The organism is Nocardioides guangzhouensis (genome assembly GCF_004519545.1).
In the GTDB taxonomy this organism is placed as follows: Bacteria; Actinomycetota; Actinomycetes; order Propionibacteriales; family Nocardioidaceae; genus Nocardioides; species Nocardioides guangzhouensis.
Map to the genome: position 1 here is coordinate 1 of NZ_SDKM01000012.1, position 56,195 is coordinate 56,195.

53 protein-coding genes (1 of these 53 running past the window's edge) are annotated in these 56,195 nt (G+C 71.8%); 31 read left to right on the forward strand and 22 right to left on the reverse strand.

The window, feature by feature from the left end:
• Nucleotides 1-162 precede the first annotated feature (162 nt).
• On the forward strand, nt 163-2,379 hold the full coding sequence (locus tag EKO23_RS09530; protein ID WP_134716605.1) for an NADP-dependent isocitrate dehydrogenase: 2,217 nt from the start codon (nt 163-165) through the stop codon (nt 2,377-2,379).
• 166 nt (nt 2,380-2,545) lie between these two features.
• Complete coding sequence (locus EKO23_RS09535; RefSeq protein WP_246050999.1) at nt 2,546-3,760, forward strand: MFS transporter; 1,215 nt, start codon at nt 2,546-2,548, stop codon at nt 3,758-3,760.
• Between the two features lie 10 nt (nt 3,761-3,770).
• Here EKO23_RS09535 and EKO23_RS09540 read toward each other — a convergent pair whose 3' ends face one another.
• From EKO23_RS09540 to EKO23_RS09550, 3 genes are all read right to left on the reverse strand, one after another.
• Nucleotides 3,771-4,001: a hypothetical protein gene (locus tag EKO23_RS09540; RefSeq protein WP_134716607.1), complete on the reverse strand. Its 231-nt coding sequence runs from the start codon at nt 3,999-4,001 to the stop codon at nt 3,771-3,773.
• A 157-nt stretch (nt 4,002-4,158) separates the two neighbouring features.
• A complete protein-coding gene (locus EKO23_RS09545; RefSeq protein ID WP_134716609.1) occupies nt 4,159-4,461 on the reverse strand; it encodes a hypothetical protein in 303 nt (100 codons plus the stop codon).
• Between the two features lie 25 nt (nt 4,462-4,486).
• The gene (locus tag EKO23_RS09550; RefSeq protein WP_134716611.1) at nt 4,487-5,617 is read right to left on the reverse strand and encodes a beta propeller repeat protein; all 1,131 of its coding nucleotides are present in this window, start codon (nt 5,615-5,617) and stop codon (nt 4,487-4,489) included.
• 59 nt (nt 5,618-5,676) lie between these two features.
• Between EKO23_RS09550 and trpS the strand changes: the two genes are divergently transcribed.
• Genes trpS through EKO23_RS09570 form a run of 4 tightly spaced genes read left to right on the forward strand, consistent with a single transcriptional unit; the run spans nt 5,677 to nt 8,591 of the window.
• Nucleotides 5,677-6,741, forward strand: coding sequence for a tryptophan--tRNA ligase (trpS, locus tag EKO23_RS09555; protein WP_134716613.1), 1,065 nt, complete (start codon nt 5,677-5,679; stop codon nt 6,739-6,741).
• A gap of 9 nt (nt 6,742-6,750) precedes the next feature.
• Nucleotides 6,751-7,272, forward strand: coding sequence for a 2'-5' RNA ligase family protein (locus tag EKO23_RS09560; protein ID WP_134716615.1), 522 nt, complete (start codon nt 6,751-6,753; stop codon nt 7,270-7,272).
• 4 nt (nt 7,273-7,276) lie between these two features.
• Nucleotides 7,277-8,335 carry a YihY/virulence factor BrkB family protein gene (locus tag EKO23_RS09565; RefSeq protein WP_246051000.1) on the forward strand — a complete coding sequence of 353 codons (1,059 nt, stop codon included), beginning with the start codon at nt 7,277-7,279 and terminating at the stop codon, nt 8,333-8,335.
• A gap of 1 nt (nt 8,336) precedes the next feature.
• On the forward strand, nt 8,337-8,591 hold the full coding sequence (locus tag EKO23_RS09570; RefSeq protein ID WP_134716617.1) for an SCO4848 family membrane protein: 255 nt from the start codon (nt 8,337-8,339) through the stop codon (nt 8,589-8,591).
• A 66-nt stretch (nt 8,592-8,657) separates the two neighbouring features.
• On the opposite strand, the gene EKO23_RS09575 is transcribed toward EKO23_RS09570, so the two are convergent.
• The 4 genes from EKO23_RS09575 to EKO23_RS09590 all read right to left on the reverse strand — a co-directional run bounded on the left by EKO23_RS09575 (nt 8,658) and on the right by EKO23_RS09590 (nt 13,334).
• Entirely contained in the window at nt 8,658-9,401 is a 744-nt protein-coding gene (locus EKO23_RS09575; RefSeq protein ID WP_134716619.1) for a succinate dehydrogenase/fumarate reductase iron-sulfur subunit, read from the reverse strand.
• On the reverse strand, nt 9,398-11,419 hold the full coding sequence (locus tag EKO23_RS09580) for a fumarate reductase/succinate dehydrogenase flavoprotein subunit (protein ID WP_134716851.1): 2,022 nt from the start codon (nt 11,417-11,419) through the stop codon (nt 9,398-9,400). Before EKO23_RS09580 ends, EKO23_RS09575 begins: the two co-directional genes overlap by 4 nt.
• A 22-nt stretch (nt 11,420-11,441) precedes the next feature.
• A complete protein-coding gene (locus EKO23_RS09585; RefSeq protein ID WP_134716621.1) occupies nt 11,442-12,140 on the reverse strand; it encodes a succinate dehydrogenase cytochrome b subunit in 699 nt (232 codons plus the stop codon).
• A 111-nt stretch (nt 12,141-12,251) separates the two neighbouring features.
• Nucleotides 12,252-13,334: a glycosyltransferase gene (locus EKO23_RS09590; RefSeq protein WP_134716623.1), complete on the reverse strand. Its 1,083-nt coding sequence runs from the start codon at nt 13,332-13,334 to the stop codon at nt 12,252-12,254.
• A gap of 160 nt (nt 13,335-13,494) precedes the next feature.
• Here EKO23_RS09590 and EKO23_RS09595 point away from each other — a divergent pair, with 160 nt between their 5' ends.
• The 14 genes from EKO23_RS09595 (at nt 13,495) to EKO23_RS09660 (ending at nt 32,509) form a co-directional block, all read left to right on the forward strand.
• A complete protein-coding gene (locus EKO23_RS09595; protein WP_134716625.1) occupies nt 13,495-14,289 on the forward strand; it encodes a hypothetical protein in 795 nt (264 codons plus the stop codon).
• Nucleotides 14,290-16,140, forward strand: coding sequence for a fumarate reductase/succinate dehydrogenase flavoprotein subunit (locus EKO23_RS09600; protein ID WP_175582680.1), 1,851 nt, complete (start codon nt 14,290-14,292; stop codon nt 16,138-16,140). It abuts the gene before it with no gap.
• 10 nt (nt 16,141-16,150) lie between these two features.
• Nucleotides 16,151-16,927 (forward strand): succinate dehydrogenase/fumarate reductase iron-sulfur subunit, encoded by a 777-nt coding sequence (locus tag EKO23_RS09605; protein WP_134716627.1) that lies wholly within the window; start codon nt 16,151-16,153, stop codon nt 16,925-16,927.
• 332 nt (nt 16,928-17,259) lie between these two features.
• Nucleotides 17,260-19,176, forward strand: a complete 1,917-nt coding sequence (locus tag EKO23_RS09610; protein ID WP_246051001.1) for a methylmalonyl-CoA mutase family protein — start codon at nt 17,260-17,262, stop codon at nt 19,174-19,176.
• A complete protein-coding gene (scpA, locus tag EKO23_RS09615) occupies nt 19,173-21,440 on the forward strand; it encodes a methylmalonyl-CoA mutase (protein ID WP_134716629.1) in 2,268 nt (755 codons plus the stop codon). Before EKO23_RS09610 ends, scpA begins: the two co-directional genes overlap by 4 nt.
• 22 nt (nt 21,441-21,462) lie before the next feature.
• Nucleotides 21,463-22,449: a methylmalonyl Co-A mutase-associated GTPase MeaB gene (gene meaB / locus EKO23_RS09620; RefSeq protein ID WP_134716631.1), complete on the forward strand. Its 987-nt coding sequence runs from the start codon at nt 21,463-21,465 to the stop codon at nt 22,447-22,449.
• A gap of 848 nt (nt 22,450-23,297) precedes the next feature.
• Nucleotides 23,298-24,479 (forward strand): amidohydrolase, encoded by a 1,182-nt coding sequence (locus EKO23_RS09625; protein ID WP_134716633.1) that lies wholly within the window; start codon nt 23,298-23,300, stop codon nt 24,477-24,479.
• A gap of 126 nt (nt 24,480-24,605) precedes the next feature.
• Nucleotides 24,606-25,694: a BMP family lipoprotein gene (locus tag EKO23_RS09630; RefSeq protein WP_134716635.1), complete on the forward strand. Its 1,089-nt coding sequence runs from the start codon at nt 24,606-24,608 to the stop codon at nt 25,692-25,694.
• A gap of 96 nt (nt 25,695-25,790) precedes the next feature.
• On the forward strand, nt 25,791-27,314 hold the full coding sequence (locus EKO23_RS09635; RefSeq protein WP_246051002.1) for an ABC transporter ATP-binding protein: 1,524 nt from the start codon (nt 25,791-25,793) through the stop codon (nt 27,312-27,314).
• Nucleotides 27,311-28,402 carry an ABC transporter permease gene (locus EKO23_RS09640; RefSeq protein WP_134716639.1) on the forward strand — a complete coding sequence of 364 codons (1,092 nt, stop codon included), beginning with the start codon at nt 27,311-27,313 and terminating at the stop codon, nt 28,400-28,402. The genes EKO23_RS09635 and EKO23_RS09640 overlap by 4 nt, the downstream gene beginning before the upstream one ends.
• Nucleotides 28,399-29,667, forward strand: coding sequence for an ABC transporter permease (locus EKO23_RS09645; RefSeq protein ID WP_134716641.1), 1,269 nt, complete (start codon nt 28,399-28,401; stop codon nt 29,665-29,667). The genes EKO23_RS09640 and EKO23_RS09645 overlap by 4 nt, the downstream gene beginning before the upstream one ends.
• Entirely contained in the window at nt 29,667-30,077 is a 411-nt protein-coding gene (locus EKO23_RS09650) for a cytidine deaminase (protein WP_134716643.1), read from the forward strand. Before EKO23_RS09645 ends, EKO23_RS09650 begins: the two co-directional genes overlap by 1 nt.
• Nucleotides 30,043-31,212: a cytochrome P450 gene (locus EKO23_RS09655; protein ID WP_134716645.1), complete on the forward strand. Its 1,170-nt coding sequence runs from the start codon at nt 30,043-30,045 to the stop codon at nt 31,210-31,212. Before EKO23_RS09650 ends, EKO23_RS09655 begins: the two co-directional genes overlap by 35 nt.
• Entirely contained in the window at nt 31,205-32,509 is a 1,305-nt protein-coding gene (locus EKO23_RS09660) for a thymidine phosphorylase (RefSeq protein WP_134716648.1), read from the forward strand. The genes EKO23_RS09655 and EKO23_RS09660 overlap by 8 nt, the downstream gene beginning before the upstream one ends.
• A gap of 7 nt (nt 32,510-32,516) precedes the next feature.
• Here EKO23_RS09660 and EKO23_RS09665 read toward each other — a convergent pair whose 3' ends face one another.
• Nucleotides 32,517-32,969 (reverse strand): MaoC family dehydratase, encoded by a 453-nt coding sequence (locus EKO23_RS09665; RefSeq protein ID WP_134716650.1) that lies wholly within the window; start codon nt 32,967-32,969, stop codon nt 32,517-32,519.
• A gap of 110 nt (nt 32,970-33,079) precedes the next feature.
• Here EKO23_RS09665 and EKO23_RS09670 point away from each other — a divergent pair, with 110 nt between their 5' ends.
• Entirely contained in the window at nt 33,080-34,159 is a 1,080-nt protein-coding gene (locus EKO23_RS09670) for an adenosine deaminase (protein ID WP_134716652.1), read from the forward strand.
• Nucleotides 34,160-34,172: 13 nt separating this feature from the next.
• Here the strand turns inward: EKO23_RS09670 and EKO23_RS09675 are convergent, their stop codons facing one another.
• Together EKO23_RS09675 and EKO23_RS09680 are read right to left on the reverse strand one after the other, a co-directional pair.
• On the reverse strand, nt 34,173-34,721 hold the full coding sequence (locus tag EKO23_RS09675) for a hypothetical protein (protein WP_134716654.1): 549 nt from the start codon (nt 34,719-34,721) through the stop codon (nt 34,173-34,175).
• Nucleotides 34,721-35,323, reverse strand: a complete 603-nt coding sequence (locus EKO23_RS09680; protein WP_134716656.1) for a uridine kinase family protein — start codon at nt 35,321-35,323, stop codon at nt 34,721-34,723. The genes EKO23_RS09675 and EKO23_RS09680 overlap by 1 nt, the downstream gene beginning before the upstream one ends.
• A 129-nt stretch (nt 35,324-35,452) precedes the next feature.
• On the opposite strand from EKO23_RS09680, the gene EKO23_RS09685 reads away from it, so the two are divergent.
• Nucleotides 35,453-37,078 carry a substrate-binding domain-containing protein gene (locus tag EKO23_RS09685; protein WP_167880404.1) on the forward strand — a complete coding sequence of 542 codons (1,626 nt, stop codon included), beginning with the start codon at nt 35,453-35,455 and terminating at the stop codon, nt 37,076-37,078.
• Nucleotides 37,079-37,350: 272 nt separating this feature from the next.
• Here the strand turns inward: EKO23_RS09685 and EKO23_RS09690 are convergent, their stop codons facing one another.
• Genes EKO23_RS09690 through deoC form a run of 3 tightly spaced genes read right to left on the reverse strand, consistent with a single transcriptional unit; the run spans nt 37,351 to nt 40,655 of the window.
• The gene (locus tag EKO23_RS09690) at nt 37,351-38,223 is read right to left on the reverse strand and encodes an aldehyde dehydrogenase family protein (RefSeq protein WP_134716659.1); all 873 of its coding nucleotides are present in this window, start codon (nt 38,221-38,223) and stop codon (nt 37,351-37,353) included.
• The gene (locus EKO23_RS09695) at nt 38,220-39,671 is read right to left on the reverse strand and encodes an aldehyde dehydrogenase family protein (RefSeq protein ID WP_134716661.1); all 1,452 of its coding nucleotides are present in this window, start codon (nt 39,669-39,671) and stop codon (nt 38,220-38,222) included. The genes EKO23_RS09690 and EKO23_RS09695 overlap by 4 nt, the downstream gene beginning before the upstream one ends.
• A 6-nt stretch (nt 39,672-39,677) precedes the next feature.
• Complete coding sequence (gene deoC, locus EKO23_RS09700; protein WP_175582681.1) at nt 39,678-40,655, reverse strand: deoxyribose-phosphate aldolase; 978 nt, start codon at nt 40,653-40,655, stop codon at nt 39,678-39,680.
• Between the two features lie 58 nt (nt 40,656-40,713).
• Between deoC and EKO23_RS09705 the strand changes: the two genes are divergently transcribed.
• The 3 genes from EKO23_RS09705 to EKO23_RS09715 all read left to right on the forward strand — a co-directional run bounded on the left by EKO23_RS09705 (nt 40,714) and on the right by EKO23_RS09715 (nt 43,531).
• Nucleotides 40,714-41,382, forward strand: coding sequence for a hypothetical protein (locus tag EKO23_RS09705; RefSeq protein ID WP_134716662.1), 669 nt, complete (start codon nt 40,714-40,716; stop codon nt 41,380-41,382).
• Nucleotides 41,383-41,524: 142 nt separating this feature from the next.
• A complete protein-coding gene (gene dapB / locus EKO23_RS09710; protein ID WP_134716664.1) occupies nt 41,525-42,325 on the forward strand; it encodes a 4-hydroxy-tetrahydrodipicolinate reductase in 801 nt (266 codons plus the stop codon).
• Between the two features lie 168 nt (nt 42,326-42,493).
• Nucleotides 42,494-43,531: a hypothetical protein gene (locus tag EKO23_RS09715; protein ID WP_134716666.1), complete on the forward strand. Its 1,038-nt coding sequence runs from the start codon at nt 42,494-42,496 to the stop codon at nt 43,529-43,531.
• 46 nt (nt 43,532-43,577) lie between these two features.
• On the opposite strand, the gene EKO23_RS09720 is transcribed toward EKO23_RS09715, so the two are convergent.
• A complete protein-coding gene (locus EKO23_RS09720) occupies nt 43,578-45,272 on the reverse strand; it encodes a phospho-sugar mutase (RefSeq protein WP_134716668.1) in 1,695 nt (564 codons plus the stop codon).
• 93 nt (nt 45,273-45,365) lie between these two features.
• Nucleotides 45,366-46,178: a crotonase/enoyl-CoA hydratase family protein gene (locus EKO23_RS09725; RefSeq protein ID WP_134716671.1), complete on the reverse strand. Its 813-nt coding sequence runs from the start codon at nt 46,176-46,178 to the stop codon at nt 45,366-45,368.
• Nucleotides 46,179-46,295: 117 nt separating this feature from the next.
• Between EKO23_RS09725 and EKO23_RS09730 the strand changes: the two genes are divergently transcribed.
• Nucleotides 46,296-46,688 carry an SRPBCC family protein gene (locus tag EKO23_RS09730; protein WP_246051003.1) on the forward strand — a complete coding sequence of 131 codons (393 nt, stop codon included), beginning with the start codon at nt 46,296-46,298 and terminating at the stop codon, nt 46,686-46,688.
• Here EKO23_RS09730 and EKO23_RS09735 read toward each other — a convergent pair.
• Nucleotides 46,663-47,475 carry an alpha/beta hydrolase gene (locus tag EKO23_RS09735; protein ID WP_134716673.1) on the reverse strand — a complete coding sequence of 271 codons (813 nt, stop codon included), beginning with the start codon at nt 47,473-47,475 and terminating at the stop codon, nt 46,663-46,665. The two genes, EKO23_RS09730 and EKO23_RS09735, sit on opposite strands and share 26 nt — an antisense overlap.
• 244 nt (nt 47,476-47,719) lie before the next feature.
• Here EKO23_RS09735 and EKO23_RS25195 point away from each other — a divergent pair, with 244 nt between their 5' ends.
• Nucleotides 47,720-47,875 (forward strand): hypothetical protein, encoded by a 156-nt coding sequence (locus tag EKO23_RS25195; RefSeq protein ID WP_167880405.1) that lies wholly within the window; start codon nt 47,720-47,722, stop codon nt 47,873-47,875.
• Nucleotides 47,876-47,891: 16 nt separating this feature from the next.
• On the opposite strand, the gene EKO23_RS09740 is transcribed toward EKO23_RS25195, so the two are convergent.
• Entirely contained in the window at nt 47,892-48,359 is a 468-nt protein-coding gene (locus EKO23_RS09740; protein ID WP_134716676.1) for a VOC family protein, read from the reverse strand.
• 143 nt (nt 48,360-48,502) lie between these two features.
• Between EKO23_RS09740 and EKO23_RS09745 the strand changes: the two genes are divergently transcribed.
• Nucleotides 48,503-49,912 (forward strand): serine hydrolase domain-containing protein, encoded by a 1,410-nt coding sequence (locus tag EKO23_RS09745; RefSeq protein ID WP_134716678.1) that lies wholly within the window; start codon nt 48,503-48,505, stop codon nt 49,910-49,912.
• On the opposite strand, the gene EKO23_RS09750 is transcribed toward EKO23_RS09745, so the two are convergent.
• The 4 genes from EKO23_RS09750 to EKO23_RS09765 form a co-directional block, all read right to left on the reverse strand.
• A complete protein-coding gene (locus tag EKO23_RS09750; protein ID WP_134716680.1) occupies nt 49,909-50,913 on the reverse strand; it encodes an aldo/keto reductase in 1,005 nt (334 codons plus the stop codon). The genes EKO23_RS09745 and EKO23_RS09750 overlap by 4 nt on opposite strands.
• A gap of 51 nt (nt 50,914-50,964) precedes the next feature.
• Nucleotides 50,965-51,351 carry a MerR family transcriptional regulator gene (locus EKO23_RS09755; protein WP_134716682.1) on the reverse strand — a complete coding sequence of 129 codons (387 nt, stop codon included), beginning with the start codon at nt 51,349-51,351 and terminating at the stop codon, nt 50,965-50,967.
• Nucleotides 51,352-51,471: 120 nt separating this feature from the next.
• Nucleotides 51,472-52,710: an ornithine--oxo-acid transaminase gene (rocD, locus tag EKO23_RS09760; RefSeq protein ID WP_134716684.1), complete on the reverse strand. Its 1,239-nt coding sequence runs from the start codon at nt 52,708-52,710 to the stop codon at nt 51,472-51,474.
• A 39-nt stretch (nt 52,711-52,749) separates the two neighbouring features.
• A complete protein-coding gene (locus EKO23_RS09765; RefSeq protein WP_217702555.1) occupies nt 52,750-53,058 on the reverse strand; it encodes a DUF1294 domain-containing protein in 309 nt (102 codons plus the stop codon).
• A 171-nt stretch (nt 53,059-53,229) separates the two neighbouring features.
• Between EKO23_RS09765 and EKO23_RS09770 the strand changes: the two genes are divergently transcribed.
• A complete protein-coding gene (locus EKO23_RS09770; protein WP_134716688.1) occupies nt 53,230-53,640 on the forward strand; it encodes a hypothetical protein in 411 nt (136 codons plus the stop codon).
• Between the two features lie 6 nt (nt 53,641-53,646).
• Here EKO23_RS09770 and EKO23_RS09775 read toward each other — a convergent pair whose 3' ends face one another.
• Nucleotides 53,647-54,960, reverse strand: a complete 1,314-nt coding sequence (locus EKO23_RS09775; RefSeq protein ID WP_134716690.1) for an MFS transporter — start codon at nt 54,958-54,960, stop codon at nt 53,647-53,649.
• A 112-nt stretch (nt 54,961-55,072) separates the two neighbouring features.
• On the opposite strand from EKO23_RS09775, the gene EKO23_RS09780 reads away from it, so the two are divergent.
• Together EKO23_RS09780 and EKO23_RS09785 are read left to right on the forward strand one after the other, a co-directional pair.
• The gene (locus EKO23_RS09780; RefSeq protein ID WP_246051004.1) at nt 55,073-56,044 is read left to right on the forward strand and encodes a LysR family transcriptional regulator; all 972 of its coding nucleotides are present in this window, start codon (nt 55,073-55,075) and stop codon (nt 56,042-56,044) included.
• A gap of 131 nt (nt 56,045-56,175) precedes the next feature.
• On the forward strand, nt 56,176-56,195 hold the 5' end (the start) of the coding sequence (locus tag EKO23_RS09785; RefSeq protein ID WP_134716694.1) for a 2TM domain-containing protein. The gene runs 262 nt beyond the window's last position; the window shows 20 of its 282 coding nt (coding positions 1-20); it begins with the start codon at nt 56,176-56,178; the stop codon falls past the right edge of the window.

Below are 56,195 nucleotides of genomic sequence, written 5' to 3' on the forward strand. Positions count from 1 at the left end.
TGGTGACCCGGCACAAGATGTGCCGACTCGGTGGTCTTCGGGGGGCGTCGGTCACTCTGGACCCGACCACGGGTGGGTGCGAGGGTGAGACATGCCGGAGCGTCAGGTATCTTGACGTCAAGAAATCTCCGTCCCCCGAGACGATCCAGGAGTCGCCGACCGATGGCCAAGATCATCTACACCCACACCGACGAGGCGCCCCTGCTGGCGACGTACTCGTTCCTCCCGATCATCGAGGCCTACGCCGCGACCGCCGGCGTCGACGTCGAGACCCGCGACATCTCCCTCGCCGGCCGGATCCTGGCCCAGTTCCCCGACCGGCTGACCGACGAGCAGCGCGTCGACGACGCGCTCGCGGAGCTCGGCGAGCTGGCCACGAAGCCCGAGGCCAACATCATCAAGCTGCCCAACATCTCCGCCTCCATCCCGCAGCTCAAGGCCGCGGTCAAGGAGCTGCAGGAGCAGGGCTACGACCTCCCCGACTACCCCGAGAACCCGCAGACGGACGAGGAGAAGGCGACCCGCGCGGCGTACGACAAGGTCAAGGGCTCCGCGGTCAACCCGGTCCTGCGCGAGGGCAACTCCGACCGCCGCGCGCCCGCCTCGGTGAAGAACTACGCCAAGGCCCATCCGCACCGCATGGGTGCCTGGTCCGGGGACTCGAAGACCAACGTCGCGACCATGGGCAAGGACGACTTCCGCTCCAACGAGAAGTCCGTCGTCGTGCCCGCCGACGACACCCTGCGCATCGAGCACGTCGCCGCCGACGGCACCACCACGGTGCTCAAGGAGGAGGTGAAGGTGCTCGCGGGCGAGGTCGTCGACGGCACCTTCATGAACGTCGCCGCGCTGCGCCGCTTCCTCACCGAGCAGGTCGCCCGGGCGAAGGCCGAGGACGTGCTGTTCTCCGCCCACCTCAAGGCCACGATGATGAAGGTCTCCGACCCGATCATCTTCGGCCACGTGGTGCAGGCGTTCTTCCCGACCCTGTTCGAGCAGTACGGCGAGCAGCTGGCCGCCGCGGGCATCTCGCCCAACGACGGCCTCGGCGCCCTCCTGTCCTCGGTCGGGAACCTGCCCGAGGGCGACGCGATCAAGGCCGCCGTGCAGCAGGGCCTGGCCGACGGGCCGGACCTCGCGATGGTGGACTCCGACCGCGGCATCACCAACCTGCACGTCCCGAGCGACGTCATCATCGACGCCTCGATGCCCGCGATGATCCGCATCGGCGGCCACATGTGGGGCCCGGACGGCGAGGAGCACGACACCCTCGCGGTGATCCCCGACTCGTCGTACGCCGGCATCTACCAGGCCGTCATCGACGACTGCCGCGCGCACGGCGCGTTCGACCCGGCCACCATGGGCTCGGTGCCCAACGTCGGCCTGATGGCGAAGGCGGCCGAGGAGTACGGCTCCCACGACAAGACCTTCGAGGTGCCCGCCGCCGGCACCGTCCGCGTGGTCGCGGGCAACGGCGAGGTGCTGATCGAGCACCAGGTCGAGCCCGGCGACATCTGGCGCGCCTGCCAGACCAAGGACGCCTCGATCCGCGACTGGGTGAAGCTGGCCGTCACCCGGGCCCGTGCCACCGGCACGCCGGCGGTGTTCTGGCTCGACGAGACCCGGGCGCACGACGCCAACCTGATCGCCAAGGTCAACGAGTACCTCCCCGAGCACGACACCGACGGCCTGACCATCGAGGTCCTGGCGCCGGCCGACGCCACGACGTACTCCCTCGAGCGGATCCGCAAGGGCGAGGACACCATCTCGGTGACCGGCAACGTGCTGCGTGACTACAACACGGACCTGTTCCCGATCCTCGAGCTCGGGACCAGCGCCAAGATGCTCTCGGTCGTCCCGCTGATGAACGGCGGCGGCCTGTTCGAGACCGGCGCCGGCGGCTCGGCCCCGAAGCACGTCCAGCAGCTGGTCAAGGAGGACTACCTCCGTTGGGACAGCCTCGGCGAGTTCTTCGCGCTGGCCGCCAGCTTCGAGCACCTCGCCGGGTACGCCGACAACGCGCGCGCCCAGGTCCTCGCGGACACCCTGGACCGGGCCACCGGCACGTTCCTCGAGGAGGACAAGTCGCCCTCCCGCAAGCTCGGTGGCATCGACAACCGCGGCAGCCACTTCTACCTCGCGCTCTACTGGGCGCAGGAGCTGGCCAGGCAGACCGACGACACAGAGCTCGCCGCGGCGTTCGCGGACCTGGCCGAGAAGCTCGCCGCCGACGAGAAGACCATCGTTGACGAGCTGATCGCGGTCCAGGGCAAGCCGGTCGACCTCGGCGGCTACTTCCGCCCCGACGCGGCCAAGGCCTCCGCGGTCATGCGCCCCTCCGCCACGTTCAACGACGCCCTGGCGACGCTGAACAGCTGACTCCTCCACGGTGACCCGGCACAGGATGTGCCGGGTCACCGTGCATTTCGGGTGGTGACCCGGCACAGGATGTGCCGGGTCGGCGGGAGGCGAGTGCCGGGACTGTGGAGACCGGGATCACGGGGATGCGGGGAATCCTCGCGAGCGGCCGTAGGTTGAGGCCATCGTGTCCGCCGCCACCACCAGTCCCCAGAGGAGCGCGCCCTCGACCCGCGCGGCGCACTTCGGGCTGGCCGTGCTGGCGCTCGCGATGGGCGGCTTCGCGATCGGGACGACCGAGTTCGTGACCATGGGGCTGCTGCCCCAGATCGCCGACGGGGTCGACGTCAGCATCCCGATCGCCGGCCACGTCATCTCGGCGTACGCCGTGGGGGTCGTCGTCGGCGCCCCCGTGCTGGCCTTCTTCGGAGCCCGGCTCCCGCGCCGCGGCCTGCTGGTGGCGCTGATGGCGGCGTTCGCCGTGGGCAACGCGTTCAGCGCGCTGGCCACCAGCTACGACTCCCTCATGCTGGCCCGGTTCTTCTCCGGCCTGCCGCACGGTGCCTACTTCGGCGTCGCGTCGCTGGTCGCGGCGAGCATGGCCGCCCCCGAGCGCCGCGGCCGCGCGGTCGCGATGGTGATGCTCGGGCTGTCGGTGGCCAACGTGGTCGGCGTCCCCGCCGCCACCTGGATGGGCCAGCACCTCGGCTGGCGCTCCGCGTTCTGGACCGTCGCCGGGCTGGGCCTGGTCACGGTCGCGATGGTCCGGGCGTTCGTGCCCGCCTGCCCGGGCAACCCGAACGCGACCGGCCGGCGCGAGCTGGCCGCCTTCCATCGATCCCAGGTCTGGCTGACCCTGCTGATCGGCGCGATCGGCTTCGGCGGCATGTTCGCGGTCTACACCTACATCGCCCCGACCCTCGAGGAGGTCGGCGGGCTGAGCCAGTCCGCGGTGCCGGTCTTCCTCCTGGCGTTCGGGCTCGGGATGGTCTTCGGCACCTGGCTGGCCGGCGAGCTGGCCGACTGGTCGGTGTTCGGCTCGCTGTTCAGCGGCTCGATCGGCATGGCCGTCGTGCTGCTGCTGTTCGCGGCGGTCTCGCCGTACGGCTGGTGGGCGCTGCCGCTGGTCTTCCTGATCACCGTCACCGGGTCGGTCCTGGTGGTGAACCTCCAGCTCCGCCTGATGGTGGTCGCCGGGGACGCACAGACCCTCGGCGCGGCCATGAACCACGCCTCCCTCAACGTCGCGAACGCGCTCGGCGCCTGGCTGGGCGGCCTCGTGATCGCGGCCGGCTGGGGCTACCGCTCGCCGGCGCTGGTCGGCGTCGCCCTCTCGCTGGGCGGGCTGGCGGTGCTGATGGTCTCCTGGTCGCTGTCGCGCAGGATGTCGTACGCCTCGTAGAGCACCTCGTTCACGGTCCGGACCAGACCACGAACAGGGTGGGGATCACCGATGCCGGTACGTCGAGCGCCAGCCCCACCTCCACCAGGAGCTGCCCGAACGGCGACGCCCACGCGCCGCCGAGGTGCGCCGGCTGCCACCCGTGCGCCTGGAGGTCCGCGTAGTTGTCGGCGGTCCCGAGGCCGACCCAGGCGCCGGTGGCGAGCAGCACCAGCCGCCACAGCCAGACCCCCGCGGTCACACCGCGTTCCGAGCGCCGCAGGTGCAGGGCGAGCCCGACCGCGATCGAGGTGCCGGTGACCGCCAGCCCAGCACCGTGCTCCGGTCCCAGGTGACTTCGCCGAGCACCGCACGGGCCAGGCCGACCAGGACCAGCGTCAGGCCCACGACGAGCCCGATCAGCGGCCGGGTCCCGAGCTGGCGCAGTCGGCGACGTGCGTGCGGCCCCACAGCCCCAGCACCTCGACCAGGTAGGGCAGCAACAGGTCGGCGGTGGCCAGGTCGCCGCGTGCGACCAGTACAGCGGCCACGGTGCAGCGCACGGTGTGCGCCCGGCCGCCGTACGTCGCGTCCACCTCGAGCACGTTCGCCCCGCCGAAGCGCGGCCCGGTCATCGCATAGGTGAGCCATTTCTCGTGGCGCCGGGCCCGTTGCCCGGCCAGCGCGACCGCGCACTGGTCGACCGTGTCCCGGTCGAGCACCCGCTCGTGCTGCGGACCTCACGGGTCACTGGCCGCGCGGCAGACCGGGCGGCGGCGCCTGCTCCCACGTTCTGCCGCCGTCGGTGGTCCAGCGCATCGGGCCGCGCAGGTTCGGGTCCTGCCCGACGACGTACTCGCCGACGGACTGGAGGGCGGTGACCTGCGGAGCCTCGTCCAGCAGGCGCGGCCCGCCCTCGCGCTCGAGCCGGTAGACCCGGCCGTCCCCGTCGGTGAGCAGCGCGCCGTCGCCGACCACGGCGACCGAGGTGAGCTCGTGGCCGGCCAGCAGTCCGAGCGGCACCTCCCGCCAGGAGCTGCCGCCGTCGAGGGTCATCCGCAGGCCGTCGACGGGGATGCCGCCGTCGGCGGCGTCCCGGGTCCGGGCCACGACCACCGTGTCCCCCTGCCCGGCGACCGGGCCGGGGAGGGCGCGGTCGCCCCGCCCCTCGGTCGACAGCGACCACCGGCCGTCCTGCCGGATCCCGGTGCCGGAGGCCTGGCCGGGCTCGCCGAGGTCGGTGAGCGTCGAGACCACGAGGGAGCCGTCGGCGGTGACGAAGCCGGAGCGGGCGATCGTGCCGCGGGGGAGCTGCGGGATGCGGTAGATCGTGGCGTCCGACGGACGGTAGATCCGCGGGCCGTTGCCGAGGTCCACGGCGATGTCGTCCTGGGCCGGCTCGATCCGTTCGTCCGACACCTCCAGCGGGTCGAGGCGGCTGTCGTCGCCGAGCAGCGAGCAGCAGAACCGCATCTCGCGGACCGCCACCAGGCCCCCGCTGGGGACCGGGGTGAGGCTGTAGAGCGGGTCGCGCAGCCGGGCGACGTACGACGAGCCGTCGGTGCGGGAGATCGCCAGCACCTGGTCCTCGCCGTTGCCCGCCACCCACACCGCGAACCGGGTCCCGTCGTACGCCTGGCTCGCGAGCAGCACCCGGGACCGGCCGGACAGGATGATCCGCCGGGCGTCCGTGCGGATGTAGTCGCTCGGGGCGGCGCTCGGCGTCGGTGTGGGCGAGCCCCCGCCCCCGGGCGTGGAGCCGGTGCCCTCGGGCCGGGTGAGGAAGAGGAGGGCGGCGGCGACGGCGGCCACCGCCAGCACCACGCCGATGCTCCGCCGGGTGGGCACGGGCGGTCCGGGCTGCTGGTCCTCGGACACCTGACCACCTCCTCGCACCGGTTCCCGACCAGTTTCCTCCGCCTGACAGAATGCCGCCCATGTCCACCACGACCACGGCACCCGAGGTCGCCGTGTCGGCCGCGGCGTCCGGGCAGGCCCGGCCCCGAGTCCTCTCGGGGATCCAGCCGACCGCCGACTCGTTCCACTTCGGCAACTATCTCGGCGCGCTCCGACAGTGGGTGGACCTCCAGGAGGACTACCAGCCGTTCTTCTTCATCGCCGACCAGCACGCGATCACGGTCGAGCAGGACCCCAGACTGCTCCGTTCCCGGTGCCTGCGCGCCGCCGCACAGCTGATCGCGATGGGGGTGGACCCGCGGCGCTCGGCGATCTTCATCCAGAGCCAGGTGCCGGCCCACGCCCAGCTCGGCTGGGTGCTGCAGTGCCTCACCGGCTTCGGCGAGGCGCGCCGGATGACCCAGTTCAAGGACAAGTCGGCCAAGGGCGGCGAGGGCGCGTCCAGCGTCGGCCTGTTCACCTACCCGATCCTCCAGGCCGCCGACATCCTGCTCTACCGGCCGCACTTCGTGCCGGTGGGCGAGGACCAGCGCCAGCACCTCGAGCTGACCCGCGACCTCGCGCAGCGGTTCAACCGCCGCTACAAGAAGACCTTCCGGCTGCCCGAGCCCTACATCCTCAAGGCCACCGCCAAGATCCTCGACCTGCAGGACCCGACCTCGAAGATGTCGAAGTCCGCGTCGTCGCCCGGCGGCATCGTCGAGATGCTGGACGAGCCGACCGTGAGCGCGAAGAAGATCCGGTCCGCGGTGACCGACTCCGACACGGTCGTGCGCTACGACGCGGAGGGGAAGCCGGGCATCTCCAACCTGCTGACGATCCACTCCTCCCTGACCGGGCGGAGCATCGACGACATCGTCGCTGAGTACGACGGTCGCGGCTACGGGGAATTCAAGAAGGACCTGGCCGAGGTCGTGGTGGACTTCGTGACCCCGTTCCGCGACCGCACCCTGGCCCTGCTCGAGGACGAGCAGGCGCTCGCCGACATCCTCGCCGACGGCACCGAGCAGGCCCGCGCCGTGGCCGACCGCACGCTTGCGGACGTCTACGAACGGGTCGGCTTCGTTGCACCACGCACCCGTTAGGGTCGAACCGTGCCGACGATTGGTGTAGCGATCGCGATCCCGGAGCCGTGGGCGAGCCAGCTCCAGCACTACCGCGCCTCGATCGGCGACGTCACGGCGGAGAAGATCCCCACCCACATCACGCTGATCCCGCCCACGGAGGTGGAGGACCGCGAGCAGGTCGACGCCCACCTCGCCGCGGCCGCCGAGACCCGCGAGTCGTTCACGATCCACCTGCGCGGCACCGGCACCTTCCGCCCGGTCTCGCCGGTCGTGTTCGTGTGCGTGGTCGAGGGGATCTCCCAGTGCGAGCAGCTCGCGGCCGCCGTACGCCGGGGTCCGCTCGCCGTGGAGCTCGCCTTCCCCTACCACCCGCACGTCACCATCGCCCACCACCTCGACGACGAGCGGCTCGACCAGGCCTTCGAGGAGCTCGCAGCGTTCGAGTGCACCTTCGAGGTGCGCGACTTCCACCTCTACGTCCACGACGACGAGGTGGGTTGGCAGCCGGACCGGTCCTTCGCCCTCCAGCCGGTCCCGGCGGTGACCTGACCTCGTGCCCTCCTTCAAGGAACGGCTCACTGCTCGGGTCGAGCGAGTCCGCGGGCGACGGCCGATGGTCGACCACGCGGTCCGTACGGTCGAGCACTACAGCGAGCTGAAGGGCAGCCTGCAGGCGGGTGCGGTCACCTACTTCGCGATGCTGTCGGTGTTCCCGATCCTCGCGCTCGCGTTCTTCGCGGTCGGCTGGATCGCGCGGCTCTACCCGGATGCCGAGGCGGACCTGGTCACCGCGGTCAACAACGTGCTGCCCGGCCTCATCGGCAACGGCGACGGGCAGATCTCGTTGCAGACCATCAAGACGTCCTACGCCACCGTCGGCCTGCTCGGCCTCCTCGGTGTGCTGTACGCCGGCCTCGGCTGGATCTCGGCCATGCGTCAGGCGCTGGTGCTCATGTTCGAGACCCCGGAGCGCAAGCAGCTCGGGTTCGTCCCCGGCAAGCTGCGCGACCTGCTGTCGATGGTGCTGGTCGGCACCGTGCTGCTGGTGACGGTGGCGATCAGCGGCTTCGTCTCGACGTACTCCGCCGATCTCCTGGACTGGATGGGCCTCGGCACCGACCTGTCGCTGCTGCTCAAGGCGCTCACCGTCCTGATCGGGATCGCCGCCAACATGCTGCTGATGTGGGCGCTGTTCCGGCTGCTCGCCGACCCCGCCCTCCCCTCCCGCTCGCTGTGGTCCGGCGCCCTGGTCGGCGCGCTCGGGTTCGAGGTGCTCAAGCGGCTCTCGTCGCTGCTGCTGGCGGCCACCAAGTCCTCGCCCGCGGTCCAGGCGTTTGGGATCGTGCTGGTGCTGCTGGTGTGGATCAACTACACCTCGCAAGTCATCCTGTACGCCGCCTCGTGGGCGCGCACGCACCCGGCGGCGCGTGCCGTCCGCGACCGGGAGGCCGAGCTGGCACACGTCGTCGAGGGACCGTCCGTGCGCCTCGACCCGTCCCTGGAGGAGTCCTCGGGGGACGGGAGCCGGACCCGGGTGGCGTTCGCCGCGGGCGGTGCGAGCATGCTTGCCCTGATGGCGCTGGTGCGCCGGGTCGTGAACCGGAAGGACTGAGATGAAGTTCGAGCGCAAGCACGCGGTGCTGTTCCTGGCGATCGCGGTGTGGAACGTGGTGACCTACGCGAACTTCGCGAAGAACCTGGTGGAGGCGCACCAGGCCGGTGAGGAGCGCGCCACCGGCTACTGGGTGGCCCACACCGTGCTGATCGTCGTGAACACCGTGATCGCCGTCGTGCTCGGTGCGCTGGGCCTCAAGGTGCTCCGCGGGGCCGGCCGCGGTGCCGGCGACCGGCAGCCCGTCGCCGACTGAGTCGGACCGGGAAACCGCGACGACCCGCCGCCCCGGAGGACGACGGGTCGTGCGGACGAGCAGCGCTCAGAGGCCGTGCCGCATCGCGGTGCGGAGGTCCTTGTTCATCTGCGAGATGACGTCGAGCGGGATCCCCTTCGGGCAGGCCGCCGTGCACTCGCCGATGTTGGTGCAGCCGCCGAAGCCCTCGGCGTCGTGCTGGCCCACCATGTTGACCACGCGGATGTCCCGCTCGGCCTGGCCCTGCGGGAGCTCGCCGAGGTGGGTGATCTTGGCGCCCATGAACAGCGACGCGGAGCCGTTGGGGCAGGCTGCCACGCAGGCGCCGCAGCCGATGCAGGTGGCCACGTCGAAGGCCCGGTCCGCGGCCTCCTTGGGCACCTGGATCGAGTGTGCCTCGGGCGCGGAGCCGGTGTTCACCGAGATGTAGCCGCCCTGCTGGATGATCCGGTCGAAGGCGCTGCGGTCGACGCACAGGTCCTTGAGCACCGGGAACGCCGAGGAGCGCCACGGCTCGATGGTGATCGTCTCGCCGTCGGTGAAGGAGCGCATGTGCAGCTGGCAGGTCGTGGTGACCTCCGGGCCGTGCGCCTCGCCGTTGACCATGAGGCCGCACATGCCGCAGATGCCCTCGCGGCAGTCGGAGTCGAACGCGATCGGCTCCTCGCCCTTGGCGTTGAGCTCCTCGTTGAGCACGTCGAGCATCTCGAGGAACGACATGTCCTCGGAGATCCCGTCGACCTCATAGGTGTGCATGGCGCCCTGCGACTGCTGGTCGGCCTGGCGCCAGATCTTGAGGGTGAGTCTCACTTGTAGCTCCGCTGCTTCATCTCGATGGCGGTGTAGGTCAGGTCTTCCTTGTGCAGGACCGGCGGCTCGCCGTCGCCCGCGAACTCCCAGGCCGCGACGTACGCGAAGTGGTCGTCGTGGCGCAGCGCCTCGCCGTCCTCGGTCTGGGACTCGGCACGGAAGTGGCCGCCGCACGACTCGCGCCGGTTGAGCGCGTCGATGCACATCAGCTCGCCGAGCTCGAAGAAGTCGGCCACCCGGCCCGCCTTCTCCAGCGACTGGTTGAGGCTGTCGGCGGTGCCGAGCACCTTGACGTTGCGGTAGAAGTCGTCGCGGAGGGAGCGGATCAGGTCGATCGCCTTCCGGAGGCCGTCCTCGGTGCGCTCCATGCCGCAGTACTCCCACATGATGTTGCCGAGCTCCCGGTGGTAGGAGTCGACGCTGCGGGTGCCGTTGACGGTCATGAAGTGCTCGATCCGCTTCGTCACCGCGTCGCGGGCCTCGACCACCGCCGGGTGGTCCTCGGGCACCTTCTCGAACGGACCGTCCGCGAGGTAGTCGCGGATCGTGTGCGGGAGCACGAAGTAGCCGTCGGCGAGGCCCTGCATCAGCGCGGAGGCGCCGAGGCGGTTCGCGCCGTGGTCGGAGAAGTTGGCCTCACCGGTCACGAACAGGCCGGGGATCGTGGACTGGAGGTCGTAGTCGACCCACACGCCGCCCATCACGTAGTGCACGGCGGGGTAGATCCGCATGGGCACGGCGTACGGGTCCTCGCCCGTGATCCGGGCGTACATGTCGAAGAGGTTGCCGTACTTCTCCTCGACCGCCTCGCGACCGAGCCGCTTGATGGCGTCGGCGAAGTCGAGGTAGACGCCGCGTCGTACGCCGTCCACCTCCGGCCCCACGCCGCGCCCGTCGTCGCACTGGTACTTCGCGGCGCGCGAGGCGATGTCGCGGGGCACCAGGTTGCCGAACGAGGGGTAGATCCGCTCCAGGTAGTAGTCGCGGTCCTCCTCGGGGATCTCCCGCGGGTCCTTGGTGCAGTCGGCCTTGTTCTTCGGCACCCAGATCCGGCCGTCGTTGCGCAGCGACTCCGACATCAGGGTCAGCTTCGACTGGTGCGAGCCGGACACCGGGATGCAGGTCGGGTGGATCTGCGTGTAGCAGGGGTTCGCCATGTAGGCGCCCTTGCGGTGCGCCCGCCACGACGCGGTCACGTTGCAGCCCATCGCGTTCGTGGAGAGGTAGAAGACGTTGCCGTAGCCGCCGCTGGCGAGCACCACGACGTCGGCGAGGTGGGTCTCGATGTCGCCGGTGACCATGTCGCGGGCCACGATGCCGCGGGCCTTGCCGTCGACCACGATCAGCTCGAGCATCTCGTGCCGGGTGAACTGGGTGACGGTGCCGGCCGCGACCTGGCGCTCCATCGCCTGGTAGGCGCCGATCAGCAGCTGCTGGCCGGTCTGGCCGCGGGCGTAGAAGGTGCGGGAGACCTGGACGCCGCCGAACGAGCGGTTGTCGAGCAGGCCGCCGTACTCGCGGGCGAAGGGGACGCCCTGCGCGACGCACTGGTCGATGATGTTCGTGCTGACCTCGGCCAGGCGGTAGACGTTCGACTCGCGGGACCGGTAGTCGCCGCCCTTGACGGTGTCGTAGAAGAGCCGGTGGACGGAGTCGCCGTCCTCCTTGTAGTTCTTGGCCGCGTTGATGCCGCCCTGGGCGGCGATCGAGTGGGCCCGCCGCGGGGAGTCCTGGTAGCAGAAGGACTTCACCTGGTAGCCGGCCTCGCCGAGGGTGGCCGCGGCCGAGGCGCCGGCCAGGCCGGTGCCCACGATGATCACCGACAGCTTGCGGCGGTTCGCCGGGTTGACCAGGCGGGCCTCGAACTTGCGGGTGTCCCAGCGCTCGTCGATCGGGCCGCCCGGGGCCTTCGTGTCCGCCAGCGGCGAGCCGAGCGTGTAGTAGCCGGCGGCGTCGTCGGAGTGGTCCCCGATGGGGGACTCGTGGGAGGGGTCGGACGTCAGGGTGGTGTCCGGCATGTCGGTCATGAAGGGTCCTTACTTAGTCGATGACGCCGACGAGGACGAAGATCGGCACGAGCGAGAAGCCGCCGGCGATGATCACCGCGAGCGTGAACGCGAACCGCTTCGCGAGGGTCCGCGAGCGCTCCGTGCCGGTGAGGCCCAGCGTCTGCAGGGCGCTCCAGGTGCCGTGGTGCAGGTGCGCACCGAGCATCGCCATCGCGACCAGGTAGATGAGGGTCAGCCACCAGACCTCGAACGAGTCGACCAGGAGGTTGTACGGGTCGTTGGTCGCGCCGCCCTGGACGTTGACCTTGCCGATGGTGAAGTTCAGCAGGTGCCAGACGAGGAAGACGAGGATGGTGACCCCGCCCCAGCGCATGAGGCGGCTCGCGAAGATCGCCCCGGTGTGCTTCTTCATGACGTACTTCGTGGTGCGCGCCTGCTTCGCCCGCACCCACAGCGTCGCGGCGGCGTACACGTGCACGACCAGCGACCCCAGGAGCACCACCCGCAGGATCCACAGCAGGCCGGAGTACGGCAGCATCGGCTCGCCGATGGTCCGCAGGTGCTCGGCGTACTCGTTGTAGGCGTCGTGACCTGCGAAGGCCTTGAGGTTGCCGTACATGTGCAGCAGCACGAAGGCGATGAAGATGATGCCGCTGACGGCCATCAGGATCTTGAGTGCGATGGTCGTCCGCGTGGAGCGGCTGCCGTGTACCAGAGTCGGGGTTGCCACGAGGGTCACGGTAGCGCCAGCCGACCCCTCCGGGCTCCCCGGGGGAGTGTGACGTTGCCCGCGCAACGAGCCGGGTGAGCCCGCCCGGGCAGTCCCGGCCGGGCGGCTCGCTCAGGCGGCGACGGTGACCGCCGCGCGCTCCAGCGTGGTCGGGTAGTGGACCTCGAGCAGCTCGTCCACGGCGTCCCGCCAGCTGCGTCGCTCGGCGAGCGCACGGGCCTCACGGCCGAACCGGGACCGCAGCTCCGGGCTCCCGACGAGGGTGGCCACGGCCCGGCGGAGCCCCCGTGACTCCGACGGGTCGTGGAGAAGGCCGGTCCGCTGGTGGCGGACGGCGTCCAGGGTACCGCCGGCGGCCGGCGCGACGACCGGCACGCCGCTCGCGGCGGCCTCGCGCAGCACGTGGCAGCAGGTCTCGTGCTCGCCCGGGTGGACGAGGACGTCGAGGGAGGCGACGGCGGTGGCCAGGTCGGCGCCGGCGAGCACGCCGGGGAACGTGGCACCGGGCATCCGGTCGGCCAGCCAGCGCCGCTGCGGGCCGTCGCCGATGACGACCAGCCGGGTGCCGGGGACCCGGTCGACCTCGGCGAGCAGCCGGACGCCGTGGCCGGTGCGCAGGCTGCCGACGTGGCCCACGACGACGCGCGCGCCACCGGGCGAGCGCTCGCGGGACCAGCGGGCGTGCAGCCGCTCGTCGCGCAGCTGCGGGCTGAACCCCGCGAGGTCGACACCGGGGGACCACACCGGCGGCTGCTCGATGCCGGCCGCGGCCAGCTCGGCGCTCATCCAGCGCGAGGTGACGACGGCGTGGTCGGCGCGCGACCGGGCCTTGCGCAGCCACGGCTCCACCGCGCCGTACGGGACGTGCGACTGCTCCACCAGGAGCGTCGGGAACCCGAGCCGGGCGGCGTGCTTGAGGGCCTTGCGGCCCACGCGACCGGGAGAGGTGACGTGGACGAGGTCGGGACGGAAGCCGGCCAGCGCAGCGCGGACCTGCTGGCCGGGCCGGAGACCGGACTCGGGTCCGGCGACCCGGACCACCCGGGCGCCGCGGTACGTCGCGAGGCCCGGGGCGGGCGCCACGAGGAGCAGCTCGTGGCCGAGGTCGACCAACCGGTCGGCCACCTGCCTGACGGTGGTCGTGGTGCCGTCGACGGCGGGGTAGAAGGACTCGGTGACCAGCGCGATCCGCATGGCACGAGCGTGACGGGTGGGCCTGAACCCGTTGCTGCACACGGGTGTCGGGACGGTGAACTTCGCCCGACCGACATTCCGGCACATCTCGGGCGCGCCTCTTGTCGCCCGGGTTGATGTGTGACAAGAGTGTTCCCCGACACAGTCCCCGGAGGTGGCGATGGCGTCGACGGACGCAGGAGTGACCGGGCCCACGAGGGCCTCGATCGACGACAAGACACTGCGCACCGATCGATGGTGGATCTACCCGCTCACCACCTTCGTGGTCTTCACGGCCTTCGTGGTCTACGCAACGATCCGCGCCTTCATGGGCCGCGACTACTACGCCGCGCCGTACCTCTCGCCGTTCTACTCGCCCTGTCTCGGCGACTGCGTCGAGGGCGCCTCGGACTTCGGGCAGCCGTTCGGCTGGTTCCCGTTGTCGGCGGCGCTGATCATCCTGATCTTCCCGCTCGGCTTCCGGCTGACCTGCTACTACTACCGCAAGGCCTACTACCGCGCGTTCTGGCTGTCGCCGCCGGCCTGCGCGGTCGCCGAGCCGCACAAGGGCTACTCCGGCGAGACCCGGTTCCCGCTGATCCTGCAGAACATCCACCGCTGGTTCTGGTACACCGCGGTGCTGGTCGCGCTGGTCCTCTCCTTCGACACCGTGCTGGCGTTCCGCAACGAGGACAAGGAATGGGGCCACATGGGCCTCGGCACGCTGCTGATGCTGGTGAACATCGTGTTCATCTGGCTCTACACGCTCTCGTGCCACTCGTGCCGGCACATCGTCGGGGGCCGCCTGCGGCACTTCTCGAAGCACCCGGTGCGCTACCGGATGTGGACCTGGGTCTCGCGGCTCAACACCCGCCACGCGGCGTACGCGTGGATCTCCCTGTTCTCCGTCGCCATCGTGGACTTCTACGTCTACCTGCTGGCGACCGGCACCATCGACGACGTGAGGTTCTTCTAGATGTCGGACCGACACCCGATGACGGGCAACGAGATGTCGGGCAGCGAGCGCGGCGGCCTGGAGCGGCACTCCTACGACGTGGTCGTGATCGGCGCCGGTGGTGCCGGTCTGCGGGCCGCGATCGCCGCGCACGACGCCGGTGCCCGCACCGCCATCGTCTGCAAGTCCCTGCTCGGCAAGGCGCACACGGTGATGGCCGAGGGCGGCATCGCGGCGGCGATGGGCAACCGCTGGCCCGAGGACAACTGGGAGGTCCACTTCCGGGACACCATGCGCGGCGGCAAGATGCTCAACAACTGGCGGATGGCCCAGCTGCACGCCCAGGAGGCGCCCGAGCGGGTGCAGGAGCTCGAGGACTGGGGTGCGCTCTTCGACCGCACCGAGGACGGGCTGATCTCCCAGCGCGACTTCGGCGGCCACCGGTACGCCCGGCTCGCCCACGTCGGCGACCGCACCGGCCTCGAGATGATCCGCACGCTCCAGCAGCGGGCGGTGGCGCTCGGCATCGACGTGTTCATGGAGTGCACGGTCACCGAGCTGCTGAAGGAGGGCGGCAGCATCTCGGGTGCGTTCGGCTACTGGCGCGAGACCGGCCGGTTCGTGGTCTTCGACGCGCCGTCGGTGGTGCTCGCGACCGGCGGCATCGGCAAGTCGTTCAAGGTCACCTCGAACTCCTGGGAGTACACCGGCGACGGGCATGCGCTCGCGCTGCGGGCCGGGGCGTCGCTGATCAACATGGAGTTCGTGCAGTTCCACCCGACCGGCATGGTCTGGCCGCCGTCCGTGAAGGGGCTGCTGGTCACGGAGTCGGTGCGCGGCGACGGCGGGATCCTCAAGAACTCCGAGGGCAAGCGGTTCATGTTCGACTACATCCCGGAGTTCTTCAAGGCCGAGACCGCCGACACCGAGGAGGAGGCGGACCGGTGGTACGACGACAAGAAGAACAACCGCCGGCCCCCCGAGCTGCTGCCCCGTGACGAGGTGGCCCGGGCGATCAACTCCGAGATCAAGGCCGGTCGCGGCACCCCGCACGGCGGCATCTACCTCGACATCGCCTCGCGCCGGTCGCCGGAGTACATCCGCAAGCGGCTGCCGTCGATGTACCACCAGTTCAAGGAGCTCGCCGACGTCGACATCACCCAGGAGCCGATGGAGATCGGCCCGACCTGCCACTACGTGATGGGCGGGGTCGAGGTGGACGCCGACACCGAGCTCTCCGGGGTGACCGGGCTGTACGCCGTGGGCGAGTGCTCCGGCGGCATGCACGGCTCCAACCGGCTCGGTGGAAACTCGCTGTCGGACCTGCTGGTCTTCGGCCGTCGGGCGGGCGAGGCCGCGGCGTCGTACGCCGAGGGGCTGGGCGGGCAGCGACCGAGCGTCTCCGAGGACGACGTGAAGGCCGCGGAGCAGGCGGCGCTGGCGCCGTTCGAGTCCGAGGGCGGGGAGAACCCGTACTCCATCCAGCAGGACCTCCAGCAGTCGATGAACGACCTGGTCGGCATCATCCGCACGGGTCAGGAGCTGTCCCGGTCGCTGGAGGAGATCGAGGCGTTCAAGGGCCGGGCCGGCAAGCTCTCGGTGGAGGGGCACCGGCAGTACAACCCCGGCTGGCACCTCGCGCTCGACCTCCGCAACATGCTGCTGGTCTCCGAGTGCATCGCGAAGGCGGCGCTGGCCCGCGAGGAGTCCCGCGGCGGGCACACCCGCGACGACTTCCCGATGACCTCCGACTCGTGGGGCACGAAGAACCTCGTGCTCCGGCTCAACGCGGCCGGCGACGGGGTCGACCTGGCCGAGCAGCCGCTGCCGGTGATGCCGGAGGACCTCCAGACCTACTTCGAGAGCAAGTGAGGGGACGGCGATGGCGTACGACCTGAACATGCGGCTCTGGCGCGGCGACCAGGACGGCGGCGAGCTGGCCGACTACACGGTCGAGGTGTCCGAGGGCGAGGTGGTCCTCGACGCGATCCACCGGGTGCAGGCGACCCAGGCCGGCGACCTCGCGGTCCGCTGGAACTGCAAGGCCGGCAAGTGCGGCTCCTGCAGCGCCGAGGTCAACGGACGTCCCCGGCTGCTGTGCATGACCCGGCTCTCCGACTTCGACCCCACCGAGACGATCACGGTCACCCCGATGCGCACGTTCCCGGTGATCCGCGACCTGGTCACCGACGTCTCCTACAACTACGAGAAGGCGCGCGAGCTCCCGTCGTTCGCCCCGCCGCCGCGCGACGCCGACGGCAAGCGCCGGATGGCCCAGATCGACGTCGAGCGCGGCCAGGAGTTCCGCAAGTGCATCGAGTGCTTCCTGTGCCAGAACACCTGCCACGTCGTCCGTGACCACGAGGACAACAAGCCCGCCTTCGCCGGTCCCCGCTTCTTCCTCCGGTACGCCGAGCTCGACATGCACCCCCTGGACACCCACGACCGCCGCCAGCTCGCCCAGGGCGCGGCCGGCATCGGGATGTGCAACATCACCAAGTGCTGCACCGAGGTCTGCCCCGAGCACATCAAGATCACCGACAACGCGATCATCCCCATGAAGGAGCGGGTCGCCGACCGGAAGTACGACCCCCTCGTCTGGCTCGGCAACAAGATCGGCATCCGCAACAAGGACAACGACGGCCGCTCCGAGCTCTGACTCCGCCGCCCCGCCGGTCGAGCAGGTCGCGCAGCCGGTCTCCGCTGGTTGAGCAGGTCGCGTAGCGACCGTCGAGACCCAGGCCCGCTGAGCCGCGCGGAGTGGCGGGCCGGGCCGCGTGGACTGGCGGTGGTTTCGAGACGCTCGCTGGCACGCTACCGACGGACGTCCGGGTCACTCCCACGCAGCGCGGGGTCGACGGTCGTCCCCGGCCGCCAGGGCCCGGCCGACCCGGTCGGATATCTCACACCGGGTGGAGGTGGACGGGCCGAGGCTCCTATCGTTCGCAGCATGAGTGTCGTCACGTCGCACGTCTCCTCGGCGGGTGCCCGGTGAGCACCGTCGAGGGTGGGCTGGAGGAGCCGCAGGAGCTCGAGCCCGAGCAGGGGTCGCTGGCGCTTGCCGTCGAGCAGGACCGCGCCACCCGGGCCGACTGGGAGAAGGCGGCCGCTGCCGTGCTGCGCAAGGCACGCCGGCTGACCGACGAGGACGACGACGCCCTGGTCTGGGAGAAGCTGGCCCGCACCACGCTCGACGGCATCACGGTCACGCCGCTCGGCACCGCCGCCGGCATAGCCGACCTCGACCTGCCCCCGGCGCCCGGGGTCGCGCCGTACACCCGTGGCCGCGAGGCCACCCGCCCCGAGACCGGCTGGGACAACCGGCCGGTGCTCGCCGGCCCGGACGTGAAGGCCACCGCCGAGCAGGTGCTGGTCGACCTCGAGAACGGCGCCACCTCCGTCTGGCTGGAGCTCGGCCAGGGCCTCGGGCCCGGCGACCTCGCCCCGGTGCTGGAGAAGGTCTACGTCGACCTCGCGCCGGTCGTGATCTCGGCGCCGTCCGAGCCGCTCGCGGCGGCGCAGGCGCTGGTCGAGGTGATCCGGGAGCGCGGCGTCGAGCCGGCACCGGGGACGAACCTGGGGGTGGACCCGGTCGGGGATGCGCTTCGTCGCCTTGGTTTCGAGACGCTCGCCGCCGCGGGTCCTGAGGAGGGCGAGGGACGAGCCCGTCTCGAAGGGCGCTCCTCAACCGGCGGCGACGGGGGCAGTGACGACCTGGTGGCAGTGGCCCGGCTGGCGCTGGACGCCGGGACACTCGGCGTGGTGGTCGACGCGACCGCGCTGCACGACCTCGGCGCCTCGGACGCGCAGGAGCTCGGCTACAGCCTGGCCGCGGGTGCGGCGTACCTCCGCACCCTGACCGAGGCCGGCATCGCCATCGACGACGCGCTCGGGCTGGTCGAGTTCCGGTACGCCGCGACCGACGAGCAGTTCCCGACCATCGCCAAGCTGCGCGCCGCCCGCCGCCTGTGGGCCCGGGTCGCCGAGCTCAGCGGGGCGTCGCCCGAGGCGGCAGGCCAGCGCCAGCACGCGGTCACCAGCCGTCCGATGATGAGCGCCTACGACCCCTGGGTGAACATGCTCCGCACCACCGTCGCCGCATTCGCCGCGGGCGTGGGCGGGGCCGACGCGGTCACCGTGCTGCCCTTCGACGCGGCCCTCGGCGCACCCGACGCCTTCGCCCGCCGGATCGCCCGCAACACCAGCTCGCTGCTGGTCTCCGAGTCGCACGTGGGGAAGGTCGCGGACCCCGCCGGCGGCTCGTACGCCGTCGAGCGGCTCACCGCCGACCTGGCCGAGGCCGGCTGGGCCGAGCTCGGCCGGATCGAGGACGCCGGCGGCATCGAGGCCGCGCTGGCCGACGGGTCGCTGCGGGCGCGCGTCGACGACGTCGTGGCCCGCCGGGACGACCAGGTCGCGCACCGCAGCCGCCCGCTGACCGGGCTCAGCGAGTTCCCGAACCTCGGCGAGACCCTGCCCGAGCGCACGAAGCTGCCGGAGACCGACGCGGTCCGCCGGTACGGCGCGGCGTACGAAGCGCTCCGCGACGAGCCCGCCGCCCGGCACGTCTTCCTCGCCACGATGGGCAGCGTCGCTGCGCACACCGCCCGCGCGACGTTCGCCGGCAACCTGTTCGCCGCCGGCGGGGTCGCGGTCGAGACGGCCGGCGCGACGGACGGGGTCGCGGCCGTGCTCGCGGCGTACGCCGGACAGCCGGTGGTCTGCCTGGCCGGCACCGACGCGGCGTACGCCGAGTGGGGGGCCGACCTGGTCGCCGCGCTCCGCGACGCCGGGGCCACCCGCGTCATCCTGGCCGGCAGGCCGAAGGACATCGAGGTCGACGACTCCTGCGCGGTCGGCGTCGACGCGCTCGCGTTCCTGACCCGCACGAGGGAGGCGCTGGCATGAGTACACCCCACGAAGGCACTCGCTCCGCTCCCGCCTCCGCGGGGACCCCGAGCAGTAGCGTTCCGAAGAGCTTTGCGGGGCTGCCGCTGAGCGGTGACGGTGGTGTCGAGACGCTCGCCTCCGCGGGTCCCGAGGAGGGCGAGGGACGAGCCCGTCTCGAAGGGCGCTCCTCAACCACCGCGCAGCCCTGGCACAGCCCCGAGGGCATCGAGATCCTCCCGGTCTACGGCCCCGAGCACGTCGAGGGCCTGTCCGCGCTCGACACCTGGCCGGGCCTCAGCCCGTTCCTGCGCGGGCCCTACCCGACGATGTACACCACCCAGCCGTGGACGATCCGCCAGTACGCCGGGTTCTCGACCGCGGAGGAGTCCAACGCGTTCTACCGGCGCAACCTCGCGGCCGGCCAGAAGGGCCTGAGCGTCGCGTTCGACCTCGCCACGCACCGCGGCTACGACTCCGACCACCCGCGGGTCCGCGGCGACGTCGGGATGGCCGGCGTGGCGATCGACTCGATCTACGACGCGCGCACGCTCTTCGACGGCATCCCGCTCGACGAGATGTCGGTGTCGATGACCATGAACGGCGCGGTGCTGCCGGTGCTGGCGCTCTACATCGTCGCGGCCGAGGAGCAGGGGGTGAAACCGGAACAGCTCGCGGGGACCATCCAGAACGACATCCTCAAGGAGTTCATGGTCCGCAACACCTACATCTACCCGCCGGCGCCGTCGATGCGGATCATCTCCGACATCTTCCGCTACACCGCCGAGAAGATGCCGCGCTTCAACTCGATCTCGATCTCCGGCTACCACATCCAGGAGGCCGGGGCGACCGCCGACCTCGAGCTCGCCTACACGCTGGCCGACGGCGTGGAGTACCTCCGGGCCGGCCTCGGCGCGGGCCTCGACATCGACCGGTTCGCGCCGCGGCTCTCCTTCTTCTGGGCGATCGGCATGAACTTCTTCATGGAGGTCGCGAAGCTGCGCGCGGCCCGCGCGCTGTGGGCCCGGCTGGTCCGTGAGTTCGACCCGCAGAACCCGAAGTCGCTCAGCCTGCGCACCCACAGCCAGACCTCGGGCTGGTCGCTGACCGCGCAGGACGTGTTCAACAACGTGCAGCGCACCTGCATCGAGGCGATGGCCGCGACCCAGGGCCACACCCAGTCCCTGCACACCAACGCCCTCGACGAGGCGATCGCGCTGCCGACCGACTTCTCGGCCCGGATCGCCCGCAACACCCAGCTGCTGCTGCAGCAGGAGTCCGGGACCACCGGCACCATCGACCCCTGGGCCGGGTCCTACTACGTCGAGCGGCTCACGCACGACCTCGCAGAGCGCGCGTGGGCCCACATCCTGGAGGCCGAGAAGGCCGGCGGCATGGCGAAGGCCATCGAGCAGGGCATCCCCAAGATGCGCATCGAGGAGGCCGCCGCCCGCACCCAGGCCCGGATCGACTCCGGTGCCCAGGCGGTCATCGGGGTCAACACCTACCGGCTCGCCGACGAGGACCCGCTCGAGGTGCTCAGGGTCGACAACGACCAGGTCTTCAAGCAGCAGGTCGCCAAGCTCGACCGGCTCCGGGCCGAGCGCGACGACGACGCCGTACGCCGGTCGCTGGAGGCCCTGACCGGCTCCGCCGAGCGTGGCGGTGGTGACGGCCTCGACGGCAACCTGCTCGCCCTCGCGGTCGACGCGGCCCGCGCCAAGGCCACGGTCGGCGAGATCTCCCAGGCGCTCGAGAAGGTGTGGGGCCGGCACCAGGCCGTGATCCGTACCATCTCCGGTGTGTACCGCGACGAGTCCGCCTCCGCGCCCGACTCCAAGGTGCAGGCCGTGCTCGACGCGACCGAGCGTTTTGAGGAGCAGGAGGGTCGTCGCCCCCGCATCCTCGTCGCGAAGATGGGCCAGGACGGGCACGACCGGGGCCAGAAGGTCGTGGTCACCGCGTTCGCCGACATGGGATTCGACGTCGACGTCGGGCCGCTGTTCTCCACCCCCGAGGAGGTCGCCCAGCAGGCGATCGACGCGGACGTGCACATCGTCGGCGTCTCGTCGCTCGCGGCCGGGCACCTGACCCTGCTGCCGGCGCTGCGCCAGGCGCTCGCCGACCAGGGCCGTCCCGACATCATGGTCGTGATCGGCGGCGTGATCCCGCCCGACGACGTACCCACGCTCACGGAGATGGGCGCGGCCGCGGTCTTCCTGCCCGGCACGGTCATCGCGGACTCCGCGCTCGACCTGCTCGAGAAGCTGTCGGCCCACGAGTGACCGCGCGGGCGGAGGACGGCTGATGGCCGCCCGGAAGGTCGACGTCGACGCGCTCGTGGCCGGCATCCGCGAGCGGCGGCGGGCGGCGGTCTCGCAGGCGATCACGCTGGTGGAGTCCTCCCGCGCCGACCACCGCGCGGCCGCGCGGGAGCTGCTGGCCGCGCTCGCCCCGGACCTGCCGCCGGACGTGGTCCGGGTCGGCATCTCGGGCGTGCCCGGGGTGGGCAAGTCCACGTTCATCGAGGCGCTCGGAAGCGACCTCACGGCGGCCGGCCATCGCGTCGGCGTGCTCGCCGTCGACCCGTCCTCGGTGCGCACCGGCGGCTCGGTCCTCGGCGACAAGACCCGGATGGCCCGGCTCTCGGCCGACCCGCACGCCTACATCCGACCCTCACCCTCGGCCGGCACCCTCGGCGGCGTCGCCCGCGCCACGTCGCAGGCGATGACCGTGCTCGAGGCGGCGGGGTACGACGTGGTGATGGTCGAGACGGTCGGCGTCGGGCAGTCCGAGGTCACGGTCGCCGGCATGGTCGACACCTTCCTCTTCCTCACCCTCGCCCGCACCGGGGACCAGCTCCAGGGCATCAAGAAGGGCATCCTCGAGATCGCGGACGTGATCGCGGTCAACAAGGCGGACGGCGACCGGGAGGACGAGGCCCGGGTCGCGGCCCGCGAGCTGGCCGGTGCGCTGCGCCTCGTGCACGGCAGGGGGGAGTGGGCGCCGTCGGTGGTCACCTGCTCCGGCCTCACCAACGTCGGGGTCGACGACCTCTGGACGAAGGTGCTGGCCCACCGCGACCACCTCGGCACCGACGGCCTGGCGCGGAAGCGCGCGGGCCAGCAGCTGGACTTCACCTGGGCACTGGTCCGCGACGAGCTCGAGCAGCGGCTGAGGCGCTCGCACGCGGTCAAGGCGGTCCGCGAGGAGGTCCGCGCCGCCCTGCTCGCGGGCGAGCTCACCGCCCCGGTCGCCGCCGACCGGATCCTCGCGGCGTACGACGCGGGCTAGGTAGGTCGACGCCCTCCCGTGCACATGGGCAGCTGATCAGCAGCCGGGTCCGGCCGTCGGCGCTGGACCGACGTCTGTCCGTGGGGCCCAGGAGAGCGAGTGCGGGCACGGATACTCGGGTCGCTTCGTCTCGGGTTGAAGTCCTCGACCGGCGTGTTCAGCCCTGGGGTGTGGAGATGCTCGAGAGCGCCACCCTGTCCGCTCCTGCCAGGTCGACCGTGAAGTCTCGTCCGCAGGGGCTCGATGAGGTCATCCAATCGTTGAAGGAGAGCGTCGATGGTTTCGCCGAAGGCCGCGACCACTTCCCTGGGGGAGCGGGCTGACGATCGTCACGGCCATCACATCCGTCACCCGCAGAGTGTCAGGGTCGAGCACTCCCACTGGGTAGGTGATCCAGAGGTCTGATGGTGAGTGGGGGACACAACGAATTGCCGCGCATCGGGGGAGTCTCCGACCAGCACGAACTGGGCCGGTGGGGGCGGTCCCGTCCTCGATGCGGCGAGTGTGCGGTGACCGTGCGATTGACGGAGCAGGTTTGCCGACCGTACGGCTGCAATTGCCGCCCTGCGACATGGCTTGCAGGCTGGCGCTCTGTCGTACGGCCGCAATTGCGGGCTCGTGACGGCACAGCGGGCCCAAACGATGTCCTGCGGCTGCAATGGCGGCCGCATGACGGATCAGCCCGCCGGGACCATGTCCTGCGGCTGCAATTGCAGCCGCACGACCGAGCGGACATCACCCTCCGAGCCGGCCGCCCCGGTCCCGTTCCGGTACGATCGCCGGCTGCGCGGGGCCCAGTTCTGACATGACCCCACGCCGTCGGACATCACCGTTATCCTGAGGCGGCAATGTCTGACATCAGCCTTCACCTCGCCGGGACCGTCGAGAAGCTCGGCGACGAGCTGGTCGACTTCCGCCGCGACCTCCATGCCCACCCGGAGCTCTCCTGGAGCGAGGTGCGCACCACCGAGCGGGTGGCGATGCGCCTCGAGGAGGCCGGGCTGCGGGTGCGCCGGATGCCTCGCAGCGGGCTGATCGCGGAGGTCGGGGAGTCCGGCCCCCTGGTCGCGCTCCGGGCCGACCTCGACGCCCTGCCGGTGGAGGACCGCACCGACGACCCGTGGGCGAGCACCGTCCCCGGGGTCGCGCACGCCTGCGGCCACGACGTGCACGCCACCGCCCTGGTCGGAGCCGGCCTGGCCCTGGCCGAGCTGCACACGGCGGGGCTGCTCCGGGGCCGGGTGCGGCTGCTGTTCCAGCCCGCCGAGGAGGTCATGCCCGGCGGTGCGCTCGAGCTGATGTCGCTGGGTGCCCTCGACGGGGTCACCCGGGTGTTCGGGCTCCACTGCGACCCGAGCCTCGACGTCGGGCACATCGGGCTCCGCGAGGGCCCGCTCACCGGTGCCGCCGACGCGCTGAGCGTCCAGCTCAAGGGCAAGGGCGGCCACACCTCGCGCCCGCACCTCACCGAGGACCTCACCTTCGCGCTCGGCAAGCTGGTCACCGAGCTGCCCGCGATCCTGTCCCGCCGCCTCGACCCGCGCGCGGGTGTGAGCGTGGTGTGGGGACTGGTCCAGGCCGGCTCCACCCACAACGTCATCCCCGACACCGGCCGGGTCGCCGGCACCGTCCGCATGCTCGACGCGGTCGCCTGGGCCGATGCGGAGCGGGTGGTGCGCGAGCTGGTCGACCAGGTGGTCGAGCCGTACGGCGTCACCGCCGAGGTCGCCTACCAGCGCGGCGTCCCGCCGGTGGTCAACGAGCACGTCTCGACCCAGCTGCTCGGCCGGGCGGTCGAGCGGGTGGTCGGGGAGGCCGGGCACGTGCCCACCGCCCAGAGCCTCGGCGGCGAGGACTTCGGGTGGTACCTCGACCGCATGCCCGGGGCCATGGGACGCCTCGGCACCCGCACGCCGGGGGGCGCGACGTACGACCTCCACCAGGGCGACCTGAGGGTCGACGAGCGCGCCGCCGTGATCGGTGCCCGGGTGCTCGCCGAGGCCGCCGTCGGAGCCATCGCACACGCCTGACAACCCTCCGGTAACAGTTCGGCCAACAATCACCGAATCACACCGTTGTCTCCCTTAGGGTGAGCGCGCACAGTGCGTCCCAATCGGGTGACGCGCATTTCAGTCACTTCTTGTAAGGGAGGCGTCTTGCGCAGGTTCAGCAAGATTGCAGCCGTGGCCCTGGTGGCGTCCCTGACGCTCGCCGGCTGCGGCAACGACGACAACTCCTCGGGTTCGGACTCCGCCGAGGGCTGCAAGGGCGCGAGCGGAGACGGCCCCAAGGTCGGCCTCGCGTACGACGTCGGGGGCCGTGGCGACCGTTCGTTCAACGACTCGGCGTGGGAGGGCATGCAGAAGGCGATCGACGACCTCGGCGCCACCTGCACCGAGGCCAAGGCCGCGGCGGGCGAGAACGACACCCAGCGCGAGGAGCGCCTCCGTACCCTTGCCGAGCAGGGCTTCGACCCGGTCGTGGCGATCGGCTTCATCTACTCCCCGGCCGCCGCCAAGGTCGCCGCCGAGTTCCCCGACACCCACTTCTCCGTGATCGACGGGTACAGCCAGTTCCTGGTCGGCGAGAAGCCGCTGGACAACCTGGTCGACCTGACCTTCGCCGAGGAGCAGGGCTCCTACCTGGTCGGTGTCGCTGCTGCGCTCACCACCAAGGCCAAGCACGTCGGTTTCGTCGGCGGCACCCATGGTGACCTGATCAAGAAGTTCGAGGCGGGCTACGAGGCCGGCGTGAAGTCGGTCGACCCGAGCATCAAGATCGAGGTCAAGTACCTCACCGAGGACCCGAACGACGGCAAGGTCGGCTTCGAGAACCCGTCCGGTGGCAAGCTCGCCGCCGAGGGCCAGCTCGACAAGGGCGCCGACGTGATCTACCACGCGGCCGGCAAGTCCGGGAACGGCGTGTTCGAGGCCGTCGAGGCTGCCGGTGACGGCATCTGGGCGATCGGTGTGGACTCCGACCAGTACCAGACCGCTCCCGCGGGCCAGAAGGAGCACATCCTCACCTCGATGCTCAAGCGCATCGACACCGCGGTGTTCGAGTACGTCAAGGCGGTCGGCGACGGCCAGGCGCCCTCGGGCAACGTGACCTACGACCTGGCCGGTGACGGCGTCGGCTACTCCACCTCCGGTGGCTTCGTCGACGACATCAAGGACCAGATCGACGCGGCCGCGGAGAAGATCAAGAGCGGCGAGGTCAAGGTGCCCACGGCTCCGGCCAACTGACACCCTGCAGCACGTTCGCACCACCCGTTGCGAGTCCGGGACCAGACGATACGTTTGGTCCCGGGCTCGCTACTTTGAGGAGGGACAATGACGTCCTTGGCCCCAGCGCCTTCGACCACCGACGCAGTCCGGGTCACCGGGATCGGCAAGCGATTCCCGGGCGTCATCGCCAACCACGACATCTCGTTCACCATCCCCGCCGGGACCATCCACGCAATCGTGGGTGAGAACGGTGCGGGGAAGTCGACCCTGATGAAGATCCTGTACGGCGTGCAGAAGCCGGACGAGGGCAGCATCGAGGTCCAGGGCGAGAAGGTCTCCTTCTCCACTCCGTCCGACGCCATCGCGCGCGGCATCGGCATGGTGTTCCAGCACTTCCAGCTGGCCGACAACCTCACGGTGCTGGAGAACGTCGTGCTCGGCGCGGAGAAGCTCCACGGCATCGGCGGCGACGCGCGAGCCAAGATCGAGGAGATCTCGTCCCAGTACGGCTTCGGCCTCGACCCCGACGAGCTCGTCGAGACGCTCGGCGTCGGCGAGCGGCAGCGCGTGGAGATCCTCAAGGTCCTCTACCGCGGTGCCCGGATCGTCATCCTCGACGAGCCCACGGCGGTGCTCGTGCCGCAGGAGGTCGACGCGCTGTTCGACAACCTGCGCGAGCTCAAGGCCGAGGGCCACACCCTGATCTTCATCTCTCACAAGCTCGACGAGGTGCTCAAGATCGCCGACGACATCACCGTCATCCGGCGCGGCACCACCGTCGACACCGTGAAGCCGGCCGACGTCACCTCCCGCAAGCTGGCCGAGCTCATGGTCGGCAGCGAGCTCCCCTCGCCCAGCACCGAGGAGTCGACCGTCACCGACCGCGTCGAGCTCGAGGTCCGTGGCCTCGAGGTCGTGGACGCCGCCGGCCGGCCCGTGCTCAGCGACATCGACCTGACCATCCACCGAGGCGAGGTCCTCGGCATCGCCGGCGTCGAGGGCAACGGCCAGACCGAGCTGGTCGAGGCGATCGTCGGCATGCTGCACCCCTCGGCCGGCACCATGCGCCTCGGCGACCAGGACATCAGCTCCTGGCACACCCGCAAGCGCCGCGAGAACGGCATCGGGTTCATCCCCGAGGACCGCCACCGCCACGGCCTGCTGCTGGAGGCCCCGCTCTGGGAGAACCGCATCCTCGGCCACCAGACGCGTCCGCCGAGCGTGAAGGGCGGCTGGCTCAACCGCCGCGGCGCGCGCGAGGACACCGAGCGCATCATCAGCCAGTACGACGTGCGCACGCCGGGTCCCGACACCACCGCCGGCGCGCTCTCCGGCGGCAACCAGCAGAAGTTCATCGTGGGCCGTGAGATGAGCAGCGAGCCGGTGCTGCTGATCGCGTCCCACCCGACCCGTGGCGTCGACGTCGGCGCCCAGGCGCAGATCTGGGACCACATCCGCGAGGCCCGGCGCAACGGCCTGGCCGTGCTGCTGATCTCGGCCGACCTCGACGAGCTGATCGGCCTGTCCGACACCATCGAGGTCATCCTCCGTGGTCGACTGGTCGGCACCTTCGACCCGCAGACCGTCACCCCGCAGGACCTCGGGTCCGCGATGACCGGAGCAGGAGAAGAGAAGTGAACCCCGCCAAGCGGATCGGCCTGGCCGTGGCCGCCCCGGTGCTCGCCTTCGCGATCGCCGGCATCTTCGCCAGCGCGCTGCTGGCCGTGACCGGCAACGACGTGGCCGGCTTCTGGGACACGATGCTGACCTGGCCGGAGAACCGGCAGCTGGTCAACATCCTCAACCAGACCGGCATCCTCTACCTCTCGGGCCTGGCGGCCGCCATCGGCTTCCGGATGAACCTCTTCAACATCGGAGTCGAGGGCCAGTACCGCATCGGCACCTTCGTCGCCGCCGTGGTCGCCGGCGAGGCCTGGCTGCCCGGCAAGGCCAACACCCTCCTCGCGATCGTGCTCGCGATGGTCGCGGGTGCGCTGTGGGCCGGCATCGCCGGCCTGCTGCGGGTCACCCGCGGCGTCAGCGAGGTCATCTCGACGATCATGCTGAACTCCATCGCCGGCCTCCTGGTCGGCTACCTCGTCGCCAAGGTCGGCGTCACCACCGGCGTCTCGACCGGCACCAAGACGATCCCCGAGGAGAGCTGGGTCGGCGGGATCCAGATCTTCGGCGACACGCCCACCGAGCTCTACGGCCTGGTGCTGCTCGCGATCGTCGCGGGCGTCGCCTTCCACGTGATGCTCAACAACACGACGTTCGGCTTCAACCTGCGGGCAACCGGCCGCTCCGAGAGCGCGGCAGTCGCCGCGGGGGTCGACGTCAAGCGGATGGTGGTCACCTCGATGCTGCTCTCCGGCGCCGTCGCGGGCCTGATCGGCATGCCGGTCCTGTTCGGGCAGGCGCACAACTACGGCACGTCGTTCCAGCTCGGCATCGGCTTCGCTGGCATCGCGGTCGCGCTGCTCGGTCGCAACCACCCGGTCGGCATCGCCCTCGGCGCGCTGGTCTTCTCGTTCCTCGCCGAGCAGGGCAACGTGCTCAACATCCTGGTCGGTGTCTCGCCCGACATCGTGGCCGTCACCCAGGGCATCATCCTGCTCGCCGTGGTCATCGCCTACGAGTTCGTCCGTCGTTACCGCCTCCGGCTGGAGCAGTCCTCCGTCGCCGAGCAAGTCGCCGGCCCTGCCACCGAGGAGGCCAAGGCATGAGCGTCGTCGTCCCTGCTGCCGGCACCGCCGCGGCCCCCGGTGCGCCGCTTCCGGACCGCCAGAGCAAGATCATCCGCTGGACGGCGTACTTCCTCGCCGGGTTCGTCCTGGTGTCGCTCACCCGCGTGGTGACCGGCGCCGACGACATCAACTCCACGGGCGCCCTGCGGGCCGCTCTCGTCGCGACCATCCCGATCCTGATGGCCGGTCTCGGCGGCCTGTGGTCGGAGCGGTCCGGCGTGGTCAACATCGGCCTCGAGGGCATGATGATCCTCGGCACCCTGGGTGCCGGCTACTACGGCTACAACCACGGCCTGGTGGCCGGCCTGCTCGGCGCGATCGCGTTCGGCGCGATCGGCGGCGCCCTGCACGCGCTCGTGTGCGTGATCTTCGGCGTCGACCACATCGTCTCCGGTGTCGCGATCAACATCATCGCCGCCGGCCTGGCCGCGTTCCTCGCGGAGGAGTGGTTCACGGACCTCGAAGGCGGCGGCCCGACGCAGTCGCCGCCGCTGCCGGAGGTGCCGACGATCACGATCGGCCCGCTCGCCGACTTCTGCTCCGAGATGCAGGACAAGGGCTGGTTCCTGGTGTCCGACCTGTTCTCGCTGCTCGGCGTGCTGGTCGACCGGATGTCGATCCTCACGCTGGTCGCGCTGGTCCTGGTGCCGATCACCGGCTGGATCCTCTGGCGGACCCCGTTCGGGCTGCGCACCCGCTCGACCGGGGAGTCGCCGTCGGCCGCCGAGTCGCTGGGCGTCAACGTCTACCTCTACAAGTTCATCGCGGTCACCGTCTCGGGCTGCCTGGCCGGGTTCGCGGGCGCCTACCTCGCGACCGTGTCCTCCAGCGGCTACCAGAACGGCATGACCGGCGGGATGGGCTACATCGGCCTTGCCGCGATGATCTTCGGCAACTGGCGACCTGGCGGCCTGCTCGTCGGCGCCGTCCTGTTCGGCTACACGCAGGCCGTCCAGCTGCGCAACGGCGAGCAGTCGCTGCACGCACTGCTGCTGGCGATCGCGGTGCTGCTGCTCTGGGTGGCGTTCACTCAGTTCCGGCGCAAGGCGACCTACCAGGCGATCGGCTCCGTGGTGGCGGCCGCGCTGGCCCTCCTGTGGTACCTCACCACCGACGAGGTGCCGCGCGAGTTCACCGGCATGGCGCCGTACGTCGCGACCCTGCTGGTGCTGGCGCTCGCCTCGCAGCAGCTGCGGATGCCGGCGGCCGACGGTCAGATCTACCGCAAGGGCTCGGCCGGCTGATGACGGCCGAGTCCACCCGCGAGGTCGACTGGGACGGGCTGAAGGCAGCCGCGGTCGAGGCGATGGGCCGCGCCTACGCGCCGTACTCCGGGTTCCCGGTGGGCGCCGCGGCGCTGGCCGACGACGGCCGCCTGGTGACGGGCTGCAACGTCGAGAACGCGGCGTACGGCGTGGGGCTGTGCGCGGAGTGCGGCCTGGTCTCGCAGCTGCACCTGACCGGTGGCGGGAAGCTGACGCACTTCGTGTGCGTCAACGGCAACAGCGAGCTGCTGATGCCGTGCGGCCGCTGCCGGCAGCTGCTGTTCGAGAACGGCGGCCCGGCGCTGCAGCTGATGACCGTCTCGGGGGTCCGGTCGATGACGGAGATCCTCCCGGATGCGTTCGGACCCGATGCGCTCGACCTCTCTTGACCTGACCGCGCCCGACGTCGTCGCCGACCCCTACCCGCACTTCGCGCGGGAGCGGGAGCTCGGCGCCGTCGCCTGGCACGAGCCGTCGGGGATGTACCTCACGTTCTCCCACGCGACGGTCGGCCAGGTGCAGCGCGACCGGCGGCTCGGCCGGCTCTGGCAGGACAAGGAGCCGCTCGACTACCTCGAGCCGTTCAACCTCCTGCACCGCAACCAGATGATGGAGAACGAGCCGCCCGAGCACACCCGGCTGCGGCGGCCCGTCGCGCGGGCGTTCGCGCGCGGGCACGTGGAGCGGCTCCGGCCGCGGGTCCGGGAGCTGGCCGCGACGTTGCTCGCGGACGTCGACCCCGACGGCTTCGACGTGATCGCGGGATACGCCGAGCCGCTGCCGGTGCTGGTCATCGCCGACCTGCTCGGGGTGCCGCGGTCCTACGCGCACGACCTGCGCGACTGGTCGCAGGCGATCGTGCGGATGTACGAGGTCGCCCCCTCGCAGCAGACCGTCGACGACGCCGTACGCGCGGCCGTCGACTTCGCGGGCCTGGTCCGCGAGCTGGTCGCCGAGCGCCGGGCCACGCCCGCCGACGACCTGGTCACCGACCTGGTGGCAACCGAGCTGTCCGAGGACGAGGTGGTCGCCGCCGTCGTGCTGCTGCTCAACGCCGGCCACGAGGCGTCCGTGAACGTCTTCGGCAACGGGCTGGCCGCGATGCTGCGCCGCGGGCTGCGCCCGGGCACGGGCGTCGAGGCCACGGTGGAGGAGATGCTGCGCTTCGACTCCGCGCTGCAGCTCTTCGAGCGCACCGCGACCGAGGACGTGCAGGTGGGCGAGGTGCTGGTCGAGGAGGGCCAGAAGATCGCGGCCCTGCTCGGGGCCGCCAACCGGGACCCCGCGGTCTTCGAGGCCCCCGACGTGTTCCGGGTCGACCGGACCCCCAACAACCACCTGGCCTTCGGCGTCGGCGTGCACTTCTGCCTCGGCGCCCCGCTGGCGCGCATGGAGCTCGGCGAGTCCCTGCCCCAGCTGTTCGCCACCTTCCCCGACCTCGAGCTGGCCGGTGAGCCGGAGAGCCGGGGGACCTTCGTGCTGCGGGGCTACCGCAGCGTGCCCGTGAGAGGAAGCCATGCCTGAGCACACCCCCGCCGCCGCCCACGACGCCGTCGAGGTGATCATCGCCAAGCGCGACCGGAGCGAGCTGAGCGACAGCCAGATCGACTGGGTGGTCGACGCCTACACGCGCGGCGTGGTCGCCGACGAGCAGATGTCCTCGCTGGCGATGGCGATCCTGCTCAACGGCATGAACCGTCGCGAGATCGCCCGCTGGACCAGCGCCATGATCGCGTCCGGCGAGCGGATGGACTTCTCGTCGCTGTCCCGCCCGACCGCCGACAAGCACTCCACCGGTGGCGTGGGCGACAAGATCACGCTGCCCCTCGCACCGCTGGTCGCCGCCTGCGGCGTCGCCGTGCCCCAGCTCTCCGGCCGCGGCCTCGGCCACACCGGCGGCACCCTCGACAAGCTGGAGTCGATCCCCGGCTGGCGGGCCGACCTGTCCAACGAGGCGATGCTCGCCCAGCTCGAGTCCGTCGGCGCGGTGATCTGCGCCGCCGGCACCGGCCTCGCTCCGGCCGACAAGAAGCTCTACGCGCTGCGCGACGTGACCGGCACGGTCGAGGCGATCCCGCTGATCGCGTCCTCGATCATGTCCAAGAAGATCGCCGAGGGCACCGGCTCGCTGGTGCTCGACGTGAAGGTCGGCACCGGCGCGTTCATGAAGGACGTGGCCAGGGCCCGCGAGCTGGCCGAGACCATGGTCGGCCTCGGCACCGACGCCGGCGTGCACACCGTCGCCCTGCTCACCGACATGTCCACTCCGCTGGGGCTGACCGCCGGCAACGGGGTCGAGGTCGCCGAGTCGGTGGAGGTCCTCGCCGGCGGAGGCCCCGCCGACGTGGTCGAGCTGACCCTCGCCCTGGCCCGCGAGATGCTCGCCGGGGCCGGCCGCGACGACGTCGACCCGGCGGGGAAGCTGGCCGACGGCTCGGCCATGGACGCCTGGAAGGCGATGATCCGCGCCCAGGCCGGTGACCCCGACGCGCCCCTTCCGCAGGCCCGGGAGACGCACGTCGTCGACGCGCCGTCGACCGGCGTGCTCACCCGCCTCGACGCGATGGCCGTCGGCCTGGCCGCCTGGCGTCTCGGCGCCGGCCGCGCCAAGCAGGGCGACACGGTCCAGGCCGGTGCCGGCGTGGTCTGGCACGCCCGGCCCGGTGACGCGGTCACCGAGGGCCAGCCGCTGTTCACGCTGCTCACCGACGAGGAGGCCCGCTTCGAGCGTGCGCTCGCCTCGCTCGACGGCGGCTACGACATCGCGCCGGCCGGCACGCCGTACACGCCCCAGCCGCTGATCATCGACCGGGTCTCCTGAGCGCCGGTCAGGGGAGCAGCAGCACGACCGTCTCGGCGACACAGGCCGGCTTGGCCTGGCCCTCGATCTCGACGGTGTACGTCGCGTTGACCTGCTTGCCGGCGGGCAGGTCGATGACGTCGTCGAGGCGCACGTGCGCGCGGACCCGCTGGCCGACCTTGACCGGGTGCGGGAAGCGGACCTTGTTGAGGCCGTAGTTGAGCTTGGCGCCCGGGGTGTCGAAGGTCATCACCTCGTTGCCGAAGTGGGGGATCAGCGACAGCGTCATGTAGCCGTGCGCCACCGGGCCTCCGAAGGGGCCGGCGTTGGCGCGCTCGACGTCGACGTGGATCCACTGGTGGTCGTCGGTCGCGTCGGCGAAGAGGTTCACCCGGTCCTGGTCGATCTCGAGCCACTCGGAGTGCCCGAGCTCGGTGTTGGCGGCCGCGGCCACCTCGTCCAGGGTGCTGAACACGCGCATGGGTCTGCTCCTCGGGGGTCGGGGACTCGACGCCGAACCTACCGCCGCCGGTCCCGCCGGTCCCGCCGGGGTCGCCCACCCACGCCCGGGTCAGATGGAAGGATGGGCGGATGAACCCGCGCCCCAGCCGCGACGTCGTACGCCGCGCCCCCAAGGTCCTGCTCCACGACCACCTCGACGGGGGGCTGCGCCCGGCCACCGTGCTCGAGCTCGCGCGTGAGGTCGGGCACGAGCTGCCCGCGGACGACGCCGAGTCCCTGGGCCGCTGGTTCGCCGAGTCCGCGGACTCCGGCTCGCTGGTGCGCTACCTCGAGACGTTCGACCACACCGTCGGGGTCATGCAGACCGCGCCGGCGCTCACCCGGGTCGCGCGCGAGTGCGTGGAGGACCTCGCCGCCGATGGCGTGGTGTACGCCGAGATCCGCTACGCCCCCGAGCAGCACGTCACCAACGGGCTGACCCTGGACGAGGTGGTGGCCGCCGTCCAGGAGGGCTTCGACCAGGGCGTCGAGGCTGCCGGGGGGACGATCGTGGTCCGGCAGCTGCTCACCGCGATGCGGCACGCCGCCCGCTCGATGGAGATCGCCCAGCTGGCAGTCTCGTGGCGCGACCGCGGCGTGGCCGGCTTCGACATCGCCGGCGCCGAGGCCGGCTTCCCGCCCACCCGGCACCTCGACGCCTTCGAGTACCTCCAGCGCGAGAACTTCCACTTCACGATCCACGCCGGCGAGGCGTTCGGGCTGCCGTCGATCTGGCAGGCCATCCAGTGGTGCGGCGCGGACCGGCTCGGCCACGGCGTGCGGATCATCGACGACATCACCGTGCACGACGGCGGGAAGGTCGAGCTGGGCCTGCTCGCGTCGTACGTCCGCGACAAGCGGATCCCGCTCGAGATGGCGCCCGCCTCCAACGTGCAGACCGGCGCGGCGCCGTCGATCGCCGAGCACCCGATCGGCCTGCTCACGAAGCTGCGCTTCCGGGTCACCGTCAACACCGACAACCGGCTGATGAGCCAGACGTCGATGACCAGCGAGATGCACGCGCTGGTCGAGGCGTTCGACTACGGCCTCGACGACCTGCGCTGGTTCACGATCAATGCGATGAAGTCGGCGTTCCTTCCGTTCGACGAGCGGCTCGCGATCATCGACGGCGTCATCAAGCCCGGGTACGCCGAGCTGGCCGCGCGCTGACCCGGGGGCGGCCTCAGCGGGGGAGCACGGTGAACCACGGCCGCGACCACCCGGCCAGGTGCAGGCTGCCGCCGGTGAAGTCGTCCGGGTCGATGCGTTCCACGCGGCCCCCGGACGGCTCGTAGACGCGCAGGTCGCCGTCGAGCACGAGCACCACGTGCCGGGGGAGCCAGGTGCTGCCGACGTACAGGGGGACCGGGCGGGTGCGGGCCGCGTTGCGTACCCGGCTCAGGGCGGTGCCTCGCGCCCACGGGGGGACCGGCAGCGCCTGCCAGCCGATGCCGGTGCGGGAGGCCAGCTCGTTGGCCACCGCCCACGGCGGAGTGCCGAGCTGCATGGGCCACGGCAGCTGCGAGGCGCCTCGGGCGTCCCGCGAGCCGGTGGTACGCCGGTGGGTCGCCAGCACCTCGGCCGCCCAGCGCTGCTCGATGGTGCCCGAGCCCTCGGCGATGGTGTCGGCGTACGCCGGGTCGGCGATGGTCCGTGCCATCACCAGGACCGCTGCACCGCAGCTCTGCTGGTCCGGCTGGTGGAGCCGGGCGGCGGCGAGGCGCGGGTCCATCAGCCCACGCCCACGAGCGTGGTGATCCGGTCGTACGCCTCGTCCGGCGTGACCGGCGCGCAGCCCTTGGCGACCGCGTCCTCGACCACCCGCTTCTGGTCGGCCAGGAGGGCAAAGCCTCGCTTGACCAGCACCAGCGGCGGCTTGCGGTGCTCGCGCAGGTCACGGGTCAGCCGGCGCCAGAACGTGACCAGCGGGTGCTGGCGGACGCAGTACGCCCCGGCCAGCAGGCCCCGCTCCGCGCACGCCTGCACCACGTCCTGGGCGAAGATCCCCTCGGCGACGAAGTACGGCGCGTCCCGGAGCTCGAGGACCTGCCACCCGGTGCGCCCGTCGTGGGCGATGTCGTAGACCGGCACCTCGGCCCGGCGGGTGCGGCAGAGCCGCTCGAGGGTGTCCACGGCGTCGTCGGGCGTCCAGGACTCCGGGTGGTCCCAGTCGACCAGCCCGTGGTTGGGGCCGTGCTCGATCCGCGGAAGGGTCGGGTCGGATCCGTCCTTGTAGAAGTCGTCGAGCCGCAGGATCGGCATCCCGAGCCGTTCGGCGAGGCGGGACTTCCCGGCCCCGGAGGGTCCGGCGAGCACGATCACGCGGCACTGCACCCGCACATTCTGCCGTGCGACTTTCCCATTCCGACACCCGGTGCTCTAGCCTGCCCTCCGACGTGCGGCGATTCGGGCGCCACTCGGTGGGTACGTCGGGGAGTGGAGTTCGGACGTTGGGAGGCGTCGGTGAGTGGAGGGTCCCACGCCCTGCGCCGCGAGCGCAGGCGGACCGGGAGGAACCTGCTGGTCGGAGTGACCGTGCTCGCCCTTGCCGCGGCCGGGGCCGCAGCCTGGGTCCTCCGGCCGTCCGACGCGGAGTCGGCGGACGCGTGCACGTCCCACCCGACCGCGACCGTCGCTGCGGCGCCGTCCGTCGCCCCGCTGCTCACCAGGGCGGCGGCCGAGCTCCGGGCCGAGGGCTGGTGCGGGCGGGTCGAGGTGGCGGCGACCCAGCCGAGCCAGGTCCTGTCGGGACTGCTCTCCGCCGACACCCGACCCCCGGACCTGTGGGTCCCGGACTCCGACGTCTGGCAGGCCCGCGCCACCGCCGCCGGCGTGGCCACCGAGGAGCTGGCCCCGTCGGTCGCGTCCTCGCCGGTGGTGCTCGCCGGCTCCGCCTCGACCGATGCCCCGGACACCTGGTTCGACGCGCTCGGCTCCGGTGACGTGCTGCTCGGCAACCCCCAGGAGGACGTCGCCTCGGCGCTGGCGCTGCTCACCCCGGGCGCCGAGGTCGCCGCGGGCGAGGTCGACCTCGACGAGGTGCAGGCGCAGATGACGACGGTCGCCCAGCACTACACCGAGCTCTCCGACGACGTGCCGGCGGACCCGGACGCGTCGTTCGCGGCCCGGCTGAACCGCGCGGCCGTCGGGCGGGGACTGGTGCCGGTCACCGAGCAGCAGTTGGTCGCGGTCGCCGCCGACCACCCGCGCCTGACCTCGATGGTCCCGGGCACGGGCAGCCTCGTCCAGCAGGTGCCGGTGCTCGCCACCCGGGCGGCAGCGCCGGCCGCTCGCACGATCGCGGACCGGCTCGTGGGCTACCTCGCCGGCCCCGGGCAGAAGCTCGTCGCCGACGCGGGCTTCCGGTCCGCGGACGGTTCCGCGCTCGGGGGCGTGGGCGCGGGCGACGTACCCGTGATGGAGGCGCCGGACGACGAGCAGGTCGTCGAGGGCGAGCGGCTGTGGCAGGTGCTCACCGTGCCGTCCAGCATCCTCGCCGTCCTCGACGCGTCCGGCTCGATGGACTTCGAGACCGGCGCGGGGACCCGGATGGAGGTCGCGGTCAACGCCGCCCGGACGGCCCTGAACGTGTTCCCGGACCAGGCCCGGGTCGGTGCCTGGCTGTTCTCGATCGACCAGGGCGGCCCGGGGCAGGACTACCGCGAGCTGGAGCCGCTGCGGCCCCTCGACGCGCAGGTCGGCGGGACCACCCAGCGGCAGGCGCTGGACGCCGCGATCAGCGGCGCGGTCGACGAGACCGAGGGCGGCACGGGTCTCTACGACACCACGCTCGCGGCGTACCGCGAGGCCGTGGCGCGCTTCGACGAGGGCTACTTCAACTCGGTCGTGATCATCTCCGACGGCGCGAACGACGACCCCGGCTCGCTGGAGCTCGGCGAGCTGCTCAAGGCCCTGGAGAAGGAGCGCGACCCCGGCCGCCCGGTGCGGATCATCGCGATCGGCATCAGCCAGGACGCCGACCTGGCCTCGCTGAAGAAGATCGCCGCCGCCACCCAGGGCGCGGCGTACGCCGCCGAGGACCCCCGCGACATCCTCACCGTGATGAGCGAGGCCCTCCTCGGCCGCTGACCCCAGCGGCCACGTCTTGCCCGCCGAGGTGCCCCGACTTGATGTCCGAGGTGCCCGGAATTGATGTCCGAGGTGCCCCGACTTGATGCCGAGGTGCCCGGAATTGCACCCGGCCCCGCGAAATGGTGGTGGTGGTGGTGGTGTCGAGACGCTCGCTGGCGCTCGCTCCTCAACCACCGGGACGTTGCGACACGCCGTACGGCGGTGGCCGGAACGCAGCCGGGAATGACGGTGACCCGGCACGAGATGTGCCGGGTCACCGGGGACGCAGGTCAGAGGCCGATCGGGTGCCAGACCGTCTTGGTCTCGAGGAACTGGGTCATCCGGTCGGTGCCGGGGTCGAGCGTCCAGTCCGGCTCGGCGGCGGGGGCGCGGCGTACCCGCTTGAGGTTCTCCGCGGCCGCCTCCTCCAGGGACGCGGCGGTCTCGGCGTCACCGGCGACGCCGGTCAGGTCGAGCGCGTTGACGTCCATGTGCGAGGCCAGCCAGGGTGCGGTGCTGGCCGGGGTGCCGGTGAGGATGTTGACCACCCCGCCGGGTACGTCGGAGGTGGCCAGCACCTCGGCGAAGGTCACCGCCGGCAGCGGCCGCTCGTGGGAGGTGGTCACCACCACGGTGTTGCCGGTGACGATCACCGGGGCGAGCACGCTGACCAGCCCGAGCAGCGACGACTCCTGCGGCGCGACGATGGCGACCACGCCCGTCGGCTCCGGGGTGGAGAGGTTGAAGTACGGCCCGGCGACCGGGTTGGCGCCGCCGACGACCTGGGTGATCTTGTCGGCCCACCCGGCGTACCAGACGAGTCGGTCGATCGCCGCGTCGAGGACCTTCTCGGCCCGCGCCGCGGTGAGGCCCTCGGACTTCTGCAGGGCGTCGACGAACTGCGGACGGCGGTCCTCCATCACCTCGGCGATCCGGTAGACGATCTGCGCGCGGTTGTACGCCGTGCGCCCGGACCAGCCGGGGAACGCCTTGCGTGCGGCCTGGACGGCGTCACGCGCGTCCTTGCGGGACGCCAGCGCGGCGTTGGCCATGAACTTCCCCTTCGCGTCGTTGACGACATAGGAGTAGCCCGACTCCGACCGCGGGAAGGCGCCGCCGATGTAGAGCTTGTAGGTCTTGCGGACGTCGATGCGCGCGTTCACTTCAGGTAGCCCTCCAGACCGTGGCGGCCGCCCTCGCGGCCGTAGCCCGACTCCTTGTAGCCGCCGAACGGGCTGGTCGGGTCGAACTTGTTGAACGTGTTGGCCCACACCACGCCGGCGCGCAGCTGGTTGGCCATCCAGAGGATGCGGGAGCCCTTGTCGGTCCAGATCCCCGCGGACAGGCCGTACGGCGTGTTGTTGGCCTTCTCGACCGCCTCGTGCGGCGTGCGGAACGTGAGCACCGACAGCACGGGCCCGAAGATCTCCTCGCGGGCGATCCGGTGCGCCTGGGAGACGCCGGTGAACAGCGTCGGCGGGAACCAGTAGCCGTTGCTGGGCAGGTCGCACGGCGGCGACCAGCGGCCGGCGCCCTCGGACTCGCCGATGTCGGAGAGCTCGCGGATCCGGGCCAGCTGCTCGGCGGAGTTGATCGCACCGATGTCGGTGTTCTTGTCGAGCGGGTCGCCGACGCGCAGCGTGCCCATGCGGCGCTTGAGCTTGCCGAGCACCTCCTCGGCGACGCTCTCCTGCACCAGCAGGCGGCTGCCGGCGCAGCAGACGTGGCCCTGGTTGAAGAAGATGCCGTTGACGATGCCCTCGACGGCCTGGTCGATCGGGGCGTCGTCGAACACGATGTTCGCGGCCTTGCCGCCCAGCTCGAGGGTGACCTTCTTGTCGGTGCCGGCGACCGCCTTCGCGATCGCCCGGCCGACGTCGGTGGAGCCGGTGAACGCGACCTTGTCGACGTCCTCGTGGGCGACCAGCGCGCGGCCGGTCTCGCCGGCACCGGTGACGATGTTGACGACGCCCGGCGGGAGGTCGGCCTGCTGGCAGATCTCGGCGAACAGCAGCGCGGTCAGCGGCGTGGTCTCGGCTGGCTTGAGCACGACCGTGTTGCCGGCGGCGAGCGCGGGCGCGATCTTCCACGCCAGCATCAGCAGCGGGAAGTTCCACGGGATGACCTGGCCGGCGACGCCGAGGGACTGCGTGCCGTAGCCGGCGTACTCGAGCTTGTCGGCCCAGCCGGCGTAGTAGAAGAAGTGTGCGGCGACGGTCGGGACGTCGACGTCGCGCGACTCCTTGATCGGCTTGCCGTTGTCGATCGACTCGAGCACCGCGAGCTCGCGGCCGCGCTCCTGGATGATCCGGGCGATCCGGTAGAGGTACTTCGCGCGCTCGGCGCCGCTCATCTTCGACCACACGCGCGTGTAGGCCCGGCGGGCGGCCTTCACCGCGGCGTCGACGTCGGCCTCGCTGGCCTCGGCGACCTCGGCGAGCACCTCCTCGGTGGCCGGGTTGACGGTCTTGAACGCCTTGCCGGTGCCGTCGACGAACTCACCGTTGACGAACAGGCCGTACGACGGCTTGATGTCGACGATGGCCCTCGACTCCGGGGCGGGGGCGTACTCGAAGGGGCTCACGGTCCTGGTGGTTTCCTTGTCAGCCATCGCGGATCAGTCCAGCGTGAAGTAGTCGGGGCCGGAGTAGCGGCCGGTGGTCATCTTGGTGCGCTGCATGAGCAGGTCGTTGAGCAGCGTGGAGGCGCCGAAGCGGAACCAGTCCGGGTCGAGCCAGTCGGGGCCGGCGACCTCGTTGACCGTCACGAGGTACTTGATGGCGTCCTTGGCGGTGCGGATGCCGCCGGCCGGCTTCACACCGATCATCTGGCCGGTCGCCTCGCGGAAGTCGCGGACCGCTTCGAGCATGATCATCGTGACCGGCAGCGTCGCCGCGGGCTGCACCTTGCCGGTGGAGGTCTTGATGAAGTGGCCGCCGGCCATCATCGCCAGCCACGAGACGCGGCGTACGTTGTCGTAGGTCTGGAGCTCGCCGGTCTCGAAGATCACCTTGAGGTGCGCGTCCCCGCAGGCCTCGCGGACCGCGACGATCTCCTCGAAGACCTGCAGGTAGTTGCCGGCCAGGAACGCGCCCCGGTCGATCACCATGTCGATCTCGTCGGCGCCGGCCTCCACCGCGTCCCTGGTGTCCGCGAGCTTGATGTCGAGCGCCGCCCGGCCGCTCGGGAAGGCAGTCGCGACCGCCGCGACGTTGACGCCGCTGCTGCCGAGGGTCTCCTTCGCCACGCCGACCATGTCGGGGTAGACGCACACCGCGGCCACCTGCGGGCACGACAGGTCGGCGGGGTCGGGTCGCATCGCCTTGCTGGCGAGCGCGCGCACCTTGCCCGGGGTGTCCTGGCCCTCCAGCGTGGTCAGGTCGACCATGCGGATCGCGAGGTCCAGGGCGTACGCCTTGGCGGTGGTCTTGATCGACCGGGTCCCGAGCGACGCGGCACGGGCCTCAGCGCCGACCTGGTCGACGCCGGGGAGGCCGTGGAGGAAGCGCCTCAGCGAGGCGTTCGAGGCGGTGATGTCGTCGAAACTGGTGCTTCCGGCGATCGTCGTCGGAGATGGTGCGGCTGTACTCGTCACCGACCCAGCATAGGGTTGTCCGGGGGCGTGAGAGCAATCGGAGAAACAGGGTGCAGCATTGACCGAGCGGGACGTCGGAGTGGAACCGTGGAAGGACTTCGACAAGGTCGAGAAGTTCGGGCCGACGAGCGGCCGTCTGGTCGGTGGTCTGGGCATCGCGGCGTGCGCGGCGACGGCCATCGGCACGATCGGTGACGGCCGGCACGACTCCGACGCGTTCGTGCTGGTCTGCCTCGCCCTGGTCGGCCTGATGATCTGGATGGTGATGTTCCGGCCGGCGGTCCGCTCCGACGGCACCCGGCTGCACCTGCGCAGCATGGTGACCACCACCCGCGTGCCGCTGGCGTCGATCGACAAGGTCGACGTGCGCGCGATGCTGCTGGTCAAGGCAGACGGCCACATCTACCGCTCCATCGCGGTCGGCCGGCCCCGCAAGCGGCAGCGCGCGTCGGAGGGCAGCTCGTTCGTCGGCGCCAAGGGTGGCTCCCACCAGCACAGCTACCTCCAGGGCACGCCCCGGCTCGACCCGTCGAAGGTCTACAGCGACTTCGTCGAGACCCGGATCAAGCACCTCGCCCAGGAGGCGCGCGCCCACAAGCGGGGGTACGACCGGGTCGGTCCCGACGGGCAGCCCCTCCCGGCGCCGGTCACCCGCTCCTGGGCGTGGCCCGAGCTCGCCGGGCTCGTGGTCCTCTCCGTCGCCGCCCTGACCCTCCTCCTCGCCTGACCCCGTTGAGTTGCGCCTGCCGGAGCGTTGAGTTGCGCCGGCCTGGGCGTTGAGTTGCGCCGGCCGTGGCGGGGCACCCAGCCAGGCGCGACTCAGACATGCGCGAGGCGCAGCTCGACGTGAGGATGCGTAGCCTGAGCGGATGACGACCGTCTGCTTCGCCGGCATCACCGGCTGGACCGCGCCTCCCATCGCCGCGGCGATCGCCGCGTCCGACGACCTCGAGCTGGTCGCGGGGGTGTCCAGGTCGGCCGCCGGCCGCGACCTGCGCGACGTCACCGGGCTGGACGTCGACGGCTGGGTCCACGGGAGCGTGGTCGAGGCGGTCGCGTCCGGAGGGGTGGACGTGCTGGTGGACTACACCAGCGCGGAGGCGGTCGGCGCGAACGCTCGTGCCGCCGTCGACGCGGGCGTCCACGTGGTCATCGGGTCGAGCGGGCTGACCGCCGACGACTACGCCCGGCTCGACGCCGCCGCGCGCGACCGGAACGTCGGTGTCGTCGCGGCCGGCAACTTCTCGGTGATGGCGGCCCTTCTCCAGCGGGCGGCGGTGCTGGCCGCGCAGCACCTCGAGCACTGGGAGATCCTCGACTACGGCAGCGACACCAAGCCCGACGTGCCGAGCGGCACAGCCCGGCAGCTGGCGGAGGCGCTCGGCGAGGTCCGCACCCCGCGGCCCGCGGTCCCGGTCGAGGACCTGAGCGGCCCGGTCGAGGCACGGGGCGCCGAGGTCGGCGGGACCCGGGTCCACTCGGTGCGGCTGCCCGGGTACGTCGTGAGCACCGAGGTCGTCTTCGCCGCTGCGGGCGAGCACCTGGTCCTGCGGCACGACCCGGGCCCCACCCCCACGCCGTACGTCGACGGGACGCTGCTCGCGATCCGCCGGGTGCCCGGCATCGTCGGCGTGGTCCGGGGGCTCGACCGCCTGCTGTTCGGCGACTGACTGTGCGGCCGGACCGACCCTGCGGACGACTCCTCAGCCGGCAACCGGGGCACGCCGCAAAGTTGAAGAGTGCAAATTTCCAACTTTGCCTCCGCCGGCTCCCTGTTCATGACATCGTCGTCGGCCGCGGCCCATGGACGGGCCGGTAACTGAACAAGGAGTTCTCGGATGCGGGTCATCAAGCCAGCCGCTCTCGCTGTCCTTTCCCTGGGCGTCGCCATCGCGGCATCGCTCTCCATGTCATCCAGCGCTACGGCCGCGGACGGGTGGCACGTTTCCTCGGTGTACGGCTACCGCACCGTGTGGCCCGGTTCCGCCGGTGCCCTGGTGGCGCGGGTGACTGTCGCCGTTCCGGACGGAGTCATGTCGGTAGACTTCGAGACCGACCAGGCACATGGCAGCGCAACCGTCTTCGACGGTCGAGTCGTCCTCGAGCTGAACCAGCTGGTCGATGAGCACGGCAACCCCCTCGACACGCCCCTGCGCCTTGTCCCTCCCACGGGTGAGGCGTGGGCCACGACTATCGGTGTTCCCGCTCCGGCAACAACCACGACGCTGACCATCACCAGCGGCAAGCAGCCCACCAGCAGGGCGGCCGGATCGAAGGTCCGCATGACCGGCACGCTCACCGCCGATGGAGAGCCGCTGGCCGGACACTGGGTCGCCATCGCTGACGTCCGGGTCGACCCGAACTGTGAGGACGGGGCATGCGGTGAGCACTATGTCTCGCGCGCGCAGGGCCAGGTCGACTCCGCAGGGAACTGGCAGGCGAGCGTTCCATTGGGCTGGACGAGCAACTTGGCCGCGTCGTACTGCCGGTTCGCATCTAGCTGCTGGGACAACCCGAACGCACCTGCGTTCGACCTCGGCCCGAAGATCAAGACCTTTTGGGCGCCCGCCATCTCTGGCCCGACCAAGGGACGAGCAGGACGCCGGGCGACGTTCGAGGTGAGGACGCCTGCGGCCTACTCCGGCCTCCCGGTCAAGCTGCAGGCGCTGCGTGGCACGGGGTGGCGGACGGTGGCGGTCAAGAGGGTCACGACGAGCACCACCGTCAGGTTGGTGACCCGCCTCACGACGGGCCGGCACCGTCTCCGCGCGGTCGTCCCATCGACCCGGAGGTCCTGGTTCGGCACTCAACCCTGGGAGCTCCTCGCCGTGACGGCGGGGACGTCGAGGGTCACGGTCGTCCGGGTCACGCGCTGACTGACAGGCGGCAGCCCGCCATGCTCTCCTCGCGGCGCGGATCCGGTCAGATGCCGGCGGCGGCCTTGATGTCGTTGCGGAGGGCGTCGAGGCGGCCGGAGGCGGCGATCCGGGCGGCGTCCACGGCGTCCCGCTGGGCGTCGGGGTCGACGGTGCCGTCGGGGCCGGGCGCCGGGTGCTCGACGGGTACGACGACCTCGAGGTAGCACTTCACCTTCGGCTCGGTGCCGCTCGGTCGGACGATCACGCGCGCGCCGTCCGCGAGCCGGTAACGCAGCCCGTCGGTCGGCGGCAGGTCCGCCGAGCCCAGGCTCAGGTCGTCGACGCCGAGCACCGCGAGGCCGCCGAGCGAGGACGGCGGGGTCTCGCGCAGCCGGGCCATCGCCGCGGGGATCTCGGACAGGTCGCTGACCCGCGCCGAGAGCTGGTCGGTCGCGTGCAGGCCGTGGCGGACCGCGATGTCGTCGAGCAGGTCGGTCAGGGTGCGGCCCTCGGCCTTGGCCCGCGCGGCGACGTCGCAGAGCAGCAGCAGCGCGGAGACGCCGTCCTTGTCCTTCACGTGGGCCGGGTCGACGCAGTAGCCGAGCGCCTCCTCGTAGCCGAACGCCAGCCCGTCGACGCGGCCGATCCACTTGAAGCCGGTGAGCGTCTCGGCGTACTCCTGGCCGGCTGCCGCGGCCAGCGTGCCGAGGAGGGAGGACGACACGATCGAGGCGGCGTACACGCCCTGCTTGCCGGTGCGCAGCAGGTGGTCGCCGAGCAACGCCCCCACCTCGTCGCCGCGCAGCATCCGCCACCCGTGCGGGCCCTGCACCGCGGCCGCGCACCGGTCGGCGTCGGGGTCGTTGGCCACGACGATGTCGGCGCCGACCTGGTCGGCCAGCTTCATCGCCAGGTCCATCGCGCCGGGCTCCTCCGGGTTCGGGAAGACCACCGTCGGGAAGTCGGGGTCGGGCTGCTGCTGCTCGGGTACGACGTGCGGGGCGGCGAAGCCGGCCCGCTCCAGCACCTCGAGCACGGCGTCGTTGCCGACCCCGTGCAGCGGTGTGTAGACGAGGTCGAGGTCTCGTGGGCCGTCCGGCGCGACGGTCAGCACGGCGCGCACGTAGGCGTCCACGATCGAGTCGTCGACGACCTCGCCGGAGTCACCACGGGGTACGTCGGCCAGCGCTCCGACCGCGTCGATCCGGGCCGCGATCTCGGCGTCGGCCGGGGGCACGATCTGGCTGCCGTCGCCGAGGTAGACCTTGTAGCCGTTGTCCTGCGGCGGGTTGTGGCTCGCGGTCACCATCACACCGGCCACGCAGCCGAGCTCGCGGATCGCGAACGCCAGCACCGGTGTCGGCAGCAGCCGCGGCATCACCAGCGCACGCAGCCCGGCGCCGGTCATGACCTCGGCGGTGTCACGGGCGAACACGTCGGAGTTGTAGCGGGCGTCGTACCCGATCACCACGGCGGCGCCGTACGCCGCACCGTTGTCGCGGAGGTACGCCGCGAGGCCGGCCGCGGCGCGGGTCACCACCACCCGGTTCATCCGGTTCGGGCCGGCACCCAGCGCCCCGCGCAGGCCGGCGGTGCCGAACTCGAGGGTGCCGGCGAACCGGTCGGCGAGGTCCGCGGCCGCATTCGCGTCGCCGGCCTCGGTCGCGGCGATCACCGCCTCGAGCTCGGCGCGGGTCTGGTCGTCGGGATCCTCGGCGGCCCAGGCCCGGGCCCGCTCGATGAGGGTGGTGTCGGTCATGGACGGCACGTTAGTGCGCCCGCGCCGAGTCGGCACAAGATGTGCCGGGAGACCCTGGCTCGTGGGTGGTGAGCCGGCACTCGATGTGCCGGGTCAGCGGCGGCCGCGTGGTCCGAACGTCGCGTCCCGCTTGGCGAAGGCCGCCTTCTGCGCGGCCTTGGTGTTGGCGGCGAACAGCAGGTACGCCTGCTCGAGCCGCTCCCGGGCGAACGTGGCCCGCGGCCCGGAGGTCCAGCTCCGGTTGAAGAGCCGCTTCGCGGCAGCGACCGAATCGGGGGAGCGGGTGGCGATCTCGCGGGCGAACTCCTCGGCCGCGGCGACCGGGTCGGCGGCCAGCTCGGTGACCAGCCCGAGGTCCGCGGCCTCCTTGCCGGAGATCCGGGTGCCGGTCATCGTGAGTCGCTTGGCGGTGTCGATGCCGACCAGCTCCTTGAGCGACTGGATGCCGCTCATGTCCGGGATCAGGCCCCAGCGTGCCTCGAGCACCGACCACTCGGAGTCGGGGGTGGCGAACCGGAAGTCCGCGGCCAGCGCGATCTGGACGCCGCCGCCGAAGCAGTGGCCGTGGACGGCGGCGATCACCGGGACCGGCAGCCGGCGCCATGCCCAGCAGGCCTCCTGGAACGTGTTCGTGCCGCGCCACGGCCGCGGCACGAACGCCTTCACGATGTTCGCCGGCTGCTCGAGGACGGTGCCGAAGTCGAGCCCGGCGCAGAACGAGGAGCCCTCGCCGGAGAGCACCACCGCGCGCAGGGTGCGGTCGCCGCGGAGGATGCGGGCGGTCGCCACGAGCTCGTCGAGGGTCTGCAGGGTGAGGCCGTTGAGCTTGTCGGGGCGGTTCAGCCGGACGTGGGCGATGCCGTCGGAGACGGTGCAGGTGACGAGCTGGGACTGCGGGGCTGCCATGGCGTCAGCGTAGGTGCGCCGCGCCATGATGGCCATGTGATCCCCGCCCCACGAGAGCCTCGACCTGTCACGCACGCACCGGCAATCCGCGGGTACTCCTTCCGCGAGGAGTGGACGGTGGCCGCCGAGCCGCGCCGGGTGCGGGACGTGCTGGTTGACCTCGAGCGGTACCCGCGCTGGTGGCGCGAGGTGCGGGCGGTCGCCAGGCTCTCGGACGACGACGCGCTGGTGGTGTGCCGGTCGGCGCTTCCCTACGACCTCGAGCTGCACCTGCACGCGGTGCACCGTCACGACGACCTGCTGGAGACGGGGATCGACGGCGACCTGGTCGGGCACGCGCGCTACCGCATCTCTCCGCACGGCGCCGGGACCCGGCTGCACTTCGAGCAGGACGTGGACGTCAGCGGACGGCTGCTCGGGCTGGCCTCCCGGCTGGCCCGGCCGGTGCTGGTGTGGAACCACGACCGGATGATGCGCTCCTGCCTCAGCGGGCTGCGCTCTGCTGTCTGACCCAGGCCAGCAGGTCCTTGCCAGGGCCGGTGATCGTCGCGTCGACCAGGGAGCCGTCGGTGACGATCGTGTAGCCGTGGCCGGCGCCGGGCACGTCGACGAACTCCACGTCGGTCCCGCGGGCCGCGGCCCTCGCCCGCCGCCAGTGCTCGGGTCCGTCCGCCCTCGCGAACACCAGCCGTGCGGGCACGGTGATCGCGGGCACCGCCCGCTCGACGGACGGCACGCCCTCCCAGTCGGTCGGCCCGGAGATGTCGACCAGCGCGTCCGCCCCGGCCTGCTCGCCCGCACCGGCGACGAGGGCACCGCCCATCGAGGCGCCGACGAGGACGACGGTCGTCGCGCCCTGCTGCCGGGCGTGGTCGACGGCCAGCGCCATCTGTGCTGCCGGGTCATCGGCGAGCACGTCGCTGCACTGCGACCGGCCGAAGCCGCACACGTCCACCAGCACCGCGCGGATGCCCTGCCTGCCGGCCCACTCGGCGTACGGCACCCACCCGCACAGGCCGGTGATGCCGGTCTGGTGCACGAACACGGCCGCGGTGTCGCCCTCGCCGAAGGAGGCGGTCGACAGCCAGCTGCCGTCGCCGCCCGGGAGGAACGCGACCTCGCCGGTGCCGCCCTGGCCGGTGCACCGGCCGGGGAGCGAGTACGCCGCGGGGCTCGGCACCGCGGTCGGGCTGGGCGCCGGATCGTCCGCCTCTCTGTCGTCGTCCGCGGCGCCGCCGCACGCGGTCGCGAGCAGGAGCATGACCAGCGCGGCGGTCCACCGCCCGAGGATCGTCATGGGCGCACGATTCACCGGTCGGCCGGTGAATCCTGTGAACTATCGAGAATCGCGATCATTCGTGGGGCGGGTGGGGACGCGCTGACTCCGACCTCCGGGGGACCACCGGGGTGGCACCAGTGGTCTCCCTGATGCGCTCGGGGGCGGGTCGGCGCAGGATCGGTGGTGTCGGGACCGATGAGTTCTCGAGGCCCGGCAGTCGACACAGACATCAACAGACAGCCGAGGAAGGGAGGTGGACACCATGGCCGCGACGATCGCCGTCGAGCAGGAGGCGGGCGTCACCGCGGGCCGCGTGCACGCGCACAACGGCTACTGGGCCGGTGACTTCCCCACCCCGGAGAGCCTGCCGCCGGCCGCCTGGCAGACCCCGATCCCGGCGTTCGACGCGGCGTCCTGAGCCCGGGTCCGGCCCCTCAGGCCACGCAGAACTCGTTGCCCTCCGGGTCGCGCATCGTGACGAAGTAGAACTGCTCGTCCAGCTTCTCCTCGAAGTCCTCCGGCCACCGCCGCCACACGGTCGCCCCCAGCGCCTCGAGCTCCGCCACCCGCGCGTCCACGATCCGGGTGCGCTCGGCGAGCGGCAGGTCGCGGTCGCGGTTGGTGGGGTAGAGGTCGAGGTGCAGCCGGTTCTTGCCGCTCTTCGTGTCGGGCACCGCCTGGAACCAGATCTTCGGCCCCTCGCCGGCCGGGTCGAAGATCCGGTCGGTCCCGTCACCGACCTGGTCGAGCTCGTCGTCGGCGACGCCGAGCGAACGGTAGTAGTCGTTCATCGTCGCGAACCCCTCCGGCGGCGGCTGGATCTCGTAGCCGAGCGCCGCCGCCCAGAAGTGCGCCAGCCGGGTCGGGTTCGTGCAGTCGATGGTCAGCTGCCAGGTCACCATGGCCGCACGCTAGACGGTGGCCCGCAGCAATTCCCCGGGCGTCCGGGGAAATGCTGCCCGGGCACGGAATGCTTTCCCCGCCCGGGCATCAATTTCCCTGACCGGTCACCCCACGCGGAGACACAACAGGGCACCATCGCCCCATGGCGCACCTGGATCCCGGGCACTGGCAGGACCGTCTCGACACGCTGGCACGGGAGCACGCCGTGCCGGGGGCTGCGTTCGGCGTGCTCCGGCTGGGCCGCGGCGACGTCCCGGACGACCGCCTCGAGCTCGCCACCGGCGTGCTCCACCTCGGCACCGGCGTCACCGCCACCCCCGACTCGCTCTTCCAGGTCGGGTCGGTCACCAAGGTGTGGACCACGACCCTGCTGATGACCCTGGTCGACGAGGGGCGGGTCGACCTCGACGTGCCGGTCCGGGAGGTGCTGCCGGAGTTCCGCGTCGCCGACGCCACCGCGAGCGCCGGCATCACCCCGCGCCACCTGCTCGCGCACACCTCCGGCTTCGACGGCGACACGTTCGTCGACACCGGACGCGGCGACGACTGCCTCCAGCGGTACGTCGACGGGCTGGTCGTCAACCGCCAGCTCTTCCCGCCCGGCGCCGCCTGGTCCTACAACAACGCCGGCTTCGCGGTCGCCGGCCGGATCGCCGAGCACCTGCTCGGCACCACCTGGGACGCCGCGCTGCGCGAGCGGGTGGTGGAACCGCTGGGCCTGGCCGCGACGGTCACGCTGCCCGAGGAGGTGCTCCGGTTCCGGGCCGCGCTCGGGCACGTCGAGGACGACGACGGCCGCTGGCAGCCCGCACCGGTCTGGGCTCTGCCCCGCTCCTGCGGGCCGGCCGGGATGATCATCTCGTCGGTAAGCGACCAGCTCGCGTTCGCGGCCGCCCACCTCCGCGGCGGGATCCTCGGCGACGGCAGCCGGGCCGCGATGACCGCACTCCAGGTGCAGCGGGTCGACCACGCCGGTGCCGAGGACGCGAACGCCTGGGGCCTCGGCTGGGCGCTCGGCGTCTGGGGCGGTACGCCGGTGCACGGCCACAACGGCAACACGATCGGCCAGTCGGCGTACCTCCGGCTGTTCCCGGACATCGGCCTCGCGACCGTCCTGCTCACCAACGGCGGCGCGCCGGATCTGCTGCACCAGGACCTGCTCACCGAGCTGTTGGCCGACGTCGGCGTCGGCGCCCCGGACACGCTCGAGCCGGGCACCGGCCCGGCCCCGGTCGCCGATCAGATGATCGGGACGTGGGAGCAGGCCAGCGCCCGGCTCGAGGTACGCCGGGAGGGCGTCGGGCTGGTGCTGCGGCACACCGACACCAGCCCGTTCGCCGAGATCGGCCCCGACGCGGTGTGGGAGCGCCCGCTCGCGCCGTACGCCGACTCCGTGGCGCTGGTGCAGCGGCCGCGGTCGACGTCCTGGTCGGCACTGACCCACGAGACGACGCCCGCGGGCCTGGAGCTGCTGCACCTGGGCTGGCGTGCCCACACCCGGGTGGTCGCCCCGATCGGCCAGGGCTCGAGTGGTCGGGACGCGCCTCCCTAGCGGTCGATCGACCCCATGTCGGCGTACCGGTCGCCGGCGACCGCGTCGCGCGGCACTGCCTGCTCCAACGCGGCCAGGTCCTCGTCGGTGACCTTCACGTCGAGCGCGCCGACGTTCTCCTCGAGGTAGCGGACGCGCTTGGTGCCGGGGATCGGCGCCACGTCGTCGCCCTGCGCGACCACCCAGGCGAGCGCGAGCTGACCGGGGGTGCAGCCCTTCTGGGTCGCGACCTCACGGATCTTCTCGACCAGGGCCAGGTTGGTGTCGAAGGCGTCGCCGGTGAACCGCGGGAAGCGGCCGTTGCGTCGGGAGTCGTCCGCGCCGTCCGCGCCGGCGTCCCGGGTGATGGTGCCGGTGAGCATGCCGCGGCCGAGGGGCGAGTAGGGCACCAGCCCGATCCCGAGCTCGCGGATGGTCCCGAGGATCTCGTCCTCGAGGTCGCGGGTGAACAGGGAGTACTCCGACTGCAGCGCGGTGATCGGGTGGACGGCGTGCGCCCGGCGGATCGTCCCGGCGCCGGCCTCGCTGAGCCCGAGGTGGCGCACCTTGCCGGCCTCGACGAGCTCCTTCATGGCGCCGACGGTCTCCTCGATCGGGACGGTCTTGTCGACGCGGTGCTGGTAGTAGAGGTCGAGGTGGTCGACCCCGAGCCGCTGGAGGCTGGCGTCGGCGGCCTTGCGGACGTAGTCCGGCGAGCCGTTGATGCCGACCCAGCTGCCGTCGGGGTTGCGCTCGTTGCCGAACTTGGTGGCCAGCTGCACCTCGTCACGGCGGCCCTTGATCGCCTTGCCGACCAGCTGCTCGTTGGTGAACGGGCCGTACATGTCGGCGGTGTCGAGGAAGGTCACGCCCAGGTCGAGCGCGCGGTGGATGGTGTCGATGCCCTGCTGCTCGTCGGAGGTGCCGTAGAACTCCGACATCCCCATGCAGCCGAGGCCGAGGGTCGACACGGTGAGCGGGGAGGTCGTCCCCAGGGTCCTGGTTCCGATGCGTGTGGTCATGGCAACCACGCAACCAGTTGGAGTGCGCTCCAGGTCAAGGGGGGTACGCCGTCAGGCGCTGACCGCGATGCCCTGGCTCTCGAGCTTGTCGACGTAGATCCCGATCTTCCGGTCGATCGCGCCGAGGTGCTCCTGGACCTCTGCGAGCTGGGCGAGCACCTGCTGGCGGTGGGAGCGCAGCAGGTCGAGCCGCTCCTGCTCGTTCCCGTCGCCGTGCCGCACCAGCTCGGCGTACCGGCGTACGTCGCGGATCGGCATGCCGGTCGCGCGCAGCCGGGTGATCAGCTCGATCCAGGTCAGGTCGCGCTCGGTGTAGCGCCGGTGACCGGTCGCCGTACGGTCCACGGCGGCGAGCATCAGCCCGTCCCGTTCGTAGTAGCGCAGGGTGTCCTTGGTGAGGCCGCTGCGCTCCGCGGCCTGGGCGATGGTCAGGGCCATCCGACCAGTCTCCGACCTGGAGTGCGCTCCAAGTCAAGGGCCAGCGCGCAACGTCGTGCGCTGTGGCCGTCCGGGCGACTGTGAAGTGACGTCCCGCGCAAGGACACGGCCACCGGGGCCTCAGCCGGCGCAGACCTCGCCGAGCGCCCGGACCAGGAGGTCGATGTCGTCTTCGGAGGCGACCAGCGGCGGCGCCAGGCGGACGGTCTGCCCGTGTGCCTCCTTGGCGAGGACGCCGTGGTCGAGCAGGTCCTCGCAGACCCGGCGCCCGGTGGACAGCTCGGGGCTGATGTCGACGCCGGCCCACAGCCCGCGCGTCCGGACCGCGTCGACGCCGTTGCCGACCAGCTCGCCGAGGCCGGCGGCGAGCCGGTCACCGAGGGTGCGGGCGCACTCCTGGTACTCGCCGGTCTCGAGCATCGCGACCACCTCGCGGCCGATGGCGGCGGCCAGCGGGTTCCCGCCGAACGTCGAACCGTGCGAGCCCGGCGTGATCACCTCGAGCACGTCGCCGTCGGCCGCGATCGCCGACACCGGGTAGATCCCGCCGCCGAGCGCCTTGCCGAGCACGTAGACGTCGGGCACGACCTCCTCGTGGCTGCAGGCGAAGGTCCGCCCGGTGCGCGCGAGCCCGGACTGGATCTCGTCGGCCACCATCAGGACGCCGGCCGAGTTGCACAGCGTGCGCACCTGCTGGAGGTAGCCCTCCGGCGGGATGATCACGCCGCCCTCCCCCTGGATCGGCTCCAGCAGGACCGCGACCGTCGTCTCGTCGACGGCGGCCTCCAGCGCGGCCGCGTCGCCGTACGGCACGAGCCGGAACCCCGGCGTGTACGGCGCGTAGTGGGCGGTCGCGACCGCGTCCGTCGAGAACGACACGATGGTGGTGGTGCGGCCGTGGAAGTTGCCCTCCATCGCCACGATCGTGGCCCGGTTCTCCGGGACGCCCTTGACGAGGTACCCCCACTTGCGGGCCACCTTGATCGCGGTCTCGACGGCCTCGGCGCCGGAGTTCATCGGCAGCACCATCTCCTTGCCGGTCAGCTGGGCGAGGTCCCGCGCGAACGGCCCGAGCTGGTCGTTGTAGAACGCCCGCGAGGTCAGCGTCAGCCGGCCCAGCTGCTCCTGCGCGCGGGCCACCAGGCGCGGGTGCCCGTGCCCGAAGTTCAGCGCGCTGTACCCGGCCAGGCAGTCGAGGTAGCGCCGCCCCTCGACGTCGGTCACCCAGGCGCCCTCGCCGGAGGACAGCACCACCCGCAACGGGTGGTAGTTGTGCGCGGCGTACGCCTCGTTCAGCTCGATGTGCGCCTCGGTGTCGCTGACCGGGAGGCTGCTGGCCTCGGGAGAGGTGCGCGTCATGTCCGGCATCGTCTCATCGTTGCCGGCGGGGCGCCGGGCTCAACCGCCCCAGACCTCGAGCACCAGGTAGGCGAGCGCCACCAGGTTCGCGACGACGGTCAGCCAGAACGCCGTCCGGAACGGCTGCTTGCGGGTCTTGTGCCGGAACAGCTGCCGCGCGACCAGCCCACCGGGCCAGCCGCCCAGCAGGTCGATCCCGTGCAGGTTGGCTTCGGGCGTCCGCCACGAGCCCTTCCCGGCCGCGACCTTGTCCGCGCGGTACATCACGAACGCCGCCGCGCTCAGCACGCCGTACCAGACGAGCACCGGCCACGGCGCCGGGCCGAGCTCGACCAGACCGACGAGCACGGCGAGGAACAGGGTCGCGACCGCTAGCGACGCCCCTACACCGCGCGTCGACCTGCGGTCGGTCCGATCACCTTGCTGGCGCATGCGGGCGCTCCCTCCTACCCGGCTGCCTGCTGCCGGTGTTCGCGGATTCTCCTGCCACGAGGGCCATTCGTCCGTAGCCTTCCGGGCGTGTCCGTCGAGAGCCGCTCGGGAGTGCCCGACCTGATCTGTCCGCTGTGCAAGGGACAGGTCGTCGCGTCGTCCGGCTGCCTCTCGTGCCACCTGCCGATGCGCGACGTGGTCCGCCACCAGCGCACCGCCCGCACCTCCCGTGGCCAGGCACTGGCTCGTGGCCTGCGGGTCCGGGTGACCGGCATCGTGCTGTACGCCGCCGTGGTTGCCTGGTGTGCCCACCAGCTGCCGACGTCGCTCCCGTTCGTCGTCCCCGGCGCCGTCCTCGGCGGGGGAGTCCTGCACGTGTGGAAGGGCCGACCCTGGCTCGGCCTGTTGGTCTTCGCGATCGTCGTGGTCGTGGTGCCGGCTCTGTTCTGGCCGTCCATGACGACGGGTCTGTACGGCGACCTCACGGGCGGGCGCTGAGCCCGTTCACGGCGCAGGCGCCGGCTCGGTGCAGGCTGCGTCAGGCCGGGCATCGAACAGGCGCACGCCCCGGCTCGCGAACGCGGCCACGCCGATCAGCGCGGCGCCGGCGGTCATCAGCAGCAGGGTGCGGTGCAGGCCGAGGCTGTCGATGAGGAGACCGGCGCCGAGGACGCCGATCGGTGCGGCGACCGGGATGCTCGCGGTGCTCAGCCCGACGACGCGGGGCAGCAGGTGCGCGGGGGAGCGTTCCTGGCGGATGGTGGCCTGGAGCGGGACCAGCGAGCCGGCGGCGGCGCCGAGGGCCAGCAGCATCGCGAGCGTGACCGGCAGCAGCGGGAGCAGGGCGATCACGGCGAACGTGGTCGGCAGCACCACGAAGACGCCGACGTACAGCCGGCGCCGGGGGACCCGTGCGCCGAGGGTCCCGAACAAGGCCGCGCCGAGCAGCCCACCTACGCCGTAGCTTGCGATCATCAGACCGAGCACCACCGGGTCGCCGAACGCCTCCCGGGCCAGCACCGGCAGCAGCAGCGGCGCCAGCGGCCCGACCAGCAGCACCGCGACGGTCGGGAACAGGAACAAGGCACGCAGGGCCGGGTCGCGCCGGATGAACGCGGCGGTCTCCCGCAGCCCGGCCGGCACCGCGGGCGCGGCGGCCTCGCGGGGCGCCGGCCGCTCGTGGAGGCGCGCGAGCACCAGCGCGGCGAACCCGAAGGCGGCCACGGTGACCAGCAGCGCGCCGCCGACCCCGACCGTCGCGATCAGGACGCCGGCCAGTGGAGCACCGAGCAGGTAGCCCGCGTGCTCGGCCGACGTGAACATCGCGTTGGCACGTTCCCGCGGGAACCGACCCGCGTCCGCGGCCGCCGGGACCAGGCTGTGCCGGGCGGCGGCGCCGGCCGCGTCCGCGACCGTGCCGAGGACGACCAGCAGGACCAGGTGCCGGACCTCGAGTGCGTCGAACGCGAGCAGGACCGGGACCGGCACGACCGCCAGCGCGCTGATCAGGTCCGACACCGCGCCGGCGCGGACCGCGCCGAGCAGGTCGACCACCCGACCGGCGGCCAGGCCCCCGACCGTGGCGCCGGCGGCCCCGGCGAACGTCACCGCACCGGCCAGGGCCGCGCTGCCGCTCGTGGTCAGCACCAGCCACGGGATCGCCACCGTCATCACGACGTTCCCGCTCAGCGACACGGCGTTCGCCAGCACCAGTGCGGCCAGCGCCCGCGGCGCACGCACCCGGTACGGCGTCCGCGCGCTGCCGCCTGTCGGCGGGGCGACCGCGGGGGTGTCGGGTGGGGTGGCGACGTGCGTCATGGCACAGCACGATCCGGCCCGACGCCGGGCCGGGTCCAACACCTGTTCGGGCCGGATTCACAACCGGAACGCGTGACGACTCGGCGCCGGCCGGAGGACCCTGCTGAGTAGGGTGACCCGCGTGCGGGCCGAGCTCGATCTTCGCCTCCTGCGTGCCTTCGTCGCCGTCGCCGAGGAGCTGCACTTCACCCGCGCGGCCAACCGCCTCTACGTCGCGCAGCAGGCGTTGAGCCGCGACATCCGCCGGCTCGAGACGCAGGTGGGCGCGCGGCTGTTCGTGCGCAGCACCCGTCAGGTGACGCTGACCCCCGACGGCGAGCGGCTCCTCGTGCACGCCCGGTCCCTGCTCGAGCTCAACGACGCGGCGCTGCAGGACCTGAGCGGGGAGGCCCGGCCGCTGCTGGTCGACGTGATCGGCGAGGGGCTGACGGCGGCGCGGATCGTCGACGAGGCGCGCATGGCAGCGCCCCAGCTCGAGCTCACCGTGCGGTACGGCGGCGGCATGGGGGCCGCGCTCACGCAGCTGCTCGCGGGTCGGGTGGAGGTCGCCTTCGGCCGGACCGAGGGGTTGGGCGCGCCGTTCCCGGCGGAGCTGACCCGGAGGCTGGTGCGGTGGGAGCCGCTGGCGCTGCTGATGAGCGACGACCACCCCCTGGCCGACCTCGCCGAGGTGCCGATGGCGGAGCTGGACGGCGTCGAGATCGACGCGAGCTCGGGCAACGACGTGGCTCCGGAGTGGGTGGACCTCGCGGCCTCGCTGCTCGCCGACCACGGCGCGCGCCCCTCGCCTCCGCACCCGCACGTCGTCGGCACCGCGGAGACGGCGCGGCACCTCCGGTCGCACGGCCTCCCGATCCTCACCATGAGCGAGTGCCCGGAGGTGCCGGGTGCCGTTGTCCGTCCGCTGGTGGACCCGGTGCCGGTGTACCCGTGGGCCGTCGTCCACCACCGCGACGCGAACCACCCGGGCCTGGCAGCGCTGGACGCCGTCATGGTCGACCTGGCGGCGGAGGAACGCTGGACGGCGCTGCCCGAGGACGCCTGGGTGCCGGCGGCCGACGCACAGTGGGTACGGCGGCCCTGATCGGGACCACCGCGGGCGTTCCGGGGGACCTCCGGCCGTGTCGGTGCGGGCCGCCGGGGGCGAGCCTGAAGGTGGGACGGCGGGTGTCCGTTCGGCTGCTGGCACCTGAGCCGTCTGCTGGGAGGACAGCGATGAGCATCGAGACACCGCA

What these genes read in the sequence shown, in the direction of transcription:
- EKO23_RS09530 (WP_134716605.1), top strand. Translation starts at nt 163, where the DNA reads ATGGCCAAGATCATCTACACCCACACCGACGAGGCGCCCCTGCTGGCG.
- trpS (WP_134716613.1), top strand. Translation starts at nt 5,677, where the DNA reads ATGTCCACCACGACCACGGCACCCGAGGTCGCCGTGTCGGCCGCGGCG.
- EKO23_RS09570 (WP_134716617.1), top strand. Translation starts at nt 8,337, where the DNA reads ATGAAGTTCGAGCGCAAGCACGCGGTGCTGTTCCTGGCGATCGCGGTG.
- EKO23_RS09580 (WP_134716851.1), bottom strand. Translation starts at nt 11,419, where the DNA reads ATGCCGGACACCACCCTGACGTCCGACCCCTCCCACGAGTCCCCCATC.
- EKO23_RS09590 (WP_134716623.1), bottom strand. Translation starts at nt 13,334, where the DNA reads ATGCGGATCGCGCTGGTCACCGAGTCCTTCTACCCCGCCGTCGACGGC.
- EKO23_RS09595 (WP_134716625.1), top strand. Translation starts at nt 13,495, where the DNA reads ATGGCGTCGACGGACGCAGGAGTGACCGGGCCCACGAGGGCCTCGATC.
- EKO23_RS09600 (WP_175582680.1), top strand. Translation starts at nt 14,290, where the DNA reads ATGTCGGACCGACACCCGATGACGGGCAACGAGATGTCGGGCAGCGAG.
- EKO23_RS09605 (WP_134716627.1), top strand. Translation starts at nt 16,151, where the DNA reads ATGGCGTACGACCTGAACATGCGGCTCTGGCGCGGCGACCAGGACGGC.
- scpA (WP_134716629.1), top strand. Translation starts at nt 19,173, where the DNA reads ATGAGTACACCCCACGAAGGCACTCGCTCCGCTCCCGCCTCCGCGGGG.
- meaB (WP_134716631.1), top strand. Translation starts at nt 21,463, where the DNA reads ATGGCCGCCCGGAAGGTCGACGTCGACGCGCTCGTGGCCGGCATCCGC.
- EKO23_RS09625 (WP_134716633.1), top strand. Translation starts at nt 23,298, where the DNA reads ATGTCTGACATCAGCCTTCACCTCGCCGGGACCGTCGAGAAGCTCGGC.
- EKO23_RS09645 (WP_134716641.1), top strand. Translation starts at nt 28,399, where the DNA reads ATGAGCGTCGTCGTCCCTGCTGCCGGCACCGCCGCGGCCCCCGGTGCG.
- EKO23_RS09650 (WP_134716643.1), top strand. Translation starts at nt 29,667, where the DNA reads ATGACGGCCGAGTCCACCCGCGAGGTCGACTGGGACGGGCTGAAGGCA.
- EKO23_RS09655 (WP_134716645.1), top strand. Translation starts at nt 30,043, where the DNA reads ATGCGTTCGGACCCGATGCGCTCGACCTCTCTTGACCTGACCGCGCCC.
- EKO23_RS09660 (WP_134716648.1), top strand. Translation starts at nt 31,205, where the DNA reads ATGCCTGAGCACACCCCCGCCGCCGCCCACGACGCCGTCGAGGTGATC.
- EKO23_RS09665 (WP_134716650.1), bottom strand. Translation starts at nt 32,969, where the DNA reads ATGCGCGTGTTCAGCACCCTGGACGAGGTGGCCGCGGCCGCCAACACC.
- EKO23_RS09670 (WP_134716652.1), top strand. Translation starts at nt 33,080, where the DNA reads ATGAACCCGCGCCCCAGCCGCGACGTCGTACGCCGCGCCCCCAAGGTC.
- EKO23_RS09675 (WP_134716654.1), bottom strand. Translation starts at nt 34,721, where the DNA reads ATGGACCCGCGCCTCGCCGCCGCCCGGCTCCACCAGCCGGACCAGCAG.
- EKO23_RS09695 (WP_134716661.1), bottom strand. Translation starts at nt 39,671, where the DNA reads ATGGCTGACAAGGAAACCACCAGGACCGTGAGCCCCTTCGAGTACGCC.
- dapB (WP_134716664.1), top strand. Translation starts at nt 41,525, where the DNA reads ATGACGACCGTCTGCTTCGCCGGCATCACCGGCTGGACCGCGCCTCCC.
- EKO23_RS09715 (WP_134716666.1), top strand. Translation starts at nt 42,494, where the DNA reads ATGCGGGTCATCAAGCCAGCCGCTCTCGCTGTCCTTTCCCTGGGCGTC.
- EKO23_RS09720 (WP_134716668.1), bottom strand. Translation starts at nt 45,272, where the DNA reads ATGACCGACACCACCCTCATCGAGCGGGCCCGGGCCTGGGCCGCCGAG.
- EKO23_RS09725 (WP_134716671.1), bottom strand. Translation starts at nt 46,178, where the DNA reads ATGGCAGCCCCGCAGTCCCAGCTCGTCACCTGCACCGTCTCCGACGGC.
- EKO23_RS09735 (WP_134716673.1), bottom strand. Translation starts at nt 47,475, where the DNA reads ATGACGATCCTCGGGCGGTGGACCGCCGCGCTGGTCATGCTCCTGCTC.
- EKO23_RS25195 (WP_167880405.1), top strand. Translation starts at nt 47,720, where the DNA reads ATGGCCGCGACGATCGCCGTCGAGCAGGAGGCGGGCGTCACCGCGGGC.
- EKO23_RS09740 (WP_134716676.1), bottom strand. Translation starts at nt 48,359, where the DNA reads ATGGTGACCTGGCAGCTGACCATCGACTGCACGAACCCGACCCGGCTG.
- EKO23_RS09745 (WP_134716678.1), top strand. Translation starts at nt 48,503, where the DNA reads ATGGCGCACCTGGATCCCGGGCACTGGCAGGACCGTCTCGACACGCTG.
- EKO23_RS09750 (WP_134716680.1), bottom strand. Translation starts at nt 50,913, where the DNA reads ATGACCACACGCATCGGAACCAGGACCCTGGGGACGACCTCCCCGCTC.
- EKO23_RS09755 (WP_134716682.1), bottom strand. Translation starts at nt 51,351, where the DNA reads ATGGCCCTGACCATCGCCCAGGCCGCGGAGCGCAGCGGCCTCACCAAG.
- rocD (WP_134716684.1), bottom strand. Translation starts at nt 52,710, where the DNA reads ATGACGCGCACCTCTCCCGAGGCCAGCAGCCTCCCGGTCAGCGACACC.
- EKO23_RS09775 (WP_134716690.1), bottom strand. Translation starts at nt 54,960, where the DNA reads ATGACGCACGTCGCCACCCCACCCGACACCCCCGCGGTCGCCCCGCCG.